Genomic DNA, 56,904 nt, shown 5'->3' on the forward strand with positions numbered 1-56,904 from the left:
CGGGAAAGTTCGACACCACGTACGCGGCCGACTGCAGCTTGGGCAGTTGCGTGACCGGCGCGCTCTTGAGGTTGCTGCCCATGGTGCCGACGTTCTTGCCCACGCCCACAAACTTGGTCACGCCCGATGCCAGCGTGAGCAGGCCCTTGGAATAAAGCGCCTTGGAGTTCGCGTCGAGCACGGGTTGCTTCGCAAGCTCCGCAGCGACGGCGTTGGTCGATGCGGCCACGGCCTTGTTCGACTCCTCAAGCGCATCCTTAGTCGCGCCTTCGGTCAGTGACGAGGCGGTCGCGGCCGATGCAGCTGCATCGCTCTTGAGGCCCAGCGCCTCGGCCATCAGCGCGTTGGCGTTGAGCACTTCCTTGTTCGCCGCCACATAGCCGCGCACCAGCGAATCCTGCTGACCCGTGAGGTCAGTTGCCGATGCGCCGGAGCCGCCGCCGACGAGGTTCTTCACCGCGCCGACGCTGGGCAGCGAGAACTGTGCGTGCACGCAGGTGCTGGCGCCGAGCGCGATGACGGCGGCGATGACGGTCTTCTGGATCTTCTGGATGTGGTTCATGATTTTTCTTTCCTTCCTGAATCGAACGGACGTTGAGGCGCACGCGATCCGCGCGCTCCTGTGGCGCCAATCGCGTGTGAGTGATGTGAGGTGCTTGAAGCGGACGGAACCTCGGGGCTCCGTCCCAATGCTCAGTGGATGCCCTTGGCGGTGAGCTGGCTGCTCAGTTCGCGTGCCGCGTTGTTGGCCGCGAGCTTGAGCGCATTGCCGCGCGCGGTCGCCTCGTCGGGACCCGTGCCCGCGAACTGCACCGGGCCGACGGCGGCCTGCACGGATGGAATCGCCTTGGCCACGTTGTAGACCTTCGCGTTGACCGACACGCTCACGCGCACGAGGCCGGTGGACGGGTCCTTGTCCGGCGCGGTCAGATCGAGCGTTCCGAGCGCCACATAGGGAACGCCCGCCACGCGCATGCCGCTCGCGATCGACTGCAGCGTGGCGGCCTTGAGGTCGTTGCCGCTGGTGTAGTCGGCCTCGACCTTGGCCACCGAGAAGCGGCCTTCGGTGGCCGGCTCGGCCATGGCCGCATCGACCACCTCAAAGCCCGCACGCGCGAACAGGCCCGTGAACACGGTGTTCAGATTGGCGCTGGGATAGAGGCGATAGGTCGCCTCGCTGGAGCGCTTGGTCGTGCTGCCGCCGGTCTCGATGCTGTGCGAGCGGCTGGCGTTCACGTCGGTCTTCTCGGACATCGATTCGCTGGTGCTGATCCGGTTGCTGCGGATCGACTCGCCCTCGCTGCCCTTGCGCGCCGTGTTGCCCGCGACCTTCACCTGCGCCTGTTCGTCCACGCGCTGATAGACGCGGTCGTCAAACGACTTCACCGATGCCACTTCGCGCGAGACGAAGACGAACACCAGTTGCGACTTGTCGGCCGCACCGGCCTTGGACACCGCCGAATTCGCCTTCACCAGGTTGCGAAGATTCGCCACGTTGAGCGACACGCGCACGGCCACCGTGTACTGGCGCTTTTCGGGCGCGTCCTCTTCGCCGAGCACCGTGGTCTCGAGGATGTAGCGGTCGGGATTGGCGAGAATCTTTTCGCGCACGGCGTCGAAGTTTTCGCTCTCGGATTCACCGGCTTCGGCGTAGTGGAACTCCACCGCCTTGAGCTGCGCGTTCTGCAGCGCGCGCGCCTTGTCGTCGGGCGAGGCGAGCTTGCCCTGGTAGCTGACGGACGCTTTGCCGCGTGCCTGCTGCACCTGCGCAAAACTGCTCAGGGCCAGGCTCGACAGCACAAGCGCCATGAAAAATCGGACAAAACGGGTCATTTGCATTGAGCGATCAATTGGTTGGTTTTTGAAATCTGCGCAGCGATGTCGGGCGCGGATGCTGCCGCCTTCACCCAGCTCATGTCCTTGCTGGCGATCGCCGTGGCCAACCGCGTGAACATGCCGTTCCACGAGTCATAGAAGGCCGGAAAATCATCCACCCAAGTCTGTGTCGAAGGCACGACCTTGGTCTCGCCATTCTTGAGCGCCGTGTCGAGCCAGGTGGAGCCGAGCAGCGGCTGCTCGATGCGGAACTTGGCATAGGTGCCGTAGATGAAGCTCTCGCCCGCCGCCACCGATCCGAACTTCACCTTCTTGAGCCCGGTGAGATCGACCGAAATCGCGTAGTCCGGCTCGGGCAGCTTGAGGTTGAACACCGTGCCGTCAGCCACGCGCATGGGCAGCACATTGCCGACCGCATAGCCCTGCGAATACGGAATCAGCGGCACGCCTGCGCGCGTGGAGATCGCTTCGCTCACCATGTCCGCCGCCCATGTCTCGGCCATGCCTGGCTCGCTTTTCAGATAGCCCGGCAGGCTCGCCATCACGTCGGGGGCGAGCTTCACCTCGGTGACCTTGAGCAGCCTCGGCACCTGCGCCGGAATCGTCGCGCCTGCGAGCACGCCGGCGTATCGGCCGAAGATGCCCGGCTTGCCCGCCGCGCCCTCGTAGACGTTCTTCACGCGGGCATAGATTTCGGCCTGCGTGGGTTCGTGGTCGAACACGTCGATGAAGGCGAAGCTCACCGGGTACGAGCGCACCACGGTCATGCTCTTGAAGTCAAAGAACAATGCCTGTCCGCGAATCAGCACGAAGAGCTTGCGCAGCTTGCCGAAGTTCTCGACGGAGACCGTCTCGGAATTCACCACCAGCGAGGTGACGATGGCCTGATCGCGGCCTTTGAGCTCGTCGAGCATGCCCTGCTCGATCTTGAGATGCTGCGAAGGCACGACCGCCAGATTGGCCGTGATGCGGCCATAGGCACGCTCGCCCGTCTGTTCCAGTTCTCGCTCGTAAGCGCGCGAGAACGGGAAGCGCTGATCGAGGCTCGCCGCATCGCCCGAATAGGCCAGACCCGCAAGCGTCACCGGTGTCTGCTCGGCATGCACGGTCGTCGCTGCCGTGATCGCCAAAATGAAAAACGCACAGACATGCCGCACGCCCGCGCGCAGCGCATTTCCAAACCGCTTCAAGAGTACCCCTCCGTCATGGTCGGCAGCGTCCACGTGGCTGCCGATCACTTGTTCTGCATTGCGCCTCCGGTCATTGCGACCGGAAATCACGCTTGCTGTGTCGTCAATTGTAAGCATCAACAAGTTAATAACTTTACAAAAAACTACAAAACAACAGCTTGCCAGATCGATGTCAGCGCTCACCGACAGGCTGCTCCGCACCGCTCCGTAGCCTGCAGACCAGAGCATCCAAGCGCGCGCGATCCATGTCCTGCAAACAGCAAAGGACATGACATCCGCTGTCCGATACCCGTGCATGCGAGGAACAAGAAATGCACCACGGCATGCGACCAACAGAGCGGTACCCCTTCCGCGTGCAGAATGCCGAGCCATGTGATGCCGAGGACGCCGACTGCGCACCCGACGCCGTCCGCCTCGGGCCACCGCAGAGGAGTCTTCGCATGCCCCACGCCACCTCGATTCTTTGGCCTCTGTTCGCGCTCGCCGCATGGACCCTGTGCATGGCACTGAACCTCGGCCTGCGCCGCGTGCGCGCCACCCTGCGCGGCGAAGCGGAGATCGCCCAGTTCGCCTGCGGCGAGTCGGGCCCGCTGCCCAGGGCCCTCATCCTCGCCAATCGCAACTACATGAATTTGCTCGAACTGCCGATGCTGTTCTACGTGGTCTGCGTGATGAGCTATGCGACGGGCATGCGCAGCACTTGGCTGGTGACGCTGGCATGGGCCTATGTGGCGCTGCGCATGCTGCACAGCCTCGTGCACCTGAGCTACAACAACGTGCTGCATCGCTTCGCGCTGTTCGCGGCGAGCAATGTGATCCTCACGCTCTTGTGGCTGCTGCTCGCGCTCATGCTGCGCGCGCAGAGTTGAGCGCTTCAGCCGCGCCGCAACCTCGTGCGCAGCACCAGCGCGGTGGTCGTCAGCATCGATGCGACGGTCGCCAGCAGCAGGCCGACCATCGGCTCCATGTGCTGCACGAACACCGCGACGCAGAAGCAGAACACGGCCAGACTGCAACCTCCGAGCAGCGCCGCATGCAGCGTCGCGATCACGCTGGCCGATCCGTAGCGCTCGTGGATGGTGGTTGCGATCACGGTGTAACCGATGGGAAAGGCGAGCAGAATGCCCGCGCTCGATGCGCCCAGCCAGCCCGAGGCCGTGGTGATCGACGCGACCATGACCCCCGCGAGCGCACCGCGCAGCAAAAGAAGCGGCCACCCTGCCTTGCCGCCAGTGCCGGCGGTGCGATCCACGAACGGACGACTCACTCGGATCGCGCCCCAGGTGACGACCACGAACAATGCCACGCCCAGCCAGAGATACGGCGGCAACATGCGACACAGCGCAGCGGTGATGACCCACGCGCCAAACGCGATCGCGAGACTCGCCAGCGGCCTGTGCCGACGTGAAGCGAAAAGATAGGCCAGCACGAAGGCCTGCGTCGCGGCCAGCGAGATCAGCGTGTAGGTGGCGGTGAGCGAGACGAAATCGACGGGCGCCTGCCGCACCAGAAAGAAGAAGGCCGGCCCCATCACCATCGGCAGACCGGCGAGCGCGCCACCGATGATCGGGCCGAAAGCGCCGACGGACCATGACACGCCGATCACCACGATGGCGGTGCAGAGCATCCGGATCAGCAGCGCAGCATTGACCGAGAAATGCTCCATGCGGTTCAGCGAATGAGTGCGGTGAGCCGGCAGTGGCCCGAGAGGTGATGGGCCACGGCGTCAGCGGCGCCCAAGAAGCGCCTGCCGGAACGACAGAATGTGGAACTTGACCGCCTCTTCCGCCCTGTCCGCATCGCCGCTTGCAAGCGCCTCGAGAATGTTCTGATGCTCGTCGTGCACCTCGGTCACATGACCCGCCGTCGACAGCGAAATCGCCCAGAAGCGCTGCGAGCGCGCATGCAGCACGCGCAGCACTTCGATCAGCACGGGGTTGCGCGAAGCATCGGCGATCTGCTCATGGAACTGCCGGTCGCAGTCCATCATCCGTGCAACGTCACGCGCCGCCACCGCTTCGTCAAAAGAGCGGGCAGTGGCCCGCAGCACCGTGATTTCGGCAGCCGTGATGTGCCGCGCCGACAGCCGCGCGCACAGGCATTCGTTGACTACCCGCACATCGATCATGTTGAGCGCATCGTCGATGGACAGCGGCGCCACCATCACGCCCTTGCGCGGAATGATCTGCACCAGCCCCTCGGTCGCGAGGCGATGCAGCGCGTGATTGAGCGGCGTGCGCCCCAGCGCCATGTCGGCCATCAGCGTGGCGGTGTTGAGGTACTCGCCGGGCTTGTAGATCAGCGTGGTGAGACGGTGCTTGAGCTTGGTGTAGGCCAGCTCGTTCTGCGACAAGCCCGAACCCGCCTCGAACGAAGACGCATCTTTCACATCAGGATCCAACGGGGTCACCAACACAAGAACTCCGAACACCGGTCAACCGAACATGCGGCGAATCATATCCGAGATGCCCGGCGATTTCTGGCATGAAATTCGCTTGATATAGCGTTAATACTGATGTGAAATTTCACAGCTGCACCACAATGGCGCGACACGCACATCAGCGGTGCAATTCAATTCCCAAAACGAAAGGACTTGTCATGAAACGCCTTCTTCCTCTCGCCGTACTGGCAGCCAGCGCCCTCGCCGCCCCCCTGAGCCATGCACAGGAATACCCAGCGACCAAGCTCAAGGTCGTGGGTGGTCTGAGCAATCTGAGCCTCTACAACGAGTTCGAGAAGCCGTTCTGGACCACGACCATCCCCAAGGCCTCCGGCGGCAAGGTCACTGCCGACATCAAGGGCTTCAACGAGATGGGTCTCAAGGGCCCCGAGCTGATCCGTCTGATGTCCCAGGGCGTGATCGAGTTCGGCACCTCCACCCTTGCCTACTTCGCGGCCGACAATCCAATCAACGAAGCCATCGACCTCGCCGGTCTCGCGCCCGACGTGAAGACCGCACGTGCCGTGACCGACTCCTTCGAGCCGATGTACGCCAAGTTCTACGCGCAGTCCGGCGTCAAGGTGCTGGGCATGTCCACCTATCCGGCACAGGTGCTGTTCTGCAATGCGGACATGAAGAGCCTCGCAGACGTGAAGGGCAAGAAGGTGCGCACCAGCAGCCGCACCCAGGCGGAATTCGTCGAGGCGCTCGGCGGCTCCAGCGTCACCATGGCCTTCGGTGAAGTGGTTCCCGCGCTGCAGAACAAGGTGGTGGATTGCGCCATCACCGGCTCGCTCTCGGGCTACTCGGCCAAGTGGTACGAGGTGTCCACGCACCTGTACGCGCTGCCCGTCAACTGGAATCAGCAGATCCACGCCGTCAACCAGAAGGCGTGGGACAAGCTCAACCCCAACGTGCAGAAGCTCATCACCACGCAGTTCAAGACCATGGTGGACGACATCTGGGCTGCCGCCGGCAAGCAAACGCAGGAAGGCTATGACTGCAACACCGGCGCCGCCGCCTGCACCAACCCGGTGAAGGGCAAGATGGTTCTGGTCCAGCCGACCGATGCCGACCGCGCGCTGCTCAAGAAGGTGCTCGCCGAGTCCGTGCTGCCCAAGTGGGCCGCTCGCTGCAGCGCTCAATGCGTGACCGACTTCAACGCCACCGTGGGCAAGGTGGTCGGTCTGACGGCCAAGAAGTAAATCTTCCGTCGCACCGTTTTTCCATTGCTTGATTTGAAAGCGGCGGCTCAGTCCGCCGCGTATTTTTCGGGATCGGAGTCATGAACTCACCCTCTCCTTCACCCCTTTCCTGGGCGCCGCTGCGCTGGGCCAATGCCCTGTCGCGCATCGCCGTCTGGGCCGGTGGCGCGCTCACCCTGGCGAGCGTGCTGCTGATTTCGTTTGACGTGCTCGCACGCAAGTTCCTCGGCTTCAACACCGGCGGCGCGGACGAGCTTTCCAGCTACGCGTTCGCCATCAGCACCACCTGGTCGCTGGCCTTCGCCACGCTGCAGCGCGCCAACGTGCGCGTGGACGTGCTCTATCAAACGCTGCCGCTGCGCCTGTGCGCGATCCTCGACTGGATCTCGCTGGTCGCGCTCGGCGTGTTCATGACCTACCTGACCTGGTATGCGATGGACGTGGTCACCGCATCGTGGGTGCAGAAGTCCGCCGCCAACACCACGATGGCGACACCGCTGTGGATTCCTCAGGGCCTGTGGTTCATCGGCCTCGTGTGGATGTGCATCGTGCTCGCGCTGATGCTGGTACGTGCCTCGACCGCCATCGTCACCGGTGATCTCGACACGGTGAAAGCCTTGTGCGGCGTGCGCTCCGCACAGGAAGAAGCCGACGAGGAGGCCGCATCGGGCGAACGTCTCATCAACGCAGAACGCCAAGGAGCACGCGCATGATCGCCACCGCTCTCATCTTGCTGCTCGTGCTCATCGGCCTGAGCATTCCCGTCGGCGCGGCACTGGGCGTGCTGGGCCTCACGCTCGATCCGCTGTTCTCCATGCTGCCGCTGTCACGCGCGCTCGGCGAGCTGTCCTGGAGCGCCAACAACGAGTTCCTGCTCGTCGCGATTCCGCTGTTCATCATGCTCGGCGAAGTGCTGCTGCGTGCCGGTTTCGCCGAAAAGATGTACGGCTCGATGGCGCTGTGGCTGTCGTGGCTGCCGGGCGGTCTCATGCACGCCAACATCGGTGCGTCCACGCTGTTCTCGGCCACATCGGGTTCGAGCGTCGCGACTGCGGCCACCGTCGGCACCGTCGCGCTTCCCCAGATCAAGCGCTACGGCTACAACGAGCCGCTGTTCCTCGGCAGCCTGGCCGCCGGCGGCACGCTCGGGATTCTGATTCCGCCATCGATCAACCTCGTGATCTACGGCGTGCTCACCAACTCGTCGGTGCCCAAGCTCTACCTCGCGGGCATCATCCCCGGCTTCGCGATGGCACTGCTGTTCATCGTGACCATCGTGATCGCCTGCCTGATCAAGCCCAAGTGGGGCGGCCAGAAGATCCATGCGACCTGGGGCGCGCGCTTCAAGAGCCTGGTCCACCTCGGCCCGCCGCTGGTGATCTTTCTGCTGGTCGTCGGCTCGATCTACGCAGGTCTTGCCACGCCCACCGAAGCCGCCGCCCTCGGCGTGCTCGGTGCGCTGATTCTGGCGGCCTGGTTCCGCAAGCTGTCGTGGAACATGCTGCGCGAGTGCATCGAAGGCACCATGCGTTCGACCGCGATGATCATGCTGATCGTGATCGCTGCGGGTTTCCTGAACTTCGTGATGTCCGCTACTGGACTCACCTCGGCCATCACCGACTCCATCACCGGCCTCGGCTTCTCGCCTGGCTGGATGCTGCTGGTCCTCGTGATCTTCTATCTGGTGCTGGGCTGCTTCATGGAAACGCTGTCGATGATGATCACCACGATCCCCATCGTCGCGCCCATCATGATCGCGCTCGGCTACGACCCGATCTGGCTCGGCATCGTGATCATCATTCTGGTCGAAGCCGCGCTCATCACGCCGCCCGTGGGACTGAACCTCTTCGTGGTTCAGAGCCTGCGCAAATCCGGCTCCATGAACGACGTCATCATCGGCTCGCTGCCGTTCGTCGCCGCCATGTTCGTGATGCTGCTTCTGCTCGCACTGGTGCCTGATCTCGCCCTGTGGCTGCCCACCGTCTTCGGTTGAACCTATTCAGATTTTTTCAAATGCAAGCTCAATTCAACATCCAATCCCAAGGTGCCACCCGCGCCCTCTCGCTCAACATCCACACGCTCATCGTCGCGGGCTGGGCCGGTCGTGACATCGCTGCCATCGAGCACCACATCGAAGAGCTCGCCGAGCTCGGCGTGCCGCGCCCGAGCAGCGTGCCTCTGTACTACCGCATCGGCCGCAACCAACTGGTGCAGGACGCAGAGATACAGGTCGTCGGCCCACATTCGTCGGGCGAAATCGAGGCGCTCGTGTTCGCCGCCGAAGGCAAGCTGTTCGTCGGCATCTCGTCGGACCACACCGACCGCAAGCTCGAAGCCCACAGCGTTGCGCTGTCCAAGCAGGTCTGCGCCAAGCCCGCCGGCACCGATGCATGGGAGCTTGCCGAGGTCGAAGCGCATTGGGATGAACTCATCGTACGCTCGTGGATCGAGGAAGACGGCCAGCGCGTGCTGTACCAGGAAGGATCGCTCTCCACCCTGCGCCCACCGCGCGAGCTGATCGCGGGCTACCTCAAGGACAGCGGCCAGACGAGCTTCACCGACGGCACCGCGATGACTTGCGGCACCGTCGCGGCCATCGGCGGAATCCGCGCATCGACCACCTTCGAAATGGAGTTGTACGATCCACGTCTGAACCGCTCGCTGAAGCATCGCTACACCTCGCAGATTCTTCCCGAAGTGGCCTGATCAACCAAGGAAGACAAGACATGCACCACAGTTCCGTCAAGCGCACCGAGCAGACGCTCGCAGCCATCCAGGACGCAGGCGACGAAGGCCGCCGCATCTTCACCCATGTGTATGAGCAGGCGGCGCTCGCCGCCGCGCGTGCCTCTGACGAGCGCGCGCGAAGCGACATCTCGCTCGGCCCGCTCGACGGACGCATCGTCTCCGTCAAGGACCTCTACGACATCGCGGGCGAGACCACCACCGCCGGCTCCGCCGTGCTGAAGACCGCTGCACCAGCCACGCAGGATGCGCTGATCGTCCAGCGTCTGCGCCAGGCCGGTGCCGTCATCATCGGCAAGACCAACATGACCGAGTTCGCGTTCTCGGGCATCGGCATCAATCCGCACTACGGCACCCCAGGCAACGCCCGCGACGTCACGCGCATTCCCGGTGGTTCCTCGTCCGGCGCGGGCGTGGCCGTCGCGCGTGGTCTGTCGGAGATCTCGATTGGTTCCGACACCGGCGGCTCGGTGCGCATTCCCTCCGCGTTGAACGGCGTGACCGGCCTGAAGCCCACGCAAGTCCGTGTGCCGCGCGATGGCGCCTTTCCGCTGTCGTTCAGCCTGGACAGCGTGGGCCCGCTCGCCCGCAGCGTGCTGGACTGCGCGCAGGCCGACGCCGTGATGAGCGCCCAGCCCCTGACCGCCCTTCCCACGCGCGAGGTGCGCGGCCTGCGCGTCGGCATTCCACGCGGGCTGCTGTTCACCCAGACCGAGGCCGCCGTGCAGACCGCGTTCGATCAGGTGATCGCCGAGCTCGCGCGCAGCGGCAGCCGCGTGGAGGACATGCAGCTCGACGACTGGTGTGCAGCCCCCTTCAAGCTGCAGGAAAAAGGTACGCTGATCGCCGCAGAGGCCGCACACATCCATGCCGAGACGCTGTCGACGCAGCCGGATGCCATCGACCCCTTCGTGCTCGCCCGCATCCAGCGCGGCGAGACGATTGCCGCCGCGCATTACGTCGCCGTGCAGCGCGCCCGCGCCCAACTGCAGCAGACACTGGACGCCCGCATCGCCGACTGCGACGTGCTGATGCTGCCCACCGTCGCCATGGTCGCGCCGCGCATTGCCGATCTGTCCGATGCCGACGCCTTCAACCAGGCCAACATGCTGGTGCTGCGCAACACCTCGGTGTTCAACTTCTACGACCTGCCCGCCATGTCGCTGCCGATCCACGTCGGCGCCAACGCACTGCCCGTGGGCCTGATGGTCGTCGGTCAGCGCGGACGTGACCGTGATCTGCTGGCGATCTGCGCGGCGCTGCAGTCGCAGGTCTCGGCACTGAAGCTGTAAGCCTCCTCGCCAGCCGAAAGCCGCAAGCCCGTGCCCGTTTTGGTCGCGGGCTTTTTTTCGCACTTCCACCTCCATCATCAAACCGCGCCATGCCCCAATCGTCCACTCCCAACGCCATCGCCGCCCAGCCTCTTTCCGAAGAAAACTTCGCACCGTTCGGATGGACGCTCGGCCGTGACTTTCCATCCACCGCACACCCATCAGCCTTCACCAATCCGGCAACCGATTTCTGGTCACAGCACATTTTCCAGACCGGCGCGCAGGACGGCGCCGAGGTTCTGTGGGTCAACTACCGGAACATGGACCCGTTCGTCACGCATCTCGAGAAGCACCTGTTGACCGAGCAAGCGATCGTGCCGCTCACAGGCAGCATCATCCAGCTGATGGCCTGCAGCACGGACGATGGCGGCGTCGACCTGTCCACCGCAACCGCTTTCATCATTCACCCCGGACAAGGTATTTGCATGCGCCCCGGCGCATGGCACGCGACCCGTTCCACATCACCCGAAGTGACCTGCCTGATGCTGACGCGCGCCTCCACCACCGTTGATCTGGTGCGTCACCTCACGCTTGGCGAATGCGCGCGGGAAAGCGCCATCACGGAAATCCCGCGCCTGGAGATCGCGGAAGCATGGCGTTCAACATCGCCTCCGGTCCCTGCATGAACTCATGCATTACCTTGAAATGCTCGGTCTCGCGATACTCCACGGGCCGCACGCCTTCCGACGAAAACTGGTAGATCAACGCACCCGGATACGCCATCAGAATCGGCGAGTGCGTCGCGATGATGAACTGGGAGCGCAGCTTCACCAACTCGTGCATGCGCTTCATCGCTGCAAGCTGGCGCTGAGGTGAAAGGGCTGCCTCGGGCTCATCGAGGAAATAAAGGCCCAAGCCTCTGCACCGCTCATTCAGGAGCGTCATGAATGACTCTCCGTGCGACTGCTGATGCAGCGAGCGCCCGCCGTAACCATCTTCGACTCCAAGCTGCTCGACTTGGGTCGCGACGTTGAAAAAGCTCTCCGCCCGTAAAAAATAGCCATCGCGAGGCCGCCTGAAGCCCTTGGCTATGCGCAGGCATTCATGCAGTTCCGAATGTGATTCATGAGTCGAGAACTGAAAGTTCCGGCTCCCGCCCTCCGCATTGAACCCCATCGCCACCGCAATCGCTTCAAGCAGCGTGGACTTGCCCGTACCGTTCTCACCGACAAACAGCGTGACCTTGGGATCGATCTTCAACCGATCGAGCTGATCCACGAACGGCAGGTTGAACGGGTACACATCCGGCGAAGGAATGCGGTCCCGGACGATGGAGAGGTCGATGATGAAATCACTCGCGATCATTCGTGGGGCCTCCAGACATTGAATTGATGCGATGATGCACCAATCCAGTTTGCGGAGCCCTTGGTGACCGATCTCGTACTGCTGCCCGGCCTCGATGGAACGGCGGCCATGCATGCCGAATTCCTTGCGGCCTGCACGGCGTGCGGATCGACAGACGCCATCGCCTACCCCCGCGATACCCTGCTGGACTATGCCGAGCTGGAGCAGTTGGTTCGCTCGCGGCTTCCGCTCGACAGGCCCTTTGCGCTGCTGGGCGAATCGTTCTCGGGGCCCATCGCCTTGTCCATCGCGGCGCATCCACCACCGAATCTCAAGGGTCTGATCCTGTGCGCCAGCTTCGCAGGCAGCCCGCTGCCGCATCTGGCGTCGCTCTCCGCAGCGCTGCGCTTTGTGCCGGTTCATCAGGCACCGGGCTGGTTGATGAGATGGTGGCTGCTCGGGCAGTGGGCTACGCCGCAGCTCGAACAGGCCCTGCACAGAACGCTTCGCAGCGTGTCCGCCGACGTGCTGCGATTTCGCGCCTGCATTGCGTTGAAACTGGAAACGAAAGCCCACTGGAGTGGCGTCGAGGTTCCAGCGCTCTACCTGCGTGCGTCGAACGACCGACTCATGCCAAGCGCTGCGGCCGATCTGGTGACTGGACTCATACCGCAATGCCGCGTCACGGACATTCCCGGGCCACATCTGCTGCTGCAGGCCAACCCCTTGCAGGCAGCGCAGGCCGTCAACACTTTCATCACCGAGATTTCACGATGACCCCACCCTTCTCCCAAGCCTGCGCCAACAACCAGGCCCCCATTCTCGACGTGCTGCTGAACGCGTTCGCGCAGAGCACCAGCGTGCTCGAGATCGGCTCCGGCACGGGCCAGCACGGTGTCTTCTTTGCGCCGCGTCTGCCGCATCTCATCTGGCAGACCAGCGATCTGGCGCAGAACCATCCGGGGATTCTCGCGTGGCATGCCGAGCAGCCGGCAGCGAATCTGCGCGCACCCATCGTGGTCGATCTGAGCGACGCGCAGACCTGGCCACACGAGCGCCACGACGCGGTTTTCACCAGCAACACGGCGCACATCGTCTCGTGGGATCTCGTGCAGAACCTGTTCCATCGCGTCGGGCAGCACCTGCCCACGGGCGGGCGGCTGGTGATCTATGGGCCGTTCAACTACGGCGGCGCATTCACCAGCGACAGCAATCGCGCGTTCGACGCCATGCTGCGCCAGCGCGATCCGCAAAGCGGCATTCGCCATTTCGAGGACGTGGTGGCGCTCGCGCAAAACCATGGACTGCGTTTGCTGGCGGACCATGCCATGCCAGCCAACAACCGCACGCTGGTGTTCGAGAAGATCAATTGAGTCACGCACGCATCCGGCCTCGGACGCGCCGCCACTCCTTCCTTTTGTCCTACGCTCCGGCGGGGCAAACTCGGCTATCGTGAGGTGACAAATACTCAGGTCACCGGCATGCAGGGGTGGCCGCCACAAGGAAGCCACGATGTCCAAGGAAGTCGTTCAGTCAGCGGACGTGACCATCGAGTTCGATGGCACACGCTGCATCCATTCGCGCAACTGCGTGCTCAATCGCCCCGACGTGTTCGTGCCCAATGTGGAAGGCGCATGGATACATCCTGAGAACGCCACGGCCGCCGAGGTGCTGGAGATCGCGCACAACTGCCCTTCGGGCGCCATCCAGTGCAAGGCACCCAATGGCGATGCGATGGAAAAGGCCCCCATCGTCAACCTCGTGCAGGTGCGGGAAAACGGTCCGCTTGCGTTCCACGCGCCGCTGCACATCAAGGGCAATGACGAGGGCTTTCGCGCGACGCTGTGCCGCTGCGGCGCGTCGAAAAACAAGCCGTTTTGCGATCACTCGCATGTCGAGATCGGCTTTCAAGCGACGGGCGAACCGGCGACGCAAGCGTTCGAAGCGCTCGCGCAGCGGGACGGCCCGCTGGACATCGAACCGACGCCCAACGGGCCGCTGCACGTCACCGGATCGCTGGAGGTCGTGAGCGGCACCGGCACGACGACCAACAAGGTCACCGACACCTGGCTGTGCCGCTGCGGGCAGTCGCAGAACAAGCCCTATTGCGATGGCAGCCATGTGAAAGCGGGATTCAAGGCCGCCTGACGTTTTTGCTGATATCTTTGCTGATATGTTGGGCTTCACGCCTTCATTTTTTCATTCAACTTCTGGACAGGACACATCGCATGAGCAAGCCTCGGATCGGCATCATCGTGGGCAGCAACAGCCAGTCTTCCATCAACATGCAGCTCGCCAAGGGGCTGGCCAAGCTGGTCAGTGCCGACGCGGATTTCGAGATCATCGACATCACCCCGCTGCCGTTCTACAACCGCGATGACGATGCCAACACGCCCAAGGCCTTCGTCGATTTCAAAGCCCAGGTGGCGAGCATGGACGGCATTCTGTTCGTCACGCCCGAGCACAACCGCTCAATCCCCGCGCCGCTCAAGAACGCGCTCGATGGCGGCAGCCGCCCCTTCAAACAAGGCGCATGGAACGGCATTCCCGCAGGCATCATCGGCACGTCGCCCGGAGGCGCCGCCACGGCGATGGCGCAACAGCATCTGCGCAATGTGCTGGTGTTCCTCGACATGCCGACCATGGCGCAGCCCGAGGGCTTCATCCAGTGGAAGGACGGACTCGTCGATGCGGACGGCAACATCGGCGCGGCAAGCCACCAGTTCCTGACCGGCTGGATGCAGAAATTTCTCGCCTGGGTCGCGCAGCATCCGCGCAAGAAGTGAATCCGCGTCCGCAGATGCGCCAGCAGTATCACATCCGGCACGATGCAGAAGGCTCGAGAATCTGGGACGTACATGGCCTCGTTCGACTCGCGCGCGATCTGCCGGTGCAGCGGGCCCTGCTGTCCGACATCCGCGAACTGGACGAGCCCTACTGGTTCGATGCGCACCACCCGACGACGCGCGAGATCATCGATCACATGCGCCTCGTGCAGCAGACCGATCTCGCGTATCCGATCATCCTCTGCCCCGATGGCCGCGTCATGGACGGCATGCACCGCGTGTGCAAGGCGGTGCTTGAGGGCGGCACGGACATCGCTGCGGTCCGGCTGCCGACCATGCCCGAGCCGGACTACCGGAACGTATCCCTGGACTCCCTTCCATACGACGATGGCGATGGCGATGACGATGACGATGACGATGACGGCACCGTAGCCCCCTGAGCAACTGCGGAATTGCCGCCGTGGGCGACACTTGGATTCAGACATACAGGAGTGCTGCATTGTGAACAACATGTCCAACGAAGAAATCCGCTCGATCCTGAGCATCTGCCTCTTGGCCGCGTACGCTGACAACGCCAAGCACGACCGCGAACGCGACCAGATCAAGCAGGTGGCGGATGCGCTCGGCCAGCATGAGCAGGTCAATCTTCCGGGCCTCTACCAGGACGTGCTGCTGCGCCGAATCCAGTTGCCTGCCGTCGCGGCGCAGCTCACCAACGAACCGTCGCGCCAGCTCGCCTACGAAATGGCTGTCTGCGTCTGTGATGCGGATGGCCAGACCAGCGCCAAGGAGACCGAGTTTCTGGCGCAACTCAAGACCGCACTGGGCATGAGCGCACCCGCCGCTCCCGCCGTTGAAACGCAAGCGCAGGTGATCGCCGACGCTCCCCTGCAGGGCGGTCTCGCGCCCATCGTGATCGAAGAACCCGTCATGCCTCAGGGCCAGGCCGCACCTCACCCCACGGCCGCCGACTCGCTTGAAAAAGCGAACGCCGAGCGCAAGCAAAGCTCGCTGTCCACGCAGGAGATGGACGCCAAGATCCTCAAGGCCTCCATCGTCAACGGCGCCATCGAACTGCTGCCCGAGAACCTTTCGACGCTCGCGATCATCCCGCTGCAGATGCGCCTCGTCTACCAGATCGGCGAAACCTACGGCTACCAGCTCGACAAGGGGCACATCAAGGACCTGCTGGCCGCGCTCGGCGTGGGCCTGACATCGCAGTACCTCGAGCAGGCGGGCCGCAAGCTGCTGGGCCGCGTGCTCGGCGGCGGCATCTTCGGAGGTGTGGGTCGCCAGGCGGTAAGCAGCGGCATGAGCTTCGCGTCGACCTATGCGCTCGGCCATGTCGCCAACCAGTACTACGCCGGTGGCCGCACGCTGAGCACACAGATGCTCAAGAGCACCTACGAGCACATCATGCAGGATGGTCGCGCGCTGCAGTCGCAGTACGCGCCGCAGATGCAGGACATGGCGCGCAACCTGAACACCGCGAAGATCATGGACATGGTGCGCGGCCGCTGAACGCCACGCGGTGTCACGCAACACACCGCACACGTTCCTGCGCTGCATGACATCGTCAAAAGCAGGACAATGGCGGACTGATTTTCACGTCCATGCTCGCAAGCATTCGGGAGTTCATCCGGCCATGTCCTCATCCATCCAAGCCTCGCCCGTCGGCGTGTTCGACAGTGGCGTTGGCGGTCTGAGCGTTCTGCAGGAACTGCGGCGTGAACTCCCGCACGAGAATTTCGTCTACTTGGCCGACACCGGCAACGCGCCCTACGGCGAGCGCGGCGATGCCTTCGTCAAACAGCGCACGCTGACGATTGCGCGCCACCTCCTGCAGGAGCACCGCATCAAGGCTCTGGTCGTCGCCTGCAACACGGCCACCACGGCGGCGGTGGCCGAGCTGCGCGCAGCCCTTCCCGATCTGCCCGTGATCGGCGTGGAGCCCGCGCTCAAGCCGGCGGCAAGCAGCAGCCAGACGCATCGCGTCGGCGTGATCGCCACGCGCGGCACGGTGAACAGCGCACGTTTCGAGCAACTGCGGCAGGCGTTTTCGGACGGCACGGATTTCCGCGTGCAGGCCTGCGACGGACTTGCGCGCGCCATCGAACGCAGCGTGGAAGAAGACCCCGACGCCGGACCGTCGTTCAAGGAAATCCGTGAACTCTGCGAACGCTACACGAGGGCGCTCGGCAGCTTCGGCGTGCGCACCGGCGACATCGACACGCTGGTGCTTGGCTGCACCCACTATGTGTTCGTCAAGGACGAACTGCGCAGGCTGCTCGGCCCCGACGTGCACATCATCGACACCGGCGCGCCGATCGCACGGCAGACGCGCCGCATCCTCGTACAGCGGGACACCCTGGCCAACGAAGATTCCGATAAGGCTCCTGCAGGCCGGCTGCACCTCTACACCACGGGCCCGCTGAGCGCGCTGCAGGCCGCAGCCGAGCGCTGGCTGCAACTAGGGCCCGGGCATTGCTCCGCATTGCCCGCCTGAAGAATTCAGGGAATCAGTTGCTGATGGCGCTTCGCGCCTTGCGCAGCGCATGAAACTGACGCGGCCCATGCAAGGTCAGCCGCGCAAGGGAAGCCCCGCCGCGCTGACTGCGCCCCACCGCCCAGAGAACGGGGAAAGGCGCGAAACGACTCAGGAGGCTGTGTCCCACAACGGCTGTCCGCCGTTGTCGAGATAGGTGAGGTAAAGCCGCGTGTCGAGCTCAAACTGGTGGTAGTCCGGCTCCATGTGGGTGCACAGCTGATAGAAGGGCTTGTCGTGATCCTTCTCGCGCAGATGCGCGAGCTCATGCACGACGATCATGCGCAGAAACTCTTCGGGCCCCTGACGAAAGAACGAGGCCACGCGGATTTCGTGCTTGGCCGCGAGCCTGCCGCCCTGCACGCGCGACATGCTGGTGTGCAGCCCGAGCGCGTGGCGCACCACGTGGATCTTGTTGTCGAACAGCACCTTGTTGATCGTGCCCGCATTGCGCAGATAGCGCTGCTTGTATTCCTGCGTGAAGTCATAGAGCGCCTTGTCGCTGCGCACCGAATGCACGCTGCGGTACTTGCGCGCCAGCAGATCACCGAGCTTGCCCTGCTCGAGCAACGCTTTCGCCTGCCCCTTGAGTGCGGGCGAATAGCCGCCCAGATAAGGCAAATCGGTTCGCGAGAGCAGAGGATTGGCGTTCGAGGCCATGCAATCAAATCAAAGCCCGCCGAGTGGACACTGGCGGGCTTCTGTCCGTGAAAACGAGTTGTTGATCAGTGCAGATGGCGCGGACGACGGCCTCCGCCGCCATGGCCGCCACCGCCCGAGCCACCAGCGCCCCGCGGCGGCTTGCCGATCTCGAGCGAATTCACCAGATCATCGAAGCGCTGATTGAACAGCTTGTCGATCTCGGCGACCACGCCACCCAGCTCGGACGCGTCGAAGTGACGCTCCATCATGTTGATGACATCCTGCACCAGCAGATCGCGCTGCACCTGCATGATGGCGGCAGGCGTCGGTCCGACGAACAGCATCACGAAGTCGTCGCGCGCCTCGGCACCGTCATCCGGTCCGTCGCCGTCCTCGTCATCGAACTCGGCGTCGTAGAACGTCACCTCGATGGCGGCGCCCTGCTCGGCCAGCTCGTTCAGGCCCATGCACATTTCATCAAGCGACTGACGGAAGTCGTCATCACCGCGAACGGTCCAGCACATCTGGAGCATGTGCGCCTTGGGATCGAACTGGATGCCAGGCTCTTCTTCGTAAGCGCTCGCGGCACCTGCGGCCAAGGAACGTGCGCCCGCGTACTTCCACAAGGGCGTCAGAGCTTCCTGCAGCTGATCGAAATCGACATCGCTGCGCAACTGCACCTGACCGTGCACATGGATTTCGAAGGGTGCGTTGTAATGTGACATATTGAGTTTCTCGACTGGTGCCCCGAGCCGGGGTCGAACCGGCACGCCCCTTTTACGGAAGCGGCGGATTTTAAGTCCGCAGTGTCTACCAATTTCACCATCGGGGCGCCTGATACATGAGGAGACCAGCTTACCGCATTGCGCGGGGCATGGGCCCGAGTATCAGTACTCTTGTGTCCTGATCGGTATGGCGCATCGACGTATGCTGCTAGCGCCTGAACAACAAAAAAGGGAAGCCTTTTGGGCTTCCCTTTGGGATATGGAGCGGGAAAACGGGTTCGAACCGTCGACCTATACCTTGGCAAGGTATCGCTCTACCAACTGAGCTATTCCCGCATTTTTCATCTTCTCGTCTTGCGAAGCGAAGAATCAAATTCTATCACGTTTTTGATCGCTTTTTGCAAGTCTTTCAACCTACCCTCAACGATCCAGACAACTTTCGTTGCCCTTGCCACCAATCACTGGAGGCGCGAGCCGGAGTCGAACCGGCCTAACCGGATTTGCAATCCGGGGCATAACCGATTTGCTATCGCGCCTTGATCTCAACACAAGCCATCCAACCTACCGATCAGACCGCTGAAAATTGGAGCGGGAAAACGGGTTCGAACCGTCGACCTATACCTTGGCAAGGTATCGCTCTACCAACTGAGCTATTCCCGCGTTTTTATCGAAGCCTCACAGTATATACCGTGTTTTGCTGCGATGAATGAATTGTAGCGCAGTTTTTTGGCCTTCCGGACAAATTCGCACTTTTTTTGAAAAAATCTGCCGAGGCCCGTTTTCGCCCCCTTTCGGAAACGCTGCTGACGGCCTCCGCAGACTTCTTCAAAGCGAGGTCAGTGTTTGACTGAACCCGCGTCGGCCGATGGCGCAGCGGGAGCAGCCGGGGCTGCAGCCGCCGCCGCGTTGGCCGCAGCGATTTCCTCGTCGGTCAGCGGCACGGGCTGGCGAACCAATGCCACCTCGAGCACCTTGTCGATCCACTTGACCGGCACGATCTCGAGCCCGCTCTTCACGTTGTCCGGAATCTCCTGCAGATCCTTGACGTTCTCTTCAGGGATCAGCACGGTCTTGATGCCGCCGCGCAGCGCCGCAAGCAACTTTTCCTTGAGGCCGCCAATCGCGGTGACTTCACCACGCAAGGTGATTTCACCGGTCATCGCGACATCGGCACGGATCGGAATGCCGGTCAGCGCCGACACCATGGCCGTCGTCATCGCAGCGCCCGCGCTCGGACCGTCCTTGGGCGTGGCGCCGTCGGGCACGTGGATGTGGATGTCACGCTTCTCGAACACCTGATCCTTGATGCCCAGGCGATGGGCGCGACTGCGCACCACGGTGCGCGCGGCCTCGACGGACTCCTTCATCACGTCGCCCAGCGAACCGGTACGCGTGACGCCGCCCTTGCCGGGCATGGTCGCGACTTCGATGGTCAGCAGATCGCCGCCCACTTCCGTCCACGCCAGACCCACGACCTGTCCGACCTGGTCTTCCTTTTCGGCATGCCCATAGTTGAACTTGCGCACGCCGAGGTACTCGGCCAGATTCTCGGCCGTGACCTTGACCTGCGGAGTCACCTGCTTGAGCAGAAGCTGCTTGACCACCTTGCGGCAGACCTTGGAGATCTCGCGCTCGAGCGAACGCACACCGGCTTCGCGGGTGTAGTAGCGCACGATGTCGCGCACCGCGCTTTCCTGCACTTCGAGTTCTTCCGTCTTGAGACCGTTGTTCTCCATCTGCTTGGGCAACAGGTACTTCATCGCGATGTTGGTCTTCTCGTCCTCGGTGTAACCCGAGAGGCGGATGACTTCCATGCGGTCGAGCAGCGCCGGCGGAATGTTCATGGAGTTGGAAGTCGCCACGAACATCACGTCCGACAGGTCGAAGTCCACTTCCACGTAGTGATCGGCAAACTTGTTGTTCTGCTCGGGATCGAGCACTTCCAGCAGCGCCGAAGACGGGTCGCCACGGAAATCCATGCCCAGCTTGTCGATCTCGTCGAGCAGGAACAGCGGATTGCGCGTGCCCGCCTTGTTCAGGCTCTGCAGCACCTTGCCCGGCATCGCGCCGATGTAGGTGCGGCGGTGACCGCGAATCTCGGCCTCATCACGCATGCCGCCGAGCGCCATGCGCACGTACTTGCGGCCCGTCGCCTTGGCGATCGACTGGCCGAGCGAGGTCTTGCCCACGCCTGGTGGGCCGACGAGGCACAGAATCGGCGCCTTCACCTTGTCCACGCGCTGCTGCACCGCGAGATACTCAAGGATGCGGTCCTTGACCTTCTCGAGGCCGTAGTGGTCTTCGTTCAGCACGTCTTCCGCGAACTGCAGGTCGTGCTTGATCTTGGTCTTCTTGCTCCAAGGCAGGCCGGTGAGCACATCGATGTAGTTGCGCACCACGGTCGCCTCGGCGGACATGGGCGACATCAGCTTGAGCTTCTTGAGCTCGCCCTCGGCCTTCTTGCGCGCCTCCTGAGGCATGCGGGCGGCCTTGATCTTTTTCTCGATCTCCTCGATGTCGGCACCTTCTTCGCCTTCACCGAGTTCCTTCTGGATGGCCTTGACCTGCTCGTTCAAGTAGAAGTCGCGCTGGTTCTTTTCCATCTGCCGCTTGACGCGGCCGCGGATGCGCTTGTCGACGTTGAGGATGTCGACCTCGCGCTCGAGCTGCTCGAACAGGTTTTCGAGGCGGCCCTTCACATCGGCCATGTCGAGCACGAGCTGCTTGTTCTCGAGCTTGAGCGGCAGATGCGCTGCGATGGTGTCGGCCAGACGACCTGCGTCGTCGATGCTGGAGATCGACGTCAGGATTTCCGAAGGGATCTTCTTGTTGAGTTTGACGTACTGGTCGAACTGCTGCATCACGGCGCGGCGCAGCGCCTCGATCTCGGCCGACTTCGGATCATCGGCGGCGGGCGTCTCCATCGGAGTAACGCTCGCGAGGAAGTGCGTTTCGGCGTCGTTGATCGAGTCCACCTTGGCGCGCTGCTGCCCCTCGACCAGCACCTTCACGGTGCCGTCGGGCAGCTTGAGCATCTGCAGGATGGTGGACACGCAGCCCACCTCGAACATGTCTTCGACGGACGGCTCGTCCTTGGCTGCGGTCTTCTGCGCGACCAGCATGATGCGGCGATCCGCATCCATGGCCAGTTCCAGCGCCTTGATGCTCTTGGGGCGGCCCACGAACAAGGGGATGACCATGTGCGGGAACACCACGACATCCCGAAGCGGGAGCAGCGGCAGATCAATGGGGGTTGCGGGCAATGGAGTGTTTCCGGACATTCAAAATCCTTTAATAGCACCCTGGAGTTGAGGCCGCGGGTTCGAATTTCAACCCACCGCGCCTTGAGGGCTGCGGTGGGTCACGGTCTCTGGCTGCGCGTGCAACGGGGCGACAGCCGAATCAAGTGATTGGCTTCAGGCCGTCTTGGCTGCTTCGCGGTAGACGAGCAACGGCGACTGGTCTTCTTCGATGGTGGATTCGTCCACGACGACCTTCTCCACGTTGTCGGTGGTCGGCAGATCGAACATGGTGCCGATCAGCGCCTGCTCCATGATGGAGCGCAGACCACGGGCACCGGTCTTGCGGGCCAGCGCCTTGCGGGCAATGGCCTTGAGCGCCGCTGGGCGGATCTCGAGGTCCACGCCTTCCATCGCGAGCAGCTTGCTGTACTGCTTGACGAGCGCGTTCTTGGGCTCGGTCAGGATCTGCACCAGCGCGTCTTCGCTCAGTTCGGCGAGCGAGGTGACCACGGGCATGCGGCCGACCAGTTCGGGGATCAGACCGAACTTGATCAGATCCTCGGGCTCGATTTCCTGGAACACCTCGGAGACCGAGCGCTGCTTCTTGCTCTTGACCGTCGCGCCGAAGCCGATGCCGGACGCTTCCGTGCGATTCTCGATCACCTTCTCGAGACCGGCGAACGCGCCGCCGCAGATGAACAGGATGTTGGTCGTGTCGATCTGCAGGAAATCCTGATTGGGATGCTTGCGGCCACCCTGCGGTGGAACGCTCGCCATCGTGCCTTCGATGAGCTTGAGCAGCGCCTGCTGCACGCCCTCGCCCGACACGTCGCGGGTGATGCTGGGGTTGTCGCTCTTGCGCGAGATCTTGTCGATTTCGTCGATGTAGACAATGCCGCGCTGGGCGCGCTCGACGTCGTAGTTGCAGCTTTGCAGCAGCTTCTGGACGATGTTCTCGACGTCTTCGCCAACGTAGCCGGCCTCAGTCAGCGTGGTGGCGTCAGCCATCACGAAGGGCACGTCGAGCTGGCGCGCGAGCGTCTGTGCAAGCAGCGTCTTGCCGGAGCCGGTGGGGCCGATCAGCAGGATGTTGCTCTTCGCGAGCTCGATGTCATCCTTGCCGGCGCGGTCCTTGTGACGCAGTCGCTTGTAATGGTTGTAGACGGCCACGGCGAGCGTGCGCTTGGCCTTTTCCTGACCAATCACATAGTTGTCGAGGTTCGATTTGATCTCTGCGGGCGCGGGCAGATCGCCGCGACCTTCGCGACCACTGTCGCTCGCCTGCGGCTCATCACGGATGATCTCGTTGCACAGATCAATGCACTCGTCGCAAATAAACACGGACGGACCGGCGATCAACTTCTTCACCTCGTGCTGGCTTTTGCCGCAGAAGGTGCAGTAGAGGTTTTTTTCGCTGGAAGAGCCTTTTTTCTCGGCCATGGAAACAATGCCTTATGACAAGGAACGTAGTCTGATGATAACGAAATAAAAAACGGCGCTTCTCCTGATGCCTTTTATGGGTTTTCTTCCGGCGGGAAAGCCGTCCGAAATCACCATTCTTGACAGTGGCATCAGGGAAGCGCCATGCCTTGGGTGGCTGCGGCACCACAAACGGCACCGCCCTCCATCAAGGACGCTTGGAGATGACCTCGTCCACGAGGCCGTAGTCCTTGGCTTCCGGAGCCGTCATGAAGTAGTCGCGCTCGGTGTCGGCCTTGACCTTCTCGTACGGCTGACCGGTGCGTTCGGCCAGAATGCGGTTCATCTGCTCCTTGGTGCGCAGAATGTCGCGCGCATGGATTTCGATGTCCGTCGCCTGACCGCGAGCGCCACCCAGAACCTGGTGGATCATGATCTTGGAATTGGGCAGCGAGAAACGCTTGCCCTTGGCGCCAGCCGCCAGCAGGAACGCGCCCATGCTCGCAGCGAAGCCGCAGCACAGCGTCGACACGTCGGGCTTGATGAACTGCATGGTGTCGTAGATCGCCATGCCGGCCGTCACGCTGCCGCCGGGGGAATTGATGTAGAACGAAATGTCCTTGTCGGGGTTTTCGCTCTCAAGGAACAGCAACTGCGCCACGACGAGGTTGGCGGTCTGGTCATTGACCTCGCCCACCAGGAAAATCACGCGCTCCTTGAGCAGACGTGAGTAGATGTCGTAGGAGCGCTCGCCGCGTCCCGACTGCTCGATCACCATGGGAACCATGCCCAAGGCCTGCGTTTCCAGTGCACTCATGTATTACTCCAGAGAGATATCGTACGAAATTGGTACAAACCGTCCCGAATCGGCTGGCCGCGAATCACATGCGAATCACTGACGCGTCGCCCGGCCTCAACCCATTCAGGTCACCAGAAATGAAATGGGGCTTGCACAGCAAAGTACAAGCCCCAATCATGGCTTTGACTCACCGCCCATCATAGCGGCAAGTTCAGGACGTCCTGAAGAATCAGGCCTGAGCGCCCATCAGATCGTCGAAGGAAATGGCCTTCTCTTCAACCTTGGCCTTTTCCAGCACGAAGTTGGTGACGTTGTTCTCGATCACGACGGCTTCCACATCGGCCAGACGGTTGCGGTCGCTGAAGTACCAACGCACCACGTCTTCCGGCTTCTCGTAGGAAGCGGCCAGCTCGTCGATGTGGGCCTTCAGTTGCTCGGGAGTGGCTTCCAGCTTGTTGGCCTTGACCAGCTCGGCGACCACCAGACCCAGGCGCACGCGGCGCTCGGCCTGTGGGCGGAACACGTCTTCAGGGATCTCCGCCTTGTCGGCGTCCTTGATGCCGCGCTGCTTCAGGTCGGCGACGGCGCTGTCACGCAGGCGGCCGATTTCGGCTTGCACGGATGCGTTGGGCAGCTCCAGCTCGGCCTTGGACACCAGTGCGTCCATCACGGCCTGCTTGTTGCGGGCCTGCAGGCGGAACTTCACTTCGCGCTCGAGGTTGGTGCGGATGTCGCCACGCAGACCGTCCACGGTGCCGTCGGCGATGCCGAGGGACTTGGCGAACTGTTCGTTCACTTCGGGCAGGTGAGCGGCTTCGATCTTCTTGACGGTCACGAGGAAGTCGGCGGTCTTGCCGGCCACTTCCTTGCCGTGGTAGTCCTCAGGGAAAGCCAGCGGGAAAGTCTTGCTTTCGCCAGCCTTCAGGCCACGCACAGCGTCTTCGAATTCCTTGAGCATCTGGCCTTCGCCGACCAGGAACTGGAACTCTTCAGCCTTGCCGCCAGCGAAGGTTTCGCCGTCGATCTTGCCTTCGAAGTCCACGGTCACGCGGTCGCCGTCTTCGGCACCGGCGTCCTTGGCACGTTGTGCGAAGGTGCGACGCTGCTTGCGCAGGATGTCCAGCGTCTTGTCGATCGCTGCGTCGGTCACTTCGGCGGAAACCTTTTCCACTTCAGCGGAAGCCAGATCACCGATCTTCACTTCGGGGAACACTTCGAACACGGCGTCGAACGACACTTCACCTTCCGGTGCGCCGTCCTTTTCGGTGATGCGGGGCTGGCCGGCAACACGCAGGTTGGCTTCGTTGGCGGCCTGGGCAAATGCCTCGCCGACCTTGTCGTTCATCACTTCGTACTGAACGGAATAGCCATAACGCTGAGCCACGACGCTCATCGGCACCTTGCCCGGACGGAAACCGTCCATCTTCACGGTGCGGGCCAGACGCTTCAGGCGCGAGTCAACTTCGCTCTGAATCGAGGCAACGGGCAGGCTCAGCGTGATCTTACGCTCGAGCTTTTCAAGATTTTCAACAGTTACGGCCATGGTAGTTCCTAGTATCAGGGCTGTGGACCGAGCTGACTGCAGTGCAAGCAGTCTGCACCGTGTTCCGCCAAAGTCTCACGTGTCTCGTGCACGAGGCCCGCAGCTCCATCGAAAAAGCTGGCGTCTCGCCCACATCAATATCTAAAACTTAGATTTCTATCGCGCGAGCAAAAAGCCAGACGAAATCTGGCCCGGGATTGCGCGAAGCCAATGATTATACCCAGCACGCTTGGGGATGGACTTCGGCAAGCACCTGATCAGTGCTGACACCTAGACCCACAACGTCCACGCGAACCTGCAAAACTGGGTCCAGACACCTCAAAAACAGGCTGGAGCCAAGCGTGCGCCCGGACAGTCCCGCAGAGACAGCGCCCTCCGCGACGACGCCATCCCGAGCGCAGTCGTGTACAAAATGTCACCAATATTCAGCTCTGCCAGCCGAATTCACCCCAGCTAGAGAACAAAAAGGCTGACTCCCCGGAGGAAATCAGCCTTTGAATCGAATCAATGGCGGTGACATCTCGCGATGCACTGCCGACTCCTGGTGCGCGGGGGGGGACTCGAACCCCCACAGTGTTGCCACCGTCAGGACCTAAACCTGGTGCGTCTACCAATTTCGCCACCCGCGCGGGTTGTTCATTGTCTCGGTGGAGTCGGAATTGAGCATTCCTGCGCCACCGGAAATTGGTGAATCGGGAATTCTAGCCGGACTTTGGCATCGAAATCCCCTCTTCATTCTTTTCACCTCATGCCTGCGTTCGCTCCGCCTTGGGCACGCGGAACCACGCGGCATACATCGCGGGCAGGGCGAGCAGCGTCAGCACCGTGGCCACGATCAGCCCCCCCATGATGGCGACCGCCATCGGACCCCAGAAGACGCTGCGCGACAGCGGGATCATGGCGAGCACGGCGGCGGCTGCCGTGAGCACGATGGGTCGCATGCGGCGCACGGCGGATTCGATGATGGCAGTGCGGGCAGGTACGCCCTTTTCGCGGTCGAGCTCGATCTGGTCGATCAGGATCACCGAGTTACGCTGGATCATCCCCATGAGCGCGATCACCCCGAGCAGCGCGACGAAGCCGAACGGCCGGTTGAGCAGCAACAGTGCCGCCGCCACGCCCGCGATGCCCAGCGGGCCGGTGAGGAACACCAGCAGCGAGCGGCTGAAGCTGTGCAGCTGCAGCATGAGCAGCGTGAACACGAGGAACAGCATGATCGGCACGCCCGCGACGATGGAGGCCGAGCCCTTGCTGCTTTCCTCGACGGCACCGGCCACCTGGATCAGCACGCCGTAGTCGCCCTGCTCTCTCCATTGGGCTTCCAGTTCCTTGAGCTTCGGCTCCAGCTGGGCGGTGACGGTCGCGCCCTGGAGGCCCTCGACGATTTCGCCCTGCACGGTGATCGCGTAGTCGCGGTTCCAGCGCCACATCACCCCGGGCTCCCACGTGAACACGGGCTTGGCGATCTGCGTGAGCGGGATCGATTTGCCGCTGGCCGTGGGCAGGTAGGCGTTGGCGATGTCGGAGATCGCCTCGCGCTCGTCGGGCGACTGGCGCAGGACGATCTCGATGAGCTTGTCGTTCTCGCGGTACTGGCCGATGGTCGTGCCGCTGAACATGGTTCGCGAAGCCTGCGCGATCGCCTGGCTGGTCACGCCGAGAGCACGCGCCTTGGCCTGGTCGACCTCGAGACGAACGACCTTGACCGACTCGTTCCAGTTGTCATTCACGCCCAGCATGTTGGTGTTGGCGCGCATGATGGCCTTGACCTCGTCGGCACGCTTGCGCAGATGTTCGGGATCGCTTCCGACCACGCGGAACTGCACCGGATACGGCACCGGAGGACCGTTGGGCAGCAGCTTGACGCGCCCGCGCACCTCGGGAAATTCCTCGGCCAGCAGCTTGGGCAGGCGCAGGCGGATCTGCTCGCGCTGTTTCAGGTCCTTGGCCAGCACGATGTACTGCGAGACATTGGTCTGGGGAAACACCTGGTCGAGCGGCAGATAGAAGCGCGGCGTGCCGGAGCCGATCCAGGTCGCGACGCTGGCGACGCCCTCTTCCTGCATCAGACGGCTTTCGAGGCGCTTGGTCACCTCCTCATTCGCCACGAACGAGGTGCCTTCAGGGAACCAGATGTCGACCATGATCTCGGGACGGCTCGAGTCCGGGAAGAACTGCTGCTGCACCTTGCCCATGCCCATGATGCCGGCCACGAAGATCAGGATCGTCGCGATGATGGTGGTCCAGCGGTGGTCCACGCACCAGCCCACGATGCGGCGAAAGCGCGTGTAGAACGGCGAATCGAACAGCTCGTGCGGAGGAGCGTTCGGGTCGTGCGGCTTCACCTTGAGCAGCAGCGTGCCGAGATAGGGCACGAAATACACCGACACCAGCCACGAGAGCACGAGCGCGATCACCGTGACCGCGAAGATCGCGAAGGTGTACTCGCCGGTCACCGACTTGGCGATGCCGATGGGCAGAAAGCCCGCCGCCGTGATCAGCGTGCCGGTCAGCATCGGCTTGGCGGTGACGTCGTAGGCGTAGGTGGCGGCGGTGACCTTGTCGTGGCCCTCCTCCATCTTTCGCACCATCATTTCAACGGCGATGATGGCGTCGTCCACCAGCAGCCCAAGCGCGATGATCAGTGAGCCGAGCGACACCTTGTGCAGCCCGATGCCGAAGTAGTTCATCGCAAGAAACGTGACGGCGAGCACCAGCGGAATGGTGATGCCGACCACCAGCCCAGGGCGGTAGTCGATGTACCAGCCGAAGCGCCCGCCCTTGTGCAGGCCGAGCGAGATGAAGCTCACCGCGAGCACGATGACCACGGCCTCGATCAGCACCTTGACGAACTCGTTGACCGAGCTCGCGACCGACGCGGGCTGGTCCTGCACCTGCGCGAGCGTGAGGCCTGCGGGCAGCGTGGTCTGGATCTGGTCGGTGGCCGCGCGCAGGGCCTTGCCGAGCGCGATGATGTCGCCGCCCTTGGTCATGGAGATGCCAAGGCCGATCACGTCGCGGCCGTCGAAACGCATCTTCACGGACGCCGGATCGACATAGCCGCGATGCACCTCGGCGATGTCGCCCAAACGGATCTGGGCGCCATTGCCGGCACCGGTGCCGCCACCACCGCCACGGATAGGCATGGCGCGCAACTGCTCCACGCTGTTGAACTGGCCGCCCACGCGCACCTGCACCACATCCTGCGGCGTGTTGACCGCACCGGCGCTCTCCACCGCGTTCTGCGCGCCAAGCTGCTGCAGCACACTGTTGAAGTCGAGCCCCATCTGCGCGAGACGCTTCTGCGAGACCTCGACCCAGATCTTCTCGTCCTGCACGCCGAACTGTTCGACCTTGGCCACGTCCTTCACGCGCAGCAGCTTCTGGCGCGTGTCGTCGGCGAAGTCCTTGAGCTCGGCGTAGCTGTATCCATCGCCGGAAAGCGCATAGATCACGCCATACACATCACCGAAGTCGTCGTTGAAGAACGGCCCCTGGATGTTGCCCGGCAGGGTGTAGCGCATGTCGCCGATCTTCTTGCGCACCTGATACCAGACGTTCGCCACCTCGGCGGGTTTGGACGAGTCCTTGATTTCAAAGATGATCTGCGATTCGCCGGGCTTCGAATAGCTGCGGATCTTGTCGGCGAACGGCACCTCCTGCAGCGTGCGCTCGAGCTTGTCGGTGACCTGCTCGGCCACCTGCTGCGCGGTCGCACCGGGCCAGTAGGTGCGCACCACCATCGCGCGGAAGGTGAAGGGCGGATCCTCGTCCTGCCCGAGCTGGAAATAGGCGGCGAAACCCAGCAGCATCAGCACCACCATCAGGTAGCGGGTGAGTGCGGAATGGTCGAGCGCCCATTTCGAGAGATTGAAGTGCTTCTTCGGCTCGAAGTCCGGAGACGGATTTTCCGTGGACATGCGCGGCCCCTATCCGTCAGTTGGCGCTTGCAGCGGAGGCTGCAGGCTGTGCGGCGGGAGTGGGAGCGGCAGTCGCCGCTGCAGGCGCGGCGCTGGTCGATCCCTTGGGCTGATAGACCGTGACCTTCTGGCCCGGCGCGAGCACATGCACGCCCGTGGCCACCACCTGCATGCCCGGCTGCAGACCGGCGGCGATCACCGCCTGATTGCCGTCTGCCGTGGCGACCTGCACCACCTGCGACTTGACCGTGCTGGTCGCAGCGTCAAACACCCAGACCGCCGTCTGACCGCCTTCCTGGCGCAGTGCCGTCGTCGGCAGCGAGATCGCCAACATGCCCTCGCGGCCCAGCACCTTGGGCTCCACATAGACCGTCGCGCCAAGCGGCGGCACCTGCGCGCCGTCGATGGCCACCTTCACGAGAAAGGTGCGCGTGACCGGATCTGCACTCGCCGCCACTTCGCGCACCTTGCCCGTGAGGCCAGCGCCTTCGGCCCAGGGACGGATCGCGACCTCCTGACCCACGCGCACCTGCGACACCTTGTCTTCCGGCACCGAGAACACCGCGTCGCGCGCGCCATCCTGCGCGATGCGCACCACCGGCGTTCCGGCCGAAACCACCTGCCCCGGTTCGGCATCGATGCCGGTGATCACGCCCGACACATCGGCCACGAGGCGCGTGTAGCTCGCCTGATTGCCCTGCGACGCGAGCTGCGCGCTGGCCTGATCCACCGAAGCCTGCGCCGCCTTGAGCGACGCCTCGCGGCGCTCGAGCTCGGCACCGCTGATGAAGTTCTGTTCCTTCAGTTTCGCGTAGCGCTTGAAGTCCGCCTGCGCCAAATCGCGCTGCGTCTTCGCCGCGTTGACCTGCGCCTGCGCCGCCTGCGCGGAGAGTTGATAGTCGCGCGCATCAAGCTGCGCGAGCACCTGGCCCGCGCTCACATGCTGGCCGAGTTCGGCCTGACGCTGCACGATCTTGCCGGGCACGCGAAAGCCGACGCGTGACTCCACGCGGGCACGCACCTCGGCCGAGTACTCGAGCTGGGCATGCAGGGGCGAAGCGCCCACGGTCAGAAGCTTCACGGCACGAATCGGCTCGGGCACGGGCTCCTTGCGCGAGCAACCGACAAGGGCGCCTCCTGCGATCAGCGCGATGACCAGCGGGAGCGGACGCACCCATGAAAACGCCCCGGCTCGGGGCGCTGAAGGGATCCGATCGGGCTCGCCAAACGGGGAATCGCTGGTGCTAGGGCTCATGTCCGCATCCAAATGGTAATTAATGACTGACTGGTTAGTAATCTATGAGAGGAGCCATTGCCTTGTCAAGCTCCACAATAGAGGGGTGAACCCGTCCCAGCCCCCCTCTCCGACCTCAGCAACCCCGCACTCCGCGCCCGCCATGGCGGAAGCCGTGACGCACTACGAGAACTTTCCCGTCGCGTCCTGGCTGTGCCCGCCCGCGCTGCGCCAGCCGATTGCCGCCATCTACGGCTTCGCCCGCACGGCCGACGATCTGGCCGACGAGGGTGATGTGTCGCCCGACGAGCGCCTGCGCGATCTGGCCGACTATCGAGCGGAACTGCAACACGTCGCCGCCGGAAATCCACCAAGTCCCCGCTGGCAGAAGGTGTTTGGTCCGCTGCATGTGCAGCTCCGCGAACGCGCACTGCCCGTGCAGCTGCTCGATGACCTGCTCGACGCCTTCATTCAGGACATCGTCTACACCCGCGACGGCCTCACCTATGCGACCCAGCGCCAACTGATGGACTACTGCCGCCGCTCGGCCAATCCCGTGGGTCGGCTGCTGCTGCATCTGTATGGGGTGAACGATGCGCGCTCGCTGGAGCAGAGCGACGCGATCTGCTCCGCCCTGCAGCTCATCAATTTCTGGCAGGACCTGAGCGTGGACCTGCCGCGCGGGCGCCACTACCTGACGGACGAGGACTGCGCCCGCTTCAACGTGGCGCGCCCGCAGATCGCCGCACAGCAGCGCAGCGCCGACACCGACCGCCTCGTCATGCACAGCGCCGCCGTGGCGCGCGCGCTGATGATGTCCGGCGCACCGCTGGTGCACACGCTCAAGGGCCGCATCGGCTGGGAGCTGCGCATGGTCGTGCAGGGAGGCCTGCGGATTCTCGACAAGGTCGAGGCGCAGCACGGCGCCAGCCTGCTCGCGCGCGCCACCGTCAAGCCCTGGGACGCGCCACGGATGCTCTGGCGCGCGGCGTGGATGTGACCTGATCAGTCCGCCGCAAACAATGCCAGCAGCCGGTCCAGCCCTCCCCGATCGATGCGCACATTGGCCGCATCATGCAGCACCGGCTTGCCGTGAAAGGCCACACCGAGCCCCGCAGCCTCCAGCATCGGCACATCGTTCGCGCCATCGCCCACCGCAATCGCCTGCTGCATGCTCACGCCCAAGCGTGCGCAGACCTCCTGCAGCCGCTCGCGCTTGCCGATGGCATCCACGAACCGCTTGCCAGGCTGGGGTGCCACCCTGCCCGTGAACAGGCCGCCCTCGATCTCGAGCACGTTCGCGTGGATCTCGTCGAGCCCGAGACGCCCGATCAGCGCATCCGCAAAGTAGGTGAAGCCGCCCGTGATCAGCACGCAATGCAGTCCGTGCGACTGACACGCGGCCAGCAGCTTGCGCGCGCCGTTGGTGATCGGCATGTGTTCGTCGCGCACCTTGGCGAGCAGGATCTCGGGCACCCCCTTGAGCAGCGCCAGCCGCGCGCGCAGGTTCTCGGCAAAGTCGACATGCGCGCCCTGCATGGCCGCGCGCGTCATCGCCTCGATCTGCTCCTTGTGGCCCGTGAGTTCGGCCAGCTCGTTCACGGTTTCCGAGGCGATCAGCGTCGAGTCCATGTCGAACGCGATCACGCGGAAATCGCTCAGAACCAGCGGCGGCTTCACGCCGCGCACCAGCAGCCCATCCGCCGGATCGCCCACCGGTGTCCAATGCCCATGTATCCCGCTCACGTCTGACCGCCCTTCTGCGTGCCAAGCCAATCCACGAACCGGCGTGCGGTGGCCGCCACCGGGTTCTCGGTCTTGAAGAGCGCATACAGCCCCGCGCCGGTCAACCGTGGCTGATCGAACGGCAGCTGCAGTCGCCCGCTCTGAATGTCGTCTTCCACCAGACACCACGGCGCGAGCGCGATGCCCAGATCGTTCATCGCCGCCTGCGCGCTCAGAAAATGGTGATCGAACACCGGCCCGGGCAACTGCGGCGGCACCTCCAGCCCCGTGAGCCCGAACCAGTGCGGCCAATCGTCCATGCAGCCGCTGACCTGCAGGAGCGGCAGCCCGAGGCAGTCGGCAGGCTTTCTCACGCCTTGCTTCTTGATGAAGCGCGGCGAAGCCACCGGCACCAGAAAATCGTCGAGAAAGCGCACGCAGGTCTGCTCGGCGCGCTGCAGCGGCCAGCGCATGATCAGCACATCGTTGGCCGCGTCGGCCTGTTCGATGAAGCGGCTGTTGACGGTGGACAGCTGCACGTCGACGCGCGGCTCCCAGTCCTGAAAATCGGCGAGGCGCGGAATCAGCCACTTCATCGCGAGCGAGGGCGTGGTGCAGACCCGCAGAATGCGCGGCGCATGCGGTGACTTGACGGTCTGCGTGGCGGCCGAGATGCGGTCAAGGCACGTCTGCACCTCAAGGAAATACTCGCGCGCGTGCGGCAGCAGCACCACCCCGCGCGCCTCGCGCGCGAACAGAGGACCGTCGAGAAACTCCTCAAGCAGGCGGATCTGTTGGCTCACCGCGCTGTGGGTGATGCTCAACTCATCGGCGGCCGCCGTGAAATTGGCATGGCGCGCCGCCGCTTCGAAGGCACGAAGCGTCTTGAGCGGTGGCAGCGTGCGTTTGACCATGCACAAATGTGACAAATTGATGACAACCAAACCATCTTAGTGGACTGAGCCATAAGAAAAACTAACGGCAACCCTTAAAAATTAGCGCTGGCTCACCGGGGCGCACCTTCCTATCATCGATTTGCGGGAACGATCCCGTGAAAAGCTGGTTAGAAACATGGCATCCATCACCATCGACGGCATCGTCAAGCAGTTCAGCGGCAACACCGTGCTGCAGAGCCTTTCCCTGCATATCCCCGACGGCGCGTTCTACACGCTGCTGGGCCCCAGCGGCTGCGGCAAGACCACGCTGCTGCGCTGCATCGCGGGCTTCTACGAGCCCGACGCCGGTCGGCTGCTGTTCGACAAGGACGACGTGACCCGCGTGTCCACCCACCACCGCGACATCGGCATGGTGTTTCAGGACTACGCGCTGTTTCCTGACAAGACCGCGTTCGACAACGTCGCCTACGGACTGCGCGCACGCAAGGTAGCCAAGCCCGAGATCGCCCGCCGCGTGACCGAGGCGCTCGAGAAAGTCGGCCTCGGCCAGCTCGCCGACCGCTATCCCGCGCAGATGAGCGGCGGCCAGCGCCAGCGCGTGGCACTTGCCCGGGCTCTCGTGATCCGCCCGCGCGTGCTGCTGATGGACGAGCCGCTGTCCAACCTCGACGCCAAAATGCGCCTGCAGATGCGCGACGTGATCCTTGACCTCGTACGCGAGGCCGGCATCACCACCGTGTTCGTCACGCACGATCAGGAAGAAGCGCTCGCCATGTCGGACCGCATCGCCATCATGGACCGTGGCCGCATCGCGCAGCTCGGCACGCCCGAGGAACTCTACGGCACGCCCGTCAACTCCTACGTGGCCGACTTCATCGGCTCGGCCAACGTGCTGCCGGTGACCACCCAGCCGGTCGCCTCGGGCAACCCCTCGCACCTGCGCTACGAACTCGCCGGTCGCTCGCTCGACGGCGTGCTCGACGGCGGCCAGCAGATCGGCGCCAAGGGCGTGCTGATCGCCCGGCCTGAAGACCTGTCGCTCATGGCCCCGGCCCCGCACGTGCCCAACGCCGTGCTCGGCCAGGTCATCCGCCGCCAGTACCTCGGCTTCAAGACCGCCTACCGCATCCAGCTCGACGCCGGCCCCGAAATCCGCGTCGAACTGCATGCGGGCAACACCGTCGCCGACTTCCATGCGGGCGACAAGGTGCAGGTGCTCGTGCCCATCGACTGCCGCGTGGTCGCGGCCTGAGCGGGGAGCTGCATCATGAAAATCAAATGGTGGCCCTGGGGATTCCTGACGCTCGTGTGTCTGGTCCTGCTCGGCTTCTTCGTGCTCTATCCGCTGGGCACCCTGTTCAGCAACAGCGTGCTCAACGACGAAGGCGGCTTCTCGCTGCAGGCCTTCGTTCAGCTGATGGACGACAGCGAGTACGTGAAGGCCTTCTGGAACACGCTGATCCTCGGCGTCAGCGTCACCTTCTGCACGGTGCTCATCGGCGTGCCGTTCGCGTACATGGTCGCGCGCTACGAGTTTCCGCTCAAGAATCTGGTGGCCGTGCTGCCCATCCTCACCATCGTGATTCCCGAAATCATCGTCGGCCAGTCCTGGCTGCTGGTGCTCGGCAACAACGGCCTGCTCACCAACTTCTTCGCCGACCACGGCATCGAGCTGCCCTCGTTCTACGGCTGGACGGGCATGATCTTCTCGATGACGCTGGTGTACTACACCTACATCTACCTCGGCGTGCTGGCCGCGCTGCGCGGCTTTGACGGATCGCTGGAAGAAGCGGGCCTGAGCCTTGGCACCTCGCCGCTGGTCACCAAATGGCGCGTGCTGGTGCCGGTGATGCTGCCCGCCGTGCTGGTGAATGCGCTCGTGGTGTTCACGCTGGTCGTGGGCAACTTCGCGCTGTCCATGCTGCTGGGCAGCCGCGTGCCGCTGCTCTCGGTGATGACCTACAACACCTTCGTGAGCGAGATGGGCGGCAGCCCCGCGCTGCAGAGCGCGATGTCGGTGGTGTCCATCGCCATCGTGGCGGTCGTGCTGTTCGTGCAAAAACGTGTGGTCGAACGCAAGATCTACACCATGACGCAAGGCCGCGCCCCCGTGCCGGAGCGCGTGCGCTCGTGGGCCTCCGCGCTGTTCACCAGCTCGGTGGGCATCATCATTCTCGCGTCGCTGCTGCCGCTGATCGTGGTGTTCATCGCTGCCTTCACCGAGACCAGCGGTCCGGTGATGCGCTGGGGTTCATGGTCGCTCGACAGCCTCACGCGCGCCATCCGCCATGCGCCCGAGCCGATCATCAACTCGCTGCAGTTCTCGTCGATCGCCACCGTAGTCGGCGTCGCGTTCGCGGTGCTGGTGAGCTACCTCACCATCAAGAAGCGCAACGCCGCCACGCAGCTGCTCGACTACATCGTCGTGCTGCCGCTGACCATCTCCGGCACGGTGCTCGGCATCGCGCTGGTGCAGACTTTCAACACCGGCTGGCTGGTGCTTGCAGGCACATCGGGCATCATGGTGCTGGCCTACGCCGTGCGCCGCCTGCCGTTCGCGGTACGCAATGCGACATCGACGCTGTTCAACATTCCGGAGTCCATTGAAGAGGCCTCGATCAGCCTTGGCGTGTCTCCGCTGATGACCTTCTTCAAGGTGATCCTGCCCGCGATGAAGGCCTCGCTGATCTCGGCAGCCATCCTCATGTGGGTGACGACGATCTCCGAACTGTCGGCCTCCGTCGTGGTCTACAGCGGCGGTCTCGAGACCATGCCGATCGCCATCTTCCGACAGGTCGACGGTGGACGGCTCGGCCTCGCATCGGCCTACGGCGCCGCACTGGTGACGGTGATCCTGGTGCCGATCTTCGTGTCGATCAAGGTCTTCCGCATCAACCTTTTCTCAAGCAAATAAGCCCTTTCATTTTTCATCCACAACACAGGAGCGAGGCCATGAAATTCAAAGCCATTTTCCAAACCACTCTCGCGGCCCTCGGCCTCGTCGCCAGCATGGCCCACGCGCAGACCGTGGTGCTGTATTCGTCAAACAATACCGAGACCATCGAGACTGCGCTCGACGTGGTGAAGAAGACTGCGCCCAACCTCAAAGTGCAGCAGGTCACGGGCGGCACGGGCTCGCTGATGAAGCGCATCCAGGCCGAAGCCAAGAACCCGCGCGGCGACGTGCTCTGGAGCGGCGGCTTCGGCACGCTGGGTGCGTACAAGGACCTGCTGCAGCCCTACAAGGGCCCGGGCCTTGAGCATATTCCGGCCGAATTCCGTGGCCCGAATGACCTGTGGGTCGGCACCAACGTGCACGTGATGGTCATGATGGTCAACGAGCGCCAGCTCAAGGGCGCTGCAGCGCCCAAGACCTGGTCCGATCTGATGAAGCCCGAATGGAAGGGCAAGTTCGCGATCACCGATCCCAGCAAGAGCGCAACGGCTTACATGCTGGTCTACGGTCTGCTCAAGCAATTCGGCAAGGACGGTCTCGAGAAGATCGCTGCGAATGCGGTGGTCACATCGTCGTCGGGCACCACCTACAAGGGCGTGGCATCGGGCGAGTACCCCGTGGGTCTGACCATCGAATACGCCGCGCAGGAATACGTGGCCGGCGGTCAGAAGGAGATCAAGCTGGTCTACCCAAGCGAAGGCAGCTACCTCGCTCCCGAAGGCATGTTCATCGTGAAGGGCGCGAAGAACATGGACGCCGCCAAGACGCTGTACAACGCGCTGATGAGCAAGGAAGTGCAGGAAGCGGAACTCACCAAGAACTTCCGCCGCCCGACACGCACCGACATCCAGGTCTCCAAGCTCACGTCGCTGCCCGATCTGAAGTCCATCAAGATCTTCCCTTTGAATCAGGAAGCCGCTTCGGCAGAGTATGAGCAGCTGGTCGCGCTGTGGAACATCGCGGTGAGCAAGGCCCGCTGATCGTCATCTGAGTTGATTGCGCAAGGCGGCTGAACTCCGGTTCAGGCCGCCTTTTTCATGCCCCCGCATTGGGCATTTTTCTCCAGTATCTGCGCGAGCACCTGCGGCACCTGCTGGGCTGCGCGGCACTGCATGCGCGCCGTTGCGCTCCTGTGCTGATCGATGCGCGACAGCAGTTGCGCCACCGCCAGATCGATGTGCCGGTAGCTCGGTTGCACCAGCCCCAACCCGTGATCCTTCACCCAGTCCGTGCAATAGCGCTCTTGAGGCATCGTCCACGCATTGCGCACGACGATGGGCGGCAGGCCCATGTGCACGGCCTCGCTCAGGCTGCCGCTGCCGGGCTTGCCGATGAAGAAGTCCGCGAGCTGCATGCAGCGCGCCATCTCGCGCGTGTAGCCCAGCACGACGGTGGGCGCGTTGCGCTTCACGGCGCGCAGGGCCGTTGCGAGTTCTTCATTGCGCCCGCAGACCAGAATCAGCTGCGTGTCCGTCAATCGCCGCGCGATCGGCAGCATGGCCCTCGAACCTTCCGAGCCGAACAGCACCAGCCCCACGGGCCGCGACGGATCCAGCCCCAGCGCCGCGCGCTCCGCATCGCGGTCCACGGGAGCCACGTCATGGAACTGTTCACCGAGCAGCATGCCCGACACACCCCACACCCGATGCGGCGCCATGCCCGCAGCGCGCGCCTGCGCCAGCGCATAGGGCGATCCGCACACGAGAAGCTGCTGCGATTGGGGCTCCGCCCAGAAGCGCGGCGGGCAATCCGCGAGGTCGGTCATCACGGTGACGAACGGGCTCGCCGGTTGCGCGGCGGAGAGTGCATCGGCCATGGCGCGGTTGAAGTTCGGGATCAACGACACCACCATCGCCGGAGCCTGCTCGCGCCAATAGGCCGTGAGCGACTGCACCAGCGAGCGATGGCCGAAGCGGATCATCTGCTGCAGCACCCGCAGCTCCTGCGACAGCCCCAGCGTCCAGCCGCGCGCCAATCGCTTGTTGTAGACATCCTCGGGCTCCATGCCCGTCCAGTGCCGAAAGCGCGCGTTCGGATCGAGCACCTCGAACAGATGCGTGCGCTTGACCTTCCAGCCCAGCCCCGCGCGCTCAATCGCCGACTCCAGCGCCAGCGACGAGGCGCGGTGGCCACCGCCCGCGTTGAAATAAACGAGTTCGACGACCGGCATGTCAGACGGTAGTGACGGTGACAACGGTTGCGGATTCATCATCTTCATGCAGCACCTCCTCACCAGTTGCCTGACCTTTGCGCGCAGACGCAGCAGCAGCCGCTGCAGCAGCGGTTTTCATCTCATCGGCCCACTGGATGATCTCGAGCCTGCCGTCCGCATGCTCGGCCAACGCGGTGAGGCTCTCCACCCAGTCACCATCGTTGGCATACAGAATGCCGTCGATGTCGCGCATCTCGGCGTGATGGATATGCCCACAGATGACGCCCTGCAGCCCACGCTTGCCCGCCTCGCGCGCTACGGCGTTTTCAAAGTCGCCCACGTAGTTCACCGCGCGCTTGACCTTCAGCTTGAGGTATTTGGACAGCGACCAGTACGGCAGCCCCATGCGCGCGCGCAGCGAGTTCAGATACCGGTTGAGCTTGAGCGTGAATTCGTAGAGCGAATCACCCACATAGGCCAACCACTTCGCGCACTGGATCACGCCATCGAACAGATCGCCGTGAATCACCCACAGCTTGCGGCCATCGGCGGTTTCGTGAATCCAGTCCTCGGCCACATGCACGCCACCAAAATCCAACTGCAGATACCGCCGCGCGAACTCGTCATGGTTCCCCGGAATGAAGATCACCCGCGTACCCTTGCGCGCCTTGCGCAGCAGTTTCTGCACGACATCGTTGTGCGCCTGCGGCCAATACCACTGCCGACGCAGTTGCCAGCCATCAATGATGTCGCCCACCAGAAACAGCGTCTCGCACTCGGTGTGCCTGAGAAAATCCAGCAGCGCGGCGGCCTGACATCCGGGCGTGCCCAGATGCAGATCCGAAATCCACAACGTCCTGAACCGCTGCGGCGGCCGCGACGCCTCGAACAGGTCGCCCTGTGCATCGGGCGGCATGGCCGACGAGGATTTCCAAGCATTCAGCAAAGCATCTTCGCGTTTCATGACATTGCATGGTGGGGATGCGAAGAGACAGGGACGTGACAAACACGAGGCGGTTTGATGACGATGGGGAAATCAAACATTTCCGCTCTTTGAGGGCCGGAGCCCCTTGCTTACCCCCGACTATTTCATTGGGGGCATGGGCGTTGGACTGTGCTTATCTTGAAGCGCTGGTTGCGGTGGGCTGCTTTTTTTGCCCTTGCTGTTGTTTTGAGGGCGGAGGCCGGGACTGCCCCCGGCGGGGCAGTAACTTTTTGGTCTTGCCCAAAAAGTCACCAAAAATGCGCTTTGGGATTCGGGGGCACGCGGCAGAACTCACTGCGCGACTGCGTCGCTCCGTTCTAACAACCGCCGCGAGTCAGTGTCTAACCAAGAGGAGGTTGCGGCACTTTGCTTCGCTCGTGCCGGGGCGTTTGCAAAGTTGGGTTGGGCCACCCATGCCCACTGCTCTTTTGAGCGACGTTGATCCAACGAGCCAATCAAAATCGCGCAGCGCTGGCGCACCCGCATCTCGCGAAGTCGCGAGATGCCCGGCACGAGCGAAGCAAAGTGCCGAACACACCTCCGAGTGAATATCTAGCTCGCGGCGGTTGTCCGAGCGGCGCGCGAAGCGCAAAGCGAGTTCTGCCGCGGGTATTGAAAAGCGCGTTTTGGGTTACTTTTTGCGCGCAAGCAAAAAGTGACTCCGCCGCCGGGCGGAACTCCCGGCCTCCACCCTCAAAACAGCATCAAACCCAAGAAAACACCACAAAAGAAATTCACCCCCACGTCCATGGGACAATCCCAAGAATATGAACCCGGAACAGTACGTCCAACAAAAAGCCGCCAGCTCAGGCAGCAGTTTTTACTACGCCTTTCTGTTCCTCCCGGCACAGCGACGCGCCGCCATCACCGCCTTCTACGCCTTCTGCCGTGAGGTCGATGACGTGGTCGACGAAGTCTCCGACCCCGGCGTCGCGCGCACCAAGCTCGCGTGGTGGCAGGCGGAGGTCAGTCAGGCCTTCGCCGGGAAGCCCACCCATCCTGTGATGCTGGCGATGATGCCGCACGTGCCGGCCTACGGTCTGGAAGAGCGGCAGTTTCAGGCCATCATCCAAGGCTGCCAGATGGATCTGGAGCAGACCCGCTATCTCGATTTTCCCGGTCTGCAGCGCTACTGCCATCTGGTCGCGGGGGTCGTGGGCGAGGTGTCGGCCAAGATCTTCGGCCAGTCCGATCCCAAGACGACGGAATACGCACACAAACTGGGCCTTGCGTTCCAGCTCACCAACATCATCCGCGACGTGGGCGAGGACGCGATGATGGGCCGCATCTACCTGCCGGTGTCCGAGCTGCAGCAGTTCGACGTGAAGGCGCACGAGATCACCAACCGCAAGTATTCCGAGAACTTCACGAAACTGATGCGCTTTCAGGCCGAACGCGCGCATCAACTCTACGACGAGGCGCTGGCGATGCTGCCTGGCGCCGACCGCCGCGCGCAGAAGCCCGGCCTGATGATGGCGAGCATCTACCGCACGCTGCTGCGCGAGATCGAAAGTGAAGACTTCAAGGTGCTGCACCAGCGCATCAGTCTCACGCCGCTGCGCAAGCTGTGGCTCGCATGGAAGATGCAGGCGCTGGGGCGCATGTAAGCGGTGTCCATTCCCACGAAAAATGCAGTGAAGCGGATTGCGGTGATCGGCGCGGGCTGGGCCGGCATGGCCGCAGCCGTGGGTGTGGCCGAGGCGGGCCATCAGGTCACCGTTTTCGAGGCAGCACGTACACCGGGCGGCCGGGCGCGGGCCGTGCAGGTCGACGATGCACTCAGCAGCAAGCCTCTGGTGCTCGACAACGGTCAGCACATCCTCATCGGCGCGTATGCCGAATGCCTGCGGCTGATGCGCAAGGTCGGAGTCGATCCAGACAAGGCGCTGCTGCGCACGCCGCTGGCACTGGTGTTTCCCGATGGTGGCGGTCTGCAGTTGCCGGATGCGGCACCTCCGTTTGACGCGCTGCTCGGCATTGCGCGCGCGCGCGGCTGGTCGGCTCGGGAGAAATTGGCCCTGCTGATGCGTGCCGCCAAGTGGCGTCTGCAGGGCTTTCGATGCAGCGCATCGGCCAGCGTGGCCGACCTCTGCGCGGGGCTGCCGAAGCGGCTCATGGACGAGTTCATCGATCCGCTGTGCGTGTCGGCGCTCAACACGCTGGCGGTCGACTCAAGCGGACAAGTGTTTTTGCGCGTGCTGCGCGACAGCCTGTTCAGCGGGCGTGGCGGCTCAAACCTGCTGCTGCCGCGCATGAATATGGGCGCACTGTTTCCGCAGGCCGCGTGCAGCTGGTTGCTGGCGCGCGGATCGGCGGACGTGCAACTGGGCAGGCGCGTGCGCGTGCTTCAGCGCGATGGCGCGGGCTGGCTGGTGGATGGCCAGCCGTTCGACGCCGTGCTGCTGGCCACGCCCAGCGCTGAAACGGCGCGGCTGGTGGCGAGCGCAGCCACGCCCGATGATCACGCCATGCGCGACTGGGCGGCCTGCGCGCAGGCGCTGCAGTTCGGGGCAATCGCCACCGTCTACCTGCGGGTGGGCACGGGCCGTGACCAGCCGCTGCTCACCCACCCGATGACGGCGCTGCGTTCCAGCGCGACGCGCCCCGCACAATTCGTGTTCGATCGCTTTCAGCTGTATGGCGATTCCGGCGTGCTGGCCTTTGTCGTCAGTGCATTCGACGGCGAGCGCGACGCCTTGCTTCAGCAGGTGATGCTGCAGGCGGCGGAGCAACTGGGTCTGCACGATCTGGAGCACATCCAGACCGTGGTGGAAAAGCGCGCGACGTTTGCCTGCACACCGGGCCTCAAGCGCCCCGCCATGCGGATCGCACCCGGGCTGCTGGCCTGTGGCGACTATGTCGATGGGCCCTATCCCGCAACGCTTGAGGGCGCGGTGCTCAACGGCAGCGCGGCCGCGGCGTCGATCAGGAACTGACCTTCAGCGCCGTCTCGCGCGGCAGCACGTCCGCCAGCTTGATGACTTCCATGCCGGTGTTGCTCCAGTAACGCTCCAGCGTGTCGGTGCGTTCGATCAGCAGCCGCTCCACCAGTGGCTGCAGAAGCGTGCTCACAGGATCCGCCACCAGCACATAGCGCGCATCGGCATCGTCGGAATCGCCTGCGGCGGTTTCGTTCACCTGCACGACCCAGTCCAGCGCGGTCAATGCATCGAGCGCTGGAACCAGTTGCAGGGGCTCCACCCCCAGCCGCTGCGCGACCTGTGATGCCGTGAGTCCATGGGGAGGGCTGCCGCGCTGCGCATGCAGTTGCTGCAGCAGTTCCACCGCCAGCAGGAAGTTCCAGCCCGGCCCACCGGCCCGCCGCGCGACACCGGCCAGCAGGCTCGGCAGATATGCGGCGACCACCGCTCCGAGCAGCACGATCACCCAGGCCACGTAGATCCACAGCAGCAGAATCGGCAGCGTGGCGAACGTGCCGTAGAGGACGGAGTAAGTGGGCACCGACGACAGGTACAGCCCCAGCACCTTCTTCGCCACTTCGATGCCGATCGACACGAAGATGCCGCCCGCCCACGCATGCCGCCAGTGCACCAGCGTGTTGGGCACATAGCGGTACAGCCCCGCCATGCCGGCTGCCAGCAGCACGAATTCGATGGAGTCAAAGATGAAGCGCGTGCTCTGCGGCAGCGCCTGCCCGATGCCACGCGAGGCCGCCGAAGCCATCGACGTGGTGAGCGTGAGGCTGATGGCCAGCAGCAGCGGACCCAGCGTGATCGCGGCCCAGTAGATCAGCACGCGCTGGCCCAGCGGCCTGAGCTTGGGCACGCGCCAGATGTTGTTGAGCGTGCGGTCAATCGTGAGAATCAGCGCCAGCGCGGTGATGAACAGAATGCTCAGGCCCACCGCCCCGAGCCCGCTGGCCTTGGCCGAGAACTGCGTGAGGTAGTCGAGCACCGAGCGCGCGATGGTGTCGGGGATCAGACTGTCGACCAGCCAGCGCTGCAACAACTCCTGCATCTTTCCGAACATCGGAAACGCGGTGAAGACGGCCAGCGCGACGGTCACGAACGGCACGAGCGCGAGCAGCGTGGTGAAGGTCAGGCTGCTGGCTGTGAGCCCCAGCCGGTCCTCGCGAAAGCGTTCGCGCAAGGTGTGCGCCGTGGTGCCCCACGGAAAGTGCGAGAGTTCTTCGACCCAGACTTCGAGGCGCGCAAGAATGGACGAAAAACGCAGACTCATGGTGGCTATGATGGCAGGTTGGTTGGAGCGATTGCTGCAGCCACCCGATGATGGCCGTGAACGCCCATCTTAACGAACCCTCCTTCGCTCGCCCTCATGACTGCATCCGCCCCGAATGACTCCGCCGCGCCCCTCACCGTCCAGGGCGATGTGGCGCTCACCCGCTGGCTCGCTGTGGGCAGTCTGCTGGGCCTGATCGTGCTGAGCGTGCTGTGGGAGTTGTGGCTCGCTCCGCTGCGCCCGGGCGGCTCGTGGCTGGTGCTCAAGGCGCTGCCGCTGTGCGTTCCGCTGGCCGGATTGCTCAAGCGCCGCATGTACACCTACCGCTGGGTCAGTCTGGTGGTGTGGCTGTATTTCACTGAAGGCGTGGTGCGTGCGTGGAGCGACAAGGCTCCGGGCAACTGGCTCGCGATGATCGAGATCGCGCTGTGTCTGCTGCTGTTCACGGCCTGCGCGCTGCACGTGCGGCTGCGTCAGAAATCGGTGCGCCAGTCTGCACACGCGGCCCGATGAGCCCGATGAATCACCCCACCATTGCCATGCCAAAGCCCGCCGACTAAATTCAACGGATCGAGACGGCGGACCATTGTGGCGCCGCTCGCTCCGACACGGGAATCCTCACATGCCATCCACTGCACTCCTCGACCGCCTGCGCCAGATCGTCGGCGCCAACAATGTACTGACCGGAGGAGATCTGATCGCCTACGAACAGGACTGGCGCCGCCGCGTGCGCGGCAAGGCACTGGCCGTGGTGCGGCCCGGCAGCACGCAGGAGGTGGCGGACGTCGTCCGCGCCTGCGCCGATGAGAAGGCGAGCATCGTTCCTCAGGGCGGAAACACCGGCCTCTCGGTCGGCTCGACCCCCGACGAAAGCGGCCAGCAGGTGGTGCTGAGTCTCACCCGCATGAACGCGGTGCGCCACATCGACCATGCCAATCTCACGATGACCGTGGATGCAGGCTGCATTCTGCAGAGTCTGCAGGAAACGGCGGATCGCGAAGGCTTTCTTTTCCCGCTCTCGCTCGCCGCCGAGGGCAGCTGCACGATCGGCGGCAACCTCGGCACCAATGCGGGCGGCACGCAGGTGGTGCGCTACGGCAACACGCGCGAGCTGTGCCTCGGGCTGGAGGTGGTCACCGCCCAGGGCGAGATCTGGGAAGGGCTCAAGGGCCTGCGCAAGGACAACACCGGCTACGACCTGCGCGATCTGTTCATCGGCAGCGAGGGCACGCTCGGCGTGATCACCGGCGCGACGATGAAGCTCTACCCCAAGCCCGCAGCGCAGCTCACCGCCTGGGCCGCCGTGCCGTCGATGCAGGCCGCGGTGCGGCTGCTCGGCCTCGCGCACCAGCAGCTCGGAGCGGGTCTGACCGGCTTCGAGGTCATGGGCCAGTTCGCGCTGAGCTTCGTCGCGCGCCACATGCCTCAGCTGCGCATTCCGTTTGCCGACATGGAGGGCGCGCCCTACTGCGTGCTGCTCGAGAACTCCGACAGCGAGTCCGAACACCATGCGCGCGAACGCTTCGAGAGCCTGCTCGAAAAGGCCCTCGAGGACGGCTGCGTGCTCGATGCGGTGGTCGCGGAAAGCCTCGCGCAGGCGCATGAGCTCTGGCACATCCGCGAAAGCATCCCGCTTGCGCAGGCCGAGGAAGGCCCGAACATCAAGCACGACATTTCCGTCGCCGCATCGCACATTCCCGACTACGTGGAATACGCGGACGCCCTGCTCCAGCGCGAGCTGCCGGGCGTGCGCATCGTGAATTTCGGCCATCTGGGCGACGGCAATCTGCACTACAACGTGCAGGCTCCGACCGAGGGCGACCCCAAGGCCTTCATGCTGGAGCACGAGGACCACGTCAACCATCTGGTCTACGAAGCCGTGGCGAAGTTCGGCGGCTCCTTCTCCGCAGAGCACGGCGTGGGAGCACTCAAGGTAGACAAGCTGCAGAAGTACCAGTCGCCCGTGGCGCTGTCGATGATGCGCGCGATCAAGGCCGCGCTGGACCCGCAGGGAATCATGAATCCGGGGCGGGTGCTGCCGGCGGCGCAGAGCCAGGATTGCGCCACCTTCCGGTGACCACCTGAGGGGCAAAAACCCCGAGCGACTCACGGCCCTCGCATGCTATGGTCCGGCCCATGCCATCCACCACGAGGAGCCACGCCGAGATGCCGGATCGACATGAAGCAAACGACGCGGATGACGGATTGCAGGGCCGCGACGCACCATCGGTACCGTCTCGACGGAAATTCGTCGCGCTGATCGGCGCTGGCACGCTGGCGTTGAGCGGATGTGGCGGCTCAGGCGGATCGGACTCGGAGGCGTCCCCGCCTCCGGCACCCGCGCCTCCACCAGCCCCGGCGCCCGCACCGGCCCCGGCCCCGGCATCGTCCGGAATCGCGCTGCTCGCTGGAACTCTGGGTGGCACTGGTCAAATGGAAGGGCAAGGCGCGGCGGCACGACTGCCCACGGGCAACTCCAACATGGCCGTCGCACCGGATGGGGACGTCTGGATCTTTCAGAACTCCGCAATGGCCCGCATCACGCCTGACGCGCAGTTGCGCTTCACCCCGGTGGACGCAAACACGATGGGCGGCATACTGGCCGCCAGCCCCGATGGCCGTTGGTTCATGGTGGCCGCATCCACCATTTCACAACTGGTGGATGCCGCGGCACAGACATGGAAGGTCGTCGCGGGCAAGCCCGGCGTGCTGGGCCGTCAGGACGGCGACGGTGCCAGCGCCTTGTTGGGGCATTTAAGCTCTCCCGTCTTCGACGCTGATGGCAACCTGTATGTCATCGATCACGGTCAGGACATCGGGAGCGATCAGGAAACGACCATCCGCCGACTCTCCCGCGGCGGGCAGATCAGCACCATCGCGGGCAGGCCGCGTTCGGCCAACGACTTCACCTGGATCGATGGTCAGGGCAGCGGAGCCACGTTCCTTGACCTCTCCCAGCTCATGGCAATGCCGGATGGCACACTGCTGGCCAAGGATGGCGCCTACTTCCGCAAGGTCACGCCGGACGGCGTCGTCACCAGCCTGACACGCCCGAACGATGGCTTCACGCCGCTCTTCGGCGTGTACAACCTCATCCCCGCAGATGCCGGCCGGTTCTACGCCATTCAGGACAATCGCATCATTGTCATGGACATGCACGGCAATGCAAATCCCGTGGCCGGAGTGGCTGGAACCTCTGGTACGACCTGGGAAGCCACGCAGCCCAAGGACGGAACCGGAGATGGCGCACGCTTTGCGCGGCCTCGATCCATGGTGCGCCTGCCGGATGGCGATCTTCTGGTCACAGAAGACGCCGCCGCGCTGCGGCGCGTGCATCCCGCCACGCGGACAGTGACGTCATGGGTCGGATTGAACGCGGAATCGGCGTCTCGAGACGGTCAGGGAGCGGATGCGCGCTTCATGTTCAGGGCCATGGTCACTTGCACCGACCAGTCCGGGAATCTCTACGTGCTGCATGCCCAGCCCATGGCCGAAGTCGGCGGTGCTCCATCCAGGCTGGTGGTGCGCAAGGTGGCGCCCAATGGCATGGTCACCACGCTGGAGTTTCAAGCACCCGCCATCTCGCACTTGATGGACTCCATTGCGGTCGATGAAGCCGGCGACATCTACTACATCGATCGCAGTGCCATCATGCGAGCACGCTTCAACGGCAGCGCTGAGGTGTTTGCCGGAGCTGCTGCCGAGGTCGGGTTTGCGGATGGCCCAGCCGCGCAGGCGCGTTTCGCAGTGCCTGGAAGCCTCGCATTCGATGCCAGCGGCAACCTATGGGTGGGCGACGCTCCCAAGGCCGAGACCGACTCCGAATCGGAAGTCGTGATCATGCAGCCCGCGGACCGTTTCCGCTACGGCAACACCATTCGGCGCATCGACAAGCATGGCGAAGTGAGCACGATGGCTGGCACGCCCGGGCGCGTACAGGAAGGCGGATTGAGCGATCCCCGCGTCTACTGGGGTGGGCGGCTGGCCACCGATGCACAGGGGCGTGTCTATCTGGGCACAGGCGACCGGATCCTTCGTTTTGAAGCGACGAACTCGGCACCCATCGAGATCTGGCGCTCACCTGTGAATCCAGGTACGCCGGCACGCAACTACAGGCAGTTTGCGATTGCCCCGTCCGGTCAGGCCTTTGTCGCCATGACTTCGGAAGACAGCTATCCGGCTCACAGCATGTTGATCCATGCCGTGGATGCGGGTGGAGGGATGACGGTGGTTGCGGGTTCCGGCAAACCCTTTCACCTCGGCGTCCGCTTGGGCTCTCTGCCGGGCGCACTCAATGACATCACCAGCCTGCACGCGACATCAGACAAGACACTGCTGGCGGCCAGCGAAGGCGCCATCTTGAAGGTGACCTTGTGACCTTGTGACCTTGTGACCCTTGACGACGGGACGGTGGAGCCGCAGGCACCCACCGTGCCTCGTCATTTTGCAGCGCCGCCGCCAGGTGCGTTCGCCATCACCTTCTTCACGTCGGGTGTCCAGGGAATGACGTGTCCCTCACCCAGATCCGTGTAGGTCGTCTGCTGCCCATTGCTCAGCAGCCACACACGCAGACCATTGCGCCCCGGATCGATCACGACCGCTGCGACCTCCTTGCCACCCTGATGCTGGCGGTTGCCGACAATGCTCCAGCGTCCGCCTTCCTTGGTCAGCGGCCCGACTGTCTCCAAATTCTTGAGCACCGCGTCATAGCGGTCACCCAGCAGTTTCTTCATGCGCTCCGCCAGAATGCCCTGTCGCAGGTAGTCCGTGCCTTCATTCGGATTCTTGCCAAGAAACGGTCTGAGGCTGTCCAGTGCGGCCTCACCCGGAGACGCCTTGTAGGCATGAATCTGCTCGGCGACGCTGGGAGCCGGGGGAGTTGCCACGGTGGGGGTCGACGCTTCAATCACCGGACCGATCGCCTCACCTTGGGCGGCGGAGGCCTGCGCGGCGGATGAGGACGCTCCACCCGACTGATCCTGCGAATTCTTCGAATCACAGGCACCGAGGCTCAATGCAGCAGCACAGGCCCAAAGACAGGTTTTCCACGACAAACGCTGGTTCACATCCACAAATATCCACCTTTCATGGCTTCGAGGCCGGGAGGCATTCCACTCAGGCATGGAATCTCTGGCTCGCGAATGCTCCGAATATACGAAAGCCCATTTTCCGGCAGCCGCGCGACCCACTTTCTCCTTAAAAGTGACACGGCCTGTCGAATTGTTTCAAAACGCAAAGGTGCTTCTCGCACCGGCGTGTAAGTCTCTCAAGGGCGTGGCACACTAGGCACTGTCCACTAGTTTTTCCTGTGCTTGGCCATCAGCTGATGCACAGAATGTATCGGTCCCCAATGAGCACGAACCACCCGCCGCGCCCCGTGCGCTCCCAGTACGAAGATTTTCTGCGTCACGTCCACGAGCATGGCGTGGCGAAAACCGACCGTACCGGCACGGGAACCCGCAGCGTGTTCGGGCACCAGATGCGCTTTGATCTGTCGGAAGGATTTCCGCTGGTCACCACCAAGAAGGTGCATCTCAAGTCCATCATTCTGGAACTGCTGTGGTTCCTGCGCGGGGACAGCAACGTCAAGTGGCTGCAGGAGCGCGGCTGCACCATCTGGGATGAATGGGCGCGCGAAGACGGCGACCTCGGCCCGGTCTACGGTGTGCAGTGGCGCAACTGGCCCAAGCCCGATGGCGGCCACATCGATCAGATCGCCGAGGTGGTCAAGCAGCTCAAGTCCAACCCGGACAGCCGCCGCATCATCGTGAGCGCCTGGAACGTGGCCGACCTGCCCGAGATGGCGCTCATGCCCTGCCATGCGTTCTTCCAGTTCTACGTGGCCGACGGCAAGCTCAGCTGCCAGCTCTACCAGCGCAGCGCCGACATCTTCCTCGGCGTGCCGTTCAACATCGCCAGCTACGCGCTGCTCACCCACATGCTGGCCCAGCAGTGCGATCTGGCGGTCGGGGATTTCGTCTGGACGGGTGGCGACTGCCACATCTACAACAACCATTTCGAACAGGTCGAGACCCAGCTGGCGCGCACGCCGTTCGCCTATCCGACGCTGCACATCAAGCGCCGGCCCGACTCCATCTTCGACTATGAGTACGAGGATTTTGAAGTTGTGGGTTACGAGCACCACGCCGCCATCAAGGCACCTGTGGCCGTTTGAGATTATGTTGTCGCCTTGACCAATGAGACCAAGAGGGGAAGCGCCATGCAAATCAATCTGATCTTCGCAAGAGCCGACAACGGCGTCATCGGCAAGGACGGCCTCATGGCCTGGCACCTGCCGGAGGACATGGCGCACTTCAAGGAGCTCACGCTGGGCCGCCCGGTCATCATGGGCCGCAAGACGTGGGACTCCCTGCCCGAACGATTCCGCCCCCTGCCCGACCGCACCAACATCGTCGTCACGCGCCAGGAAGTCTGGCAGCAGGACGGCGCCAAGCCTGCCACCAGCCTCGACGACGCGCTCGCCATCGCGAGCCAGAGCGCTGACACGGTCTGGGTGATCGGCGGCGCGCAGATCTATGCGCTTGCCCTGCCTCTGGCCCAGCGCGTGGAGGTCACGGAGGTCCACCAGAGCTTCGAGGGCGACGCCTATGCCCCCGAACTCGGCCCCGAGTGGAAGGAAACCGCACGCAGCGATCAGGTGGCGGCCAACGGCATGCGCTTCAGCTTCGTGACCTACGAGCGCAAGGCGGACTGATCGATCCCTCGATCCACGCCGACTCACGCGGATCCGCCGAATGACACCATCGGCGGTGTCGGCCGCTGCGGGCACATAGAATGCCCGCATGCAAATCGCCACCTGGAACATCAACTCCCTCAACGTGCGCCTCCAGCAGGTACTGGAATGGCTTCAGGCCAATCCGGTCGACGTGCTGGGGCTGCAGGAGCTCAAGCTCACCGACGACAAGTTTCCGCATGACGCCTTCGAGGCGCTTGGTTACCAGAGCGTGTGCTTCGGGCAGAAGACCTACAACGGCGTGGCGCTCATCACGAAGAAGCCGGCCGACGAGGTGGTGCGCAACATCCCGCTGCACGAAGACGAACAGGCGCGCGTGATCGCAGGCACGGTCGAGACCGATGCGGGTCCGCTGCGCGTGATCAACTGCTATTTCGTCAACGGCCAGGAGCCGGGCAGCGAAAAGTTCGCCTACAAGATGAAGTGGCTCGCCGCGCTCGAAAACTGGGTGCGCGCAGAGCTGCAGAAGCATGAGCGCCTGGTCATCATGGGCGACTTCAACGTCACGCCGGAAGACCGCGACTCCTACGACCCCGTCGGCCTCAAGGACACCATCCACCACACGGTCGAAGAGCGCACGCACTTCCAGAACCTGCTCGGCCTCGGACTCACCGACGCCTACCGCATGTTCGACCAGCCGGAGAAAAGCTACTCCTGGTGGGACTACCGCATGCTGGGCTTCCAGAAGAACCGGGGCCTGCGCATCGACCACATTCTGGTGAGCGACGCGCTCAAGGGCTCGGTGACGGCCTGCACCATCGACCGCACGCCGCGCAAGAACAAGCAGCCGAGCGACCACACACCGGTCGTGGTGACGCTGGGCTGACTCCCTTTTCAGAAAACCGTTTCAGCGTGACGGTGATGCCTCGTCCTTGACGGGCCTGCAGATCGGTGCGGGCTCGGGCAAGGGCTGGCCTTGCGCGAGCGCCTCGTCCCGCGCCTTGATGCGGCGGGTCTGCTCGGCGAGCGCCTCGGCGTCCATGTCCGCATCGCAGATCGGCAGCGGCTTCGACGCGGCGTTGCCCTGCCGCGCGGCCTTGAGACGCGACAGCGAATCGCGAGGCGCAGCGCCCGACACAGCGGCAGGGGCGCTGGAATCCGCAGAGCCCGGCGCGACTTCGGCAGCCGGAGGGGACATGGGGGCAGGCGCCCGAGCGGCTGCCGGTGCGGGTGCTGGGACGGGCGCAGGAGCAGGTGCAGGCATGGGGGGTGACTGGGGGGCGGGAATTCTTCGCGGCTCCGGCGCGGGGACCGCTGCAGGCGCTTCTTCGCGCAGGGCCCGCTCTTCCTTGGCCGCCGCCTTGTCCTGCTCACCGGCAGGCGCCGGCTTGGGGATGGCCGCGCTGTTCATGACATCGGCGCCGCGATTCGTTTTCTTTTCCGTCTCGGCGGCTTCTGGGGCGTGAGCGGAGGCACCAGACATCGGAGCCGCCGCCGCAGGCGAGGAGGCTGGCACGGGCGCTGGCGCGGACACGGATGCGGGTGCGGGTGCGGTGTCGAGCTGAGGCGCTCCGGGCTCATCGAGATGCTGCATGGTCAGCCAGCCGACCAGCCCGATCATCGCCACGCTGCCGAGCGCGTGACGCAGCCAGCGACGGTCGTTGGCGGCCTCGCCGCGTGGTTTCTGCTCCCGCACCGAAGCGGCTTCGGCGCGTCGTGCGGCCATCTCCCGGGCGCGGGCGAGCACACGCTCGCGGCTGTCGGCGCCGGGTCCGCGATCCTCCGCGACCGCCTCGCGATAGAGCGCGACAAGCTGGTCGTCCGCATTGCCGCCCGATGTGTGGTTCTCTTGGGTGCGATCAGTCATGCCAGCACCTCCAATGCCTGGCGCAGCTTGGCGCGGGCGTAGCGCAGACGGGTCTTGGCGGTCTCCTGCGGCACGCCGGTCGCGGCGGCGATATCGGCCACGCTGAGGTCGCCCTCGGCCTGCAACAGAAAGGCTGCGCGCTGGTCTTCCGGCAGATCGGCGAGCGCATCCAGCAGCGCGCGCGCCAGATCCTTGCGGCCCTGCAGACGCTCGGGCTCGAAGCCGGAATTCGCAAACAGTGTTTCGGCCAGCGACATGGCTTCCTGGGACTCCTCGTTCAGGCTGATCTGTGGCCGGTGGCTGCGCCAGTGGTCCACCAGCTTGTGGTGCGCCAGCGTGAACAGCCAGGTGGTGAACTTGGCCTTCACCTGATAGTTCGGCGCCGCGTCCACCACTGCGAACCAGACTTCCTGCCCCAGATCGTCGGCCAGCGCCGGATTGCCGGTGTTGCGGAACAGATAGCGCCAAAGACGCTTGCCGTGGCGGTCATACAGACATTCGAATGCCGCGGCGCGGCCACCGGCGTAGGCCAGCATCAGCGCTTCGTCGGCAAGGGACTGCAGTTCGGACTCCACCATGCCGGGCATTATGCAAAGCGAGATGCCCTGCCGTCCCGGCTGTGGAGAAAATCGCACAATCCAGCAGCGGATCGGCTTACCAGCGTGGAGGATCGGGAACGAAGCCATCGTTTCCCTGCGCGGGAAAGGGATTGGGCGTGCGCTCGCCGCGCGGTGCAGGAATCACGCCCTTGGCGACCAGATTGGCGTAGCTGTCGTAGCGAAAGCGCACGACCTGCTCGGGCCTGCGGGTGGCCGCGTCGAACTCGGTTTTCGAGGTGTAGGAGGTTTCGAGCGAACCATGGCCGGTTCCCAGGCTCGGGCTGGGGCTTGGACTGGGGCTGCGCTTGGCGGCGAGGTCGGCGCTCTTTTCTTGCGCGTGGGGCTTGGCGGCCTCGGTTGCGGCTGCCGATGGCTGAGGGCTTGGGACGTTCTGCGAGCCAGGCGCTGGTAACGCCGGCGCGGCGCTGGCCTGCGCATCGGCGGCGCCGTCATAGCGGCTGGACTTTTCGCTCTCTTCGTTTACCGGACCGCGTCGCGAGATGGGCGGCGCGGGGCGCACGGGTTCGGGGGCCCGCTCGCGGAACAGTGCCACGCCGATCACGCCCACATCACGCGGGCGGCCCGTACGGCTGGCATAGGACGCATCGCTCTCCGAGAAATAGAACGCGGCGACATGGCTGTCACTCTTGCGCCAGCCGGTGATCCCCCAGTTCTGCCACGGGCTGAACACATAGCCGTCATCGGCCGTGGCCGAGGCGCTCTTGCCGGTGATCGCGTTGACGCCATCCACGCTGACGACCGCCATGATGCGGCGACCCGTGCGGTTGGTGATGTCGATGGAATAGTTGGCGCCGGGCCTGCCCGCCACCCAGTACTCGCCTTGATGGAAATAGACCGGCAGCACGCGTCCACTGTTGCGCTCGACCAGCCGCACGTCGGCCAGTTTCGCGGCCTGCGCCGCAAGGGAAAGACCGCCCAGCAGCGTGGCGCCGATCAAGAGCCGGGAGACGGTGCGGCGAAGTGTGAATGTCGAAACCATGATGGCTTGCTCCTCGAAATGGATGAAGGACATCCACTGAATCGGAGCAGGCCATCAAACGGGGTGAAAAATTTCCAAAAAAATGGAAAACCACCCCTCTACCCGGCATCACGCCTCGTCAGCCCCTCTGTGATCGTCCAGCCCCAGCTCCTGGATCTTGCGTGTGATGGTGTTGCGCCCAATGCCCAGACGCTGCGCCGCCTCCATGCGACGGCCATGCGTCTCGTGCAGTGCCGTCTTGATCAGACGCGACTCGAAGCGGCGCGTGAGAATGTCCCAGACCTCGGGACGGCCTTCGCGCAGCAGCTCCTGCGCCTCGGCCTCGAGCGACTGCTCCCAGCCCGTCTGGGACACGGCCAGGCCCTGCTCCGCCGGTTGCGTGGCTGCGGCCGGTGAGGGATAGACGTGGCCATAACCGCCCACCATGCCAGCGCCGCCGTTCGCACCCGGCGCGGGCGCCTGAACGTTCGCCGCAGGCGCCTCAAGCACCGTGTCCGTTGCGGGCGAGACGATGCCATGCACCTGCGGTGCCACAGCGACCGCTTGCGCCATCGCCGCATCGGTGGCGCTCACCGGCGCGCTCAGCACCTCCGGCGGAAGATCCTGCACGGAAATCACCTGCGCAGGCGCCATGACGGAGAGCCAGTGGCAGATGTTCTCGAGCTGGCGCACGTTGCCAGGAAAGTCGAACGACTGCAGACGCGCAAGTGCCGCTTCGGAGATGCGCTTGGGCTCCACGCCCAACTGGCGCGCGCTCTGCTGCAGAAAATGACGCGTCAGGGCGGGCACGTCCTCCTTGCGCTCGCGCAGCGCGGGCAGACGCAGGCGGATCACGTTCAGACGGTGGAACAAGTCCTCGCGGAACACGCCGTCCTTGACGCGGGTCTCGAGGTTTTGGTGCGTCGCGGCAATCACGCGCACATTCGCCTTCACAGCCGCATGGCCGCCCACGCGGTAGAAATGCCCATCGGAGAGCACACGCAGCAATCGCGTCTGCAGATCGAAGGGCATGTCGCCGATTTCATCGAGAAACAGCGTGCCGCCTTCCGCCTGCTCGAAGCGGCCACGGCGCTGCGTCTGCGCGCCGGTGAACGCGCCGCGCTCATGGCCGAACAACTCGCTTTCCAGCAGATCCTTGGGAATGGCGGCGGTGTTGATCGCCACGAACGGCCCCCCCGAAACCGGCGAATGCTTGTGCAGCGCGCGCGCCACCAGTTCCTTGCCCGAACCCGACTCGCCCGTGATGAGCACGGTGACCGCGCTCTGGCTGAGGCGGCCGATGGCGCGGAACACGTCCTGCATCGCGGGGGCCTGACCGAGGATTTCAGGCGCAGCGGCCTGACGCTCCTCGGCGACCTGCTCGCGCTGGCTTTCTTCCACGGCGCGGCGGATCAGTTCCACCGCCTTGGGCAGATCAAACGGCTTGGGCAGATATTCGAAGGCCCCGCGCTGCAGAGCGGAGACGGCGCTGTCAAGATCCGAATAGGCCGTCATGATGATCACCGGCAGGCCGGGCTGGAGCTCGCGCAGCTTCTCGAGCAATTGCAGACCCGATCCACCCGGCATGCGGATGTCGCTCACCAGCACCTGCGGGCCGCTGTGCGACACGTCACCGGCGGCTATGTCGGCGAGCGCATCCAGGACCTCGCGCGGGTTCGAGAAGCTGCGGGTCGGCAGATGCTCGCGCGCCAGCGCTTTCTCCAGGACGAAGCGGATCGATGGGTCGTCGTCTACTATCCAGATCGGCTTCATGTGTTTCTACTTCCTTGTTGAAGGGGGATCGCTCCCCGTTGTTTTCAAGGACCTCAAGGCAGCGGAATGAGGATGCGAAAATCCGTGCGTCCTGGAACGCTGTCGCACTCGATCAGGCCATGGTGGCGCTGCACAAAAGTCTGTGCCAGCGTCAGTCCGAGGCCCGACCCCCCATCCCTGCCCGTGACAAGAGGATAGAAGATTCGCTCCTTGATCGTCTCGGGCACGCCTGGTCCGTTGTCGATCACATGCAAATCCAATGCCAACCGATAACGCTGGCGACCAAATGTTACCTGTCGTGCCACGCGGGTGCGCAAAATGATCTGCGCGTCGCCCGTCGCGATGCGTTCGGTCAGCGCCTGCGCCGCGTTCTGCACGATGTTCAGCAGGGCCTGTATGAGCTGCTCACGGTCGCCCCGGAATTCGGGAATCGAGATGTCGTAGTCCCGCTTGATCTCGAGACCACGCGAAAACTCCACCAGCACAAGGGAGCGCACGCGTTCGCAGACCTCGTGGATGTTCACGTCGCCCACCTGGTGCGGATGGCGGTGCGGCGCGAGCAAGCGGTCCACCAGGCTCTGCAGCCGGTCGGCCTCGTGGATGATGACCTGCGTGTACTCCTGCAGGTCGGGCGAGGGCAGATCCATTTCCAGCAACTGCGCCGCGCCGCGAATGCCGCCGAGCGGATTCTTGATCTCGTGCGCGAGGTTGCGGATCAACTCCTTGTTGGCAAGCGCCTGCTCGCGCAGCCGCTCTTCGCGGTCCTGCCTTGCCTGCGCCTCGAGCGGCCAGCACTCGACCAGCACGTCACCGCCCTGCTCCACGCACGACAGGTGCACATGCACCGGCAACGGATCCTGCGGGACCCGGCGCAGGCCCGACTCGAAGCGCAGAGCGGCGAAGTCCGCGTCGCGGGCTCCCGACAGGGCGTTGCGAAGAATGGAGGAATCGGTGAAGAAGCCGCTGAAGTCGACGCCCTCCAGCGTGCGGCGCGACTGACCGAGCGCCGTCTCGAGGGCGGCGTTGGCGAACAGCACGGAGCCATCCTGACCGAGCACCGCCACGAGCGTGGAAACCAGATCGAGCGCCTGATAGCACTCAGCCGGATTGTCCGAAAACTGCAGCCGCGTGGACTGCTCAGAAGGGGGAGTGTTTCTGGATGAGTTGGGGGCCACGTTGTTTATTTCAGGCG

52 protein-coding genes and 5 tRNA genes (2 of these 57 only partly in view) are annotated in these 56,904 nt (G+C 63.8%); 26 read left to right on the top strand and 31 right to left on the bottom strand.

What is annotated here, in order from left to right; translation table 11 throughout:
• The 3 genes from ISG32_RS20145 to ISG32_RS20155 all read right to left on the bottom strand — a co-directional run.
• Positions 1–562 carry the 5' portion of a hypothetical protein gene (locus tag ISG32_RS20145; protein ID WP_194772793.1) on the bottom strand. Its footprint begins 107 nt before the window's first position, so 562 of the gene's 669 nt are visible here — the first part of the coding sequence; it begins with the start codon at positions 560–562; its stop codon lies beyond the left edge, outside the window.
• A 131-nt stretch (positions 563–693) separates the two neighbouring features.
• A complete protein-coding gene (locus ISG32_RS20150) occupies positions 694–1,809 on the bottom strand; it encodes a hypothetical protein (protein ID WP_228529958.1) in 1,116 nt (371 codons plus the stop codon).
• 20 nt (positions 1,810–1,829) lie between these two features.
• Positions 1,830–3,026, bottom strand: a complete 1,197-nt coding sequence (locus ISG32_RS20155) for a hypothetical protein (RefSeq protein ID WP_228529959.1) — start codon at positions 3,024–3,026, stop codon at positions 1,830–1,832.
• Positions 3,027–3,466: 440 nt separating this feature from the next.
• Here ISG32_RS20155 and ISG32_RS20160 point away from each other — a divergent pair, with 440 nt between their 5' ends.
• The gene (locus ISG32_RS20160; RefSeq protein ID WP_194772794.1) at positions 3,467–3,895 is read left to right on the top strand and encodes an MAPEG family protein; all 429 of its coding nucleotides are present in this window, start codon (positions 3,467–3,469) and stop codon (positions 3,893–3,895) included.
• A gap of 5 nt (positions 3,896–3,900) precedes the next feature.
• On the opposite strand, the gene ISG32_RS20165 is transcribed toward ISG32_RS20160, so the two are convergent.
• Positions 3,901–4,692: a hypothetical protein gene (locus tag ISG32_RS20165; protein WP_194772795.1), complete on the bottom strand. Its 792-nt coding sequence runs from the start codon at positions 4,690–4,692 to the stop codon at positions 3,901–3,903.
• Positions 4,693–4,752: 60 nt separating this feature from the next.
• Positions 4,753–5,415, bottom strand: a complete 663-nt coding sequence (locus ISG32_RS20170; RefSeq protein ID WP_323745966.1) for a GntR family transcriptional regulator — start codon at positions 5,413–5,415, stop codon at positions 4,753–4,755.
• Between the two features lie 209 nt (positions 5,416–5,624).
• Between ISG32_RS20170 and ISG32_RS20175 the strand changes: the two genes are divergently transcribed.
• From ISG32_RS20175 to ISG32_RS20200, 6 genes are all read left to right on the top strand, one after another.
• On the top strand, positions 5,625–6,671 hold the full coding sequence (locus ISG32_RS20175) for a TRAP transporter substrate-binding protein (RefSeq protein ID WP_194772797.1): 1,047 nt from the start codon (positions 5,625–5,627) through the stop codon (positions 6,669–6,671).
• A gap of 80 nt (positions 6,672–6,751) precedes the next feature.
• Positions 6,752–7,384, top strand: a complete 633-nt coding sequence (locus tag ISG32_RS20180; protein WP_194772798.1) for a TRAP transporter small permease subunit — start codon at positions 6,752–6,754, stop codon at positions 7,382–7,384.
• Positions 7,381–8,664, top strand: a complete 1,284-nt coding sequence (locus ISG32_RS20185) for a TRAP transporter large permease (protein ID WP_194772799.1) — start codon at positions 7,381–7,383, stop codon at positions 8,662–8,664. The genes ISG32_RS20180 and ISG32_RS20185 overlap by 4 nt, the downstream gene beginning before the upstream one ends.
• A 20-nt stretch (positions 8,665–8,684) precedes the next feature.
• Entirely contained in the window at positions 8,685–9,377 is a 693-nt protein-coding gene (locus ISG32_RS20190) for a DUF2848 domain-containing protein (RefSeq protein ID WP_194772800.1), read from the top strand.
• A gap of 20 nt (positions 9,378–9,397) precedes the next feature.
• Positions 9,398–10,708, top strand: coding sequence for an amidase (locus tag ISG32_RS20195; RefSeq protein WP_194772801.1), 1,311 nt, complete (start codon positions 9,398–9,400; stop codon positions 10,706–10,708).
• Between the two features lie 89 nt (positions 10,709–10,797).
• Complete coding sequence (locus ISG32_RS20200; RefSeq protein ID WP_194772802.1) at positions 10,798–11,373, top strand: ureidoglycolate lyase; 576 nt, start codon at positions 10,798–10,800, stop codon at positions 11,371–11,373.
• Here the strand turns inward: ISG32_RS20200 and ISG32_RS20205 are convergent.
• Positions 11,306–12,052 (bottom strand): AAA family ATPase, encoded by a 747-nt coding sequence (locus tag ISG32_RS20205; RefSeq protein WP_194772803.1) that lies wholly within the window; start codon positions 12,050–12,052, stop codon positions 11,306–11,308. The two genes, ISG32_RS20200 and ISG32_RS20205, sit on opposite strands and share 68 nt — an antisense overlap.
• 63 nt (positions 12,053–12,115) lie before the next feature.
• On the opposite strand from ISG32_RS20205, the gene ISG32_RS20210 reads away from it, so the two are divergent.
• From ISG32_RS20210 to murI, 7 genes are all read left to right on the top strand, one after another.
• Positions 12,116–12,808 carry an alpha/beta fold hydrolase gene (locus ISG32_RS20210; RefSeq protein WP_194772804.1) on the top strand — a complete coding sequence of 231 codons (693 nt, stop codon included), beginning with the start codon at positions 12,116–12,118 and terminating at the stop codon, positions 12,806–12,808.
• Positions 12,805–13,404: a DUF938 domain-containing protein gene (locus ISG32_RS20215; RefSeq protein ID WP_194772805.1), complete on the top strand. Its 600-nt coding sequence runs from the start codon at positions 12,805–12,807 to the stop codon at positions 13,402–13,404. The genes ISG32_RS20210 and ISG32_RS20215 overlap by 4 nt, the downstream gene beginning before the upstream one ends.
• Before the next feature lie 139 nt (positions 13,405–13,543).
• Positions 13,544–14,179 (top strand): CDGSH iron-sulfur domain-containing protein, encoded by a 636-nt coding sequence (locus ISG32_RS20220; RefSeq protein WP_194772806.1) that lies wholly within the window; start codon positions 13,544–13,546, stop codon positions 14,177–14,179.
• 80 nt (positions 14,180–14,259) lie between these two features.
• The gene (locus tag ISG32_RS20225) at positions 14,260–14,817 is read left to right on the top strand and encodes an NADPH-dependent FMN reductase (RefSeq protein ID WP_194772807.1); all 558 of its coding nucleotides are present in this window, start codon (positions 14,260–14,262) and stop codon (positions 14,815–14,817) included.
• On the top strand, positions 14,814–15,257 hold the full coding sequence (locus ISG32_RS20230; protein ID WP_228529960.1) for a hypothetical protein: 444 nt from the start codon (positions 14,814–14,816) through the stop codon (positions 15,255–15,257). The genes ISG32_RS20225 and ISG32_RS20230 overlap by 4 nt, the downstream gene beginning before the upstream one ends.
• Positions 15,258–15,327: 70 nt before the next feature.
• Complete coding sequence (locus ISG32_RS20235; protein ID WP_194772808.1) at positions 15,328–16,338, top strand: YcjF family protein; 1,011 nt, start codon at positions 15,328–15,330, stop codon at positions 16,336–16,338.
• Positions 16,339–16,462: 124 nt separating this feature from the next.
• Positions 16,463–17,323 (top strand): glutamate racemase, encoded by an 861-nt coding sequence (gene murI / locus ISG32_RS20240; RefSeq protein ID WP_194772809.1) that lies wholly within the window; start codon positions 16,463–16,465, stop codon positions 17,321–17,323.
• Positions 17,324–17,473: 150 nt separating this feature from the next.
• Here murI and ISG32_RS20245 read toward each other — a convergent pair whose 3' ends face one another.
• The 13 genes from ISG32_RS20245 to ISG32_RS20305 form a co-directional block, all read right to left on the bottom strand.
• The gene (locus ISG32_RS20245) at positions 17,474–18,022 is read right to left on the bottom strand and encodes a M48 metallopeptidase family protein (RefSeq protein ID WP_194772810.1); all 549 of its coding nucleotides are present in this window, start codon (positions 18,020–18,022) and stop codon (positions 17,474–17,476) included.
• 65 nt (positions 18,023–18,087) lie between these two features.
• Positions 18,088–18,729, bottom strand: a complete 642-nt coding sequence (locus tag ISG32_RS20250) for a DUF6806 family protein (RefSeq protein ID WP_194772811.1) — start codon at positions 18,727–18,729, stop codon at positions 18,088–18,090.
• 15 nt (positions 18,730–18,744) lie between these two features.
• Positions 18,745–18,836 (bottom strand) — tRNA-Leu (locus ISG32_RS20255).
• 153 nt (positions 18,837–18,989) lie between these two features.
• Positions 18,990–19,065: transfer RNA gene (locus ISG32_RS20260), tRNA-Gly, on the bottom strand.
• 126 nt (positions 19,066–19,191) lie between these two features.
• Positions 19,192–19,265, bottom strand: a tRNA-Cys gene (locus ISG32_RS20265).
• Between the two features lie 48 nt (positions 19,266–19,313).
• Positions 19,314–19,389: transfer RNA gene (locus tag ISG32_RS20270), tRNA-Gly, on the bottom strand.
• Positions 19,390–19,565: 176 nt separating this feature from the next.
• Entirely contained in the window at positions 19,566–22,010 is a 2,445-nt protein-coding gene (gene lon, locus ISG32_RS20275; protein ID WP_194772812.1) for an endopeptidase La, read from the bottom strand.
• Positions 22,011–22,145: 135 nt separating this feature from the next.
• Positions 22,146–23,411 carry an ATP-dependent Clp protease ATP-binding subunit ClpX gene (gene clpX, locus ISG32_RS20280; RefSeq protein WP_194772813.1) on the bottom strand — a complete coding sequence of 422 codons (1,266 nt, stop codon included), beginning with the start codon at positions 23,409–23,411 and terminating at the stop codon, positions 22,146–22,148.
• Positions 23,412–23,598: 187 nt separating this feature from the next.
• Positions 23,599–24,207, bottom strand: a complete 609-nt coding sequence (gene clpP / locus ISG32_RS20285) for an ATP-dependent Clp endopeptidase proteolytic subunit ClpP (protein WP_194772814.1) — start codon at positions 24,205–24,207, stop codon at positions 23,599–23,601.
• Positions 24,208–24,418: 211 nt separating this feature from the next.
• Positions 24,419–25,732 carry a trigger factor gene (gene tig, locus ISG32_RS20290; protein ID WP_194772815.1) on the bottom strand — a complete coding sequence of 438 codons (1,314 nt, stop codon included), beginning with the start codon at positions 25,730–25,732 and terminating at the stop codon, positions 24,419–24,421.
• Between the two features lie 542 nt (positions 25,733–26,274).
• Positions 26,275–26,361, bottom strand: a tRNA-Leu gene (locus tag ISG32_RS20295).
• A 117-nt stretch (positions 26,362–26,478) separates the two neighbouring features.
• Positions 26,479–29,652: an efflux RND transporter permease subunit gene (locus tag ISG32_RS20300; protein ID WP_194772816.1), complete on the bottom strand. Its 3,174-nt coding sequence runs from the start codon at positions 29,650–29,652 to the stop codon at positions 26,479–26,481.
• A gap of 16 nt (positions 29,653–29,668) precedes the next feature.
• Positions 29,669–30,907 (bottom strand): efflux RND transporter periplasmic adaptor subunit, encoded by a 1,239-nt coding sequence (locus ISG32_RS20305; protein ID WP_194772817.1) that lies wholly within the window; start codon positions 30,905–30,907, stop codon positions 29,669–29,671.
• Between the two features lie 142 nt (positions 30,908–31,049).
• Between ISG32_RS20305 and hpnC the strand changes: the two genes are divergently transcribed.
• Positions 31,050–31,886, top strand: coding sequence for a squalene synthase HpnC (gene hpnC / locus ISG32_RS20310; protein ID WP_194772818.1), 837 nt, complete (start codon positions 31,050–31,052; stop codon positions 31,884–31,886).
• 5 nt (positions 31,887–31,891) lie between these two features.
• Here hpnC and serB read toward each other — a convergent pair whose 3' ends face one another.
• On the bottom strand, positions 31,892–32,632 hold the full coding sequence (gene serB, locus ISG32_RS20315; protein ID WP_323745967.1) for a phosphoserine phosphatase SerB: 741 nt from the start codon (positions 32,630–32,632) through the stop codon (positions 31,892–31,894).
• On the bottom strand, positions 32,629–33,525 hold the full coding sequence (locus ISG32_RS20320; protein WP_194772819.1) for a LysR substrate-binding domain-containing protein: 897 nt from the start codon (positions 33,523–33,525) through the stop codon (positions 32,629–32,631). The genes serB and ISG32_RS20320 overlap by 4 nt, the downstream gene beginning before the upstream one ends.
• 157 nt (positions 33,526–33,682) lie before the next feature.
• On the opposite strand from ISG32_RS20320, the gene ISG32_RS20325 reads away from it, so the two are divergent.
• From ISG32_RS20325 to ISG32_RS20335, 3 genes are read left to right on the top strand one after another with little or no spacing between them, the layout of a single operon-like run.
• Complete coding sequence (locus ISG32_RS20325; protein WP_194772820.1) at positions 33,683–34,759, top strand: ABC transporter ATP-binding protein; 1,077 nt, start codon at positions 33,683–33,685, stop codon at positions 34,757–34,759.
• 15 nt (positions 34,760–34,774) lie between these two features.
• On the top strand, positions 34,775–36,421 hold the full coding sequence (locus tag ISG32_RS20330; protein ID WP_194772821.1) for an ABC transporter permease: 1,647 nt from the start codon (positions 34,775–34,777) through the stop codon (positions 36,419–36,421).
• Positions 36,422–36,459: 38 nt separating this feature from the next.
• Positions 36,460–37,443, top strand: a complete 984-nt coding sequence (locus ISG32_RS20335) for an ABC transporter substrate-binding protein (RefSeq protein WP_194772822.1) — start codon at positions 36,460–36,462, stop codon at positions 37,441–37,443.
• 41 nt (positions 37,444–37,484) lie between these two features.
• On the opposite strand, the gene ISG32_RS20340 is transcribed toward ISG32_RS20335, so the two are convergent.
• Together ISG32_RS20340 and ISG32_RS20345 are read right to left on the bottom strand one after the other, a co-directional pair.
• Positions 37,485–38,681 carry a glycosyltransferase gene (locus tag ISG32_RS20340; protein ID WP_228529961.1) on the bottom strand — a complete coding sequence of 399 codons (1,197 nt, stop codon included), beginning with the start codon at positions 38,679–38,681 and terminating at the stop codon, positions 37,485–37,487.
• A complete protein-coding gene (locus tag ISG32_RS20345) occupies positions 38,635–39,579 on the bottom strand; it encodes a UDP-2,3-diacylglucosamine diphosphatase (RefSeq protein WP_194772823.1) in 945 nt (314 codons plus the stop codon). Before ISG32_RS20345 ends, ISG32_RS20340 begins: the two co-directional genes overlap by 47 nt.
• A gap of 788 nt (positions 39,580–40,367) precedes the next feature.
• On the opposite strand from ISG32_RS20345, the gene hpnD reads away from it, so the two are divergent.
• Together hpnD and hpnE are read left to right on the top strand one after the other, a co-directional pair.
• Positions 40,368–41,207, top strand: coding sequence for a presqualene diphosphate synthase HpnD (gene hpnD / locus ISG32_RS20350; RefSeq protein ID WP_194772824.1), 840 nt, complete (start codon positions 40,368–40,370; stop codon positions 41,205–41,207).
• A 27-nt stretch (positions 41,208–41,234) separates the two neighbouring features.
• Entirely contained in the window at positions 41,235–42,536 is a 1,302-nt protein-coding gene (hpnE, locus tag ISG32_RS20355) for a hydroxysqualene dehydroxylase HpnE (protein ID WP_323745968.1), read from the top strand.
• Here hpnE and ISG32_RS20360 read toward each other — a convergent pair.
• A complete protein-coding gene (locus tag ISG32_RS20360; protein WP_194772825.1) occupies positions 42,526–43,800 on the bottom strand; it encodes a YihY family inner membrane protein in 1,275 nt (424 codons plus the stop codon). The two genes, hpnE and ISG32_RS20360, sit on opposite strands and share 11 nt — an antisense overlap.
• Positions 43,801–43,896: 96 nt before the next feature.
• Between ISG32_RS20360 and ISG32_RS20365 the strand changes: the two genes are divergently transcribed.
• The 3 genes from ISG32_RS20365 to ISG32_RS20375 all read left to right on the top strand — a co-directional run bounded on the left by ISG32_RS20365 (position 43,897) and on the right by ISG32_RS20375 (position 48,177).
• Entirely contained in the window at positions 43,897–44,313 is a 417-nt protein-coding gene (locus tag ISG32_RS20365; protein WP_194772826.1) for a DUF2069 domain-containing protein, read from the top strand.
• Between the two features lie 109 nt (positions 44,314–44,422).
• Positions 44,423–45,877: an FAD-binding oxidoreductase gene (locus tag ISG32_RS20370; RefSeq protein ID WP_194772827.1), complete on the top strand. Its 1,455-nt coding sequence runs from the start codon at positions 44,423–44,425 to the stop codon at positions 45,875–45,877.
• Positions 45,878–45,966: 89 nt separating this feature from the next.
• On the top strand, positions 45,967–48,177 hold the full coding sequence (locus tag ISG32_RS20375) for an NHL repeat-containing protein (protein ID WP_194772828.1): 2,211 nt from the start codon (positions 45,967–45,969) through the stop codon (positions 48,175–48,177).
• Positions 48,178–48,239: 62 nt separating this feature from the next.
• On the opposite strand, the gene ISG32_RS20380 is transcribed toward ISG32_RS20375, so the two are convergent.
• Positions 48,240–48,866, bottom strand: coding sequence for a hypothetical protein (locus ISG32_RS20380; RefSeq protein WP_194772829.1), 627 nt, complete (start codon positions 48,864–48,866; stop codon positions 48,240–48,242).
• 284 nt (positions 48,867–49,150) lie between these two features.
• Between ISG32_RS20380 and ISG32_RS20385 the strand changes: the two genes are divergently transcribed.
• From ISG32_RS20385 to xth, 3 genes are all read left to right on the top strand, one after another.
• Positions 49,151–49,975: a thymidylate synthase gene (locus tag ISG32_RS20385; protein WP_194772830.1), complete on the top strand. Its 825-nt coding sequence runs from the start codon at positions 49,151–49,153 to the stop codon at positions 49,973–49,975.
• Between the two features lie 45 nt (positions 49,976–50,020).
• A complete protein-coding gene (locus tag ISG32_RS20390) occupies positions 50,021–50,515 on the top strand; it encodes a dihydrofolate reductase (RefSeq protein WP_194772831.1) in 495 nt (164 codons plus the stop codon).
• An 88-nt stretch (positions 50,516–50,603) separates the two neighbouring features.
• Positions 50,604–51,380, top strand: a complete 777-nt coding sequence (gene xth, locus ISG32_RS20395; protein WP_194772832.1) for an exodeoxyribonuclease III — start codon at positions 50,604–50,606, stop codon at positions 51,378–51,380.
• Positions 51,381–51,401: 21 nt separating this feature from the next.
• Here xth and ISG32_RS20400 read toward each other — a convergent pair whose 3' ends face one another.
• The 6 genes from ISG32_RS20400 to ISG32_RS20425 all read right to left on the bottom strand — a co-directional run.
• The gene (locus ISG32_RS20400; protein WP_194772833.1) at positions 51,402–52,361 is read right to left on the bottom strand and encodes a hypothetical protein; all 960 of its coding nucleotides are present in this window, start codon (positions 52,359–52,361) and stop codon (positions 51,402–51,404) included.
• Entirely contained in the window at positions 52,358–52,939 is a 582-nt protein-coding gene (locus ISG32_RS20405) for a sigma-70 family RNA polymerase sigma factor (protein WP_228529962.1), read from the bottom strand. The genes ISG32_RS20400 and ISG32_RS20405 overlap by 4 nt, the downstream gene beginning before the upstream one ends.
• Positions 52,940–53,015: 76 nt before the next feature.
• Positions 53,016–53,960, bottom strand: a complete 945-nt coding sequence (locus ISG32_RS20410) for a hypothetical protein (protein WP_194772834.1) — start codon at positions 53,958–53,960, stop codon at positions 53,016–53,018.
• Between the two features lie 108 nt (positions 53,961–54,068).
• A complete protein-coding gene (gene ntrC / locus ISG32_RS20415; RefSeq protein WP_194772835.1) occupies positions 54,069–55,712 on the bottom strand; it encodes a nitrogen regulation protein NR(I) in 1,644 nt (547 codons plus the stop codon).
• Between the two features lie 53 nt (positions 55,713–55,765).
• The gene (glnL, locus tag ISG32_RS20420; protein WP_194772884.1) at positions 55,766–56,836 is read right to left on the bottom strand and encodes a nitrogen regulation protein NR(II); all 1,071 of its coding nucleotides are present in this window, start codon (positions 56,834–56,836) and stop codon (positions 55,766–55,768) included.
• A 56-nt stretch (positions 56,837–56,892) separates the two neighbouring features.
• Positions 56,893–56,904: the 3' portion of a hypothetical protein gene (locus ISG32_RS20425; protein ID WP_194772836.1), read on the bottom strand. It continues 489 nt past the right edge of the window; 12 of the gene's 501 nt are visible here — the last part of the coding sequence; the start codon falls outside the window, past its right edge; its stop codon occupies positions 56,893–56,895.

The sequence above is a fragment of the Diaphorobacter caeni genome (genome assembly GCF_015354245.1).
In the GTDB taxonomy this organism is placed as follows: Bacteria; Pseudomonadota; Gammaproteobacteria; order Burkholderiales; family Burkholderiaceae_C; genus Diaphorobacter_A; species Diaphorobacter_A caeni.

Coding starts and splice junctions, on each gene's coding strand:
- ISG32_RS20185 (WP_194772799.1), top strand. CDS start 7,381: ATGATCGCCACCGCTCTCATCTTGCTGCTCGTGCTCATCGGCCTGAGC.
- ISG32_RS20245 (WP_194772810.1), bottom strand. CDS start 18,022: ATGGCCTCGAACGCCAATCCTCTGCTCTCGCGAACCGATTTGCCTTAT.
- murI (WP_194772809.1), top strand. CDS start 16,463: ATGTCCTCATCCATCCAAGCCTCGCCCGTCGGCGTGTTCGACAGTGGC.
- hpnD (WP_194772824.1), top strand. CDS start 40,368: ATGAACCCGGAACAGTACGTCCAACAAAAAGCCGCCAGCTCAGGCAGC.
- ISG32_RS20190 (WP_194772800.1), top strand. CDS start 8,685: ATGCAAGCTCAATTCAACATCCAATCCCAAGGTGCCACCCGCGCCCTC.
- ISG32_RS20305 (WP_194772817.1), bottom strand. CDS start 30,907: ATGAGCCCTAGCACCAGCGATTCCCCGTTTGGCGAGCCCGATCGGATC.
- ISG32_RS20205 (WP_194772803.1), bottom strand. CDS start 12,052: ATGATCGCGAGTGATTTCATCATCGACCTCTCCATCGTCCGGGACCGC.
- ISG32_RS20405 (WP_228529962.1), bottom strand. CDS start 52,939: ATGGTGGAGTCCGAACTGCAGTCCCTTGCCGACGAAGCGCTGATGCTG.
- ISG32_RS20345 (WP_194772823.1), bottom strand. CDS start 39,579: ATGAAACGCGAAGATGCTTTGCTGAATGCTTGGAAATCCTCGTCGGCC.
- ISG32_RS20200 (WP_194772802.1), top strand. CDS start 10,798: ATGCCCCAATCGTCCACTCCCAACGCCATCGCCGCCCAGCCTCTTTCC.
- ISG32_RS20300 (WP_194772816.1), bottom strand. CDS start 29,652: ATGTCCACGGAAAATCCGTCTCCGGACTTCGAGCCGAAGAAGCACTTC.
- ISG32_RS20385 (WP_194772830.1), top strand. CDS start 49,151: ATGAGCACGAACCACCCGCCGCGCCCCGTGCGCTCCCAGTACGAAGAT.
- ISG32_RS20325 (WP_194772820.1), top strand. CDS start 33,683: ATGGCATCCATCACCATCGACGGCATCGTCAAGCAGTTCAGCGGCAAC.
- ISG32_RS20320 (WP_194772819.1), bottom strand. CDS start 33,525: ATGGTCAAACGCACGCTGCCACCGCTCAAGACGCTTCGTGCCTTCGAA.
- xth (WP_194772832.1), top strand. CDS start 50,604: ATGCAAATCGCCACCTGGAACATCAACTCCCTCAACGTGCGCCTCCAG.
- ISG32_RS20410 (WP_194772834.1), bottom strand. CDS start 53,960: ATGGTTTCGACATTCACACTTCGCCGCACCGTCTCCCGGCTCTTGATC.
- ISG32_RS20340 (WP_228529961.1), bottom strand. CDS start 38,681: ATGAAGATGATGAATCCGCAACCGTTGTCACCGTCACTACCGTCTGAC.
- ISG32_RS20235 (WP_194772808.1), top strand. CDS start 15,328: ATGTCCAACGAAGAAATCCGCTCGATCCTGAGCATCTGCCTCTTGGCC.
- hpnC (WP_194772818.1), top strand. CDS start 31,050: ATGGCGGAAGCCGTGACGCACTACGAGAACTTTCCCGTCGCGTCCTGG.
- ISG32_RS20370 (WP_194772827.1), top strand. CDS start 44,423: ATGCCATCCACTGCACTCCTCGACCGCCTGCGCCAGATCGTCGGCGCC.
- ISG32_RS20175 (WP_194772797.1), top strand. CDS start 5,625: ATGAAACGCCTTCTTCCTCTCGCCGTACTGGCAGCCAGCGCCCTCGCC.
- clpX (WP_194772813.1), bottom strand. CDS start 23,411: ATGGCCGAGAAAAAAGGCTCTTCCAGCGAAAAAAACCTCTACTGCACC.
- ISG32_RS20215 (WP_194772805.1), top strand. CDS start 12,805: ATGACCCCACCCTTCTCCCAAGCCTGCGCCAACAACCAGGCCCCCATT.
- lon (WP_194772812.1), bottom strand. CDS start 22,010: ATGTCCGGAAACACTCCATTGCCCGCAACCCCCATTGATCTGCCGCTG.
- ISG32_RS20195 (WP_194772801.1), top strand. CDS start 9,398: ATGCACCACAGTTCCGTCAAGCGCACCGAGCAGACGCTCGCAGCCATC.
- ISG32_RS20360 (WP_194772825.1), bottom strand. CDS start 43,800: ATGAGTCTGCGTTTTTCGTCCATTCTTGCGCGCCTCGAAGTCTGGGTC.
- ISG32_RS20220 (WP_194772806.1), top strand. CDS start 13,544: ATGTCCAAGGAAGTCGTTCAGTCAGCGGACGTGACCATCGAGTTCGAT.
- ISG32_RS20225 (WP_194772807.1), top strand. CDS start 14,260: ATGAGCAAGCCTCGGATCGGCATCATCGTGGGCAGCAACAGCCAGTCT.
- ISG32_RS20390 (WP_194772831.1), top strand. CDS start 50,021: ATGCAAATCAATCTGATCTTCGCAAGAGCCGACAACGGCGTCATCGGC.
- clpP (WP_194772814.1), bottom strand. CDS start 24,207: ATGAGTGCACTGGAAACGCAGGCCTTGGGCATGGTTCCCATGGTGATC.
- ISG32_RS20335 (WP_194772822.1), top strand. CDS start 36,460: ATGAAATTCAAAGCCATTTTCCAAACCACTCTCGCGGCCCTCGGCCTC.
- ISG32_RS20150 (WP_228529958.1), bottom strand. CDS start 1,809: ATGGCGCTTGTGCTGTCGAGCCTGGCCCTGAGCAGTTTTGCGCAGGTG.
- tig (WP_194772815.1), bottom strand. CDS start 25,732: ATGGCCGTAACTGTTGAAAATCTTGAAAAGCTCGAGCGTAAGATCACG.
- ISG32_RS20165 (WP_194772795.1), bottom strand. CDS start 4,692: ATGGAGCATTTCTCGGTCAATGCTGCGCTGCTGATCCGGATGCTCTGC.
- ISG32_RS20250 (WP_194772811.1), bottom strand. CDS start 18,729: ATGTCACATTACAACGCACCCTTCGAAATCCATGTGCACGGTCAGGTG.
- ISG32_RS20180 (WP_194772798.1), top strand. CDS start 6,752: ATGAACTCACCCTCTCCTTCACCCCTTTCCTGGGCGCCGCTGCGCTGG.
- ISG32_RS20330 (WP_194772821.1), top strand. CDS start 34,775: ATGAAAATCAAATGGTGGCCCTGGGGATTCCTGACGCTCGTGTGTCTG.
- ISG32_RS20365 (WP_194772826.1), top strand. CDS start 43,897: ATGACTGCATCCGCCCCGAATGACTCCGCCGCGCCCCTCACCGTCCAG.
- ISG32_RS20160 (WP_194772794.1), top strand. CDS start 3,467: ATGCCCCACGCCACCTCGATTCTTTGGCCTCTGTTCGCGCTCGCCGCA.
- ISG32_RS20400 (WP_194772833.1), bottom strand. CDS start 52,361: ATGACTGATCGCACCCAAGAGAACCACACATCGGGCGGCAATGCGGAC.
- ntrC (WP_194772835.1), bottom strand. CDS start 55,712: ATGAAGCCGATCTGGATAGTAGACGACGACCCATCGATCCGCTTCGTC.
- ISG32_RS20375 (WP_194772828.1), top strand. CDS start 45,967: ATGCCGGATCGACATGAAGCAAACGACGCGGATGACGGATTGCAGGGC.